The following is a 57,671-nucleotide window of genomic DNA, read 5'->3' as shown; positions in this document are numbered from 1 at the left end:
ATCTGTAAGTATTGTATGAGTTTCTTCCCGACCATCTGAATGTTTTGTGGTCATTTCTTCATTCAGAAATTCCTTTAATAGTTTTTGTTTTTCGGCTTCTTCTAAAAGATCTTTTACAGCTTGATTATTTTTATGACTTATAGCATAATGCAGTAGTGACAATGTCTCCTCTCTGCCCTGATACTTGTAAATTATTTTCGTTAAAAGAATCGTGCTTGCGTTATAGCTGGACTTTTTGAATACTCTATTTCTAAACCTTCCAGCAATACCTTTCCCTTCCTCTATTTTTCTTGCTAGTTTTTGTATATTCTTTCTATCTTTATTTGTTAACTCATATATATCACATACTAATTCACCAGTCAGTTTTGGCGTTTTCATAGCCTCCTATTATAGATTTGTTGATTTAGTGGTAGCGCAGTTGCTCACCCCATAAATTTGGTTCAATCAAAGTTGTCTTGCTACTTGAAATGTTTTCCTTGTAAAAATTTGGCTTATCTTTATGTCAGCTCATTCAAACAGCATCAACATGACTTAACTCTTTGGACGCAGGAATTCCCTAGGGATTATCCTATTGAATTCTATGATATTTTTTGCCACATTGTCTACAGTGCCCAGACACTGGGATCCAGGAAACTTAACTTTAAATAAGTGGCTGCATAATAAAGACTAGATTACAGCGTCACGTGCTGGAATGACACCCTACTTAACCGTCATACCGCGATTCATTCGCGGTATCTTTAGATCCCGCTAACACGTAGCGGGATGACGAATTGCTTAACCGTCATTCCGCCACGAACCGTCATGCCACCGCGAACCGTCATACCGCCGCGGTATCTTGGCAATAGATCCCGCTAACACGTAGCGGGATGACGAGCTTATCGTCATGCCACCGTGAACCGTCATACCACCGTGAACCGTCATACCGCCGCGGTATCTTGGCAATAGATCCCGCTAACAAGCAGTGGGATGACGAATTGCTATACCGCCACGAACCGTCATGCCACCGCGAACCGTCATACCGCCGCGGTATCTCGGCAATAGATCCCGCTAACAAGCAGCGGGATGACGAATTGCTATACCGCCACGAACCGTCATGCCACCGCGAACCGTCATACCGCCGCGGCGCTAACACGCAGCGGGATACTTGACCTTTACAGGGATGACGGTTGTCGTTTAGCTACAAACATTAAGAAATTTACCAAGCGAAAAAAAGGCAAAAGAAGTCCCGTGGTGCGAGTTTTGACTCTATATTACTGTAAGTGGCGCTGTAATAATGTGCTAACGCTTAAAATAAGCGCGATTTGGCTGAATGTAGAAAAAATAAAAAAGACATGCAGCCGCTATAATTTTATGTAATCCGCCAATAAATACTCTGAGTTTTTTACTGAATTTTGTCATTGAGCCTGCAGGTCAAGAACAAGTTTTGAGTCATAAATACCCTTAATACTACAATAAGGGGGCTGGTGAAGTTTGTCAAGTAAGTTTTTTCGTTTCTGCGGGCTAACTGCTAACCGACAGCTAACATTAACTACCAATATCGTATCTGAAGAAGCTCCCTGGCCATTCTAAAAAATTTAATGCTGAGTACACCTTACTTTTGGCTTCCTCTATAGTGCTCCCTTCTGCTACTATATTTAGCACTCTTCCGCCATCTGAAATCCAATTACCACTCTCATCTAATTTAGTACCAGCGTGAAATACCAATATACCAGGAATGCCTTCAATTTTATCTAATCCCTTAATTACTTCTCCCTTTTGATAATCACCAGGATAGCCTTTACTTGCAACAACTACACAAACTGTAGATTTGTTGTTAAGTTCCACCATTTTGACATTTAACTTTCCTTCTGCAACTGACAACATCAATTTTAATAAATCGCAATTTGAATCAAATCTAGGTAATATAGATTGCGTTTCTGGATCGCCGAATCTAACGTTATACTCGAGAAGTTTTGGGCCATCTCTGCAAATCATTAAACCAGCAAAGAGTACTCCCTTATAAGGCGTACCCATGTTAACCAATGCTTGAGCTGTAGGGTATATCATTTTTTGGATGATTTTTTGCTCCATGTCCTTACTTATAATTGAAGGTGATGAGTACGATCCCATACCCCCAGTATTTTGGCCTTCATCATTTTCATTCACTCTCTTATAATCTTTTGCGCACCCAAGAGTTACTACTTTCAACCCATCAACAAGAGCAAAAAAGCTTACTTCTTCTCCAATTAAAAATTCTTCTATGATTATTTCTTCACCTGATTCACCAAATTCTTTCTCCACTAGCATTGAATCTATTGCTGAAAAAGCTTCGTTTTCTGTGTAACATATCATCACGCCTTTCCCTGCTGCAATTCCATTTGCTTTCATTACAAGTGGAAACTTTATTTTATTGCTACGTACAAAATCTTTAGCTAATCCTTCATCAACAAAACACTCGTACTTGGCAGTTGGTATGCCATATCGCTTGCATAGTCCTTTGGTGAAAGACTTTGATCCCTCAAGTTTTGCAGTTGCTTGACTCGGAGCAAAAACATTTATTCCCTCTGCAACTAAATCATCAGCAAGCCCATCAATTATTGGTTGTTCTGGACCAATAACAACCAACTCTATATTTTTTCTCTTGCAAAATTGTGTGACATCCACTGAATTTTGAATATTTATATCCACAAGAGTCCCAAGATCTTTCATAGCTTGGCGACCAGGAGTTACATATAACTCAGTCAAGATAGGAGATTTTTTTAGAGCCCAAAGTAGAGCGTGCTCACGTCCACCAGAACCTATAACCAGAAGCTTCATCTTTATTTCCTCGCTTTTCTACATGTCAAAATTATTATTTGCTTATAACAGTATCATTACTCATGTATTTTTGCAACACGTTTGGTATTGCAATCGACCCGTCAGAATTTTGATAATTCTCCATTATGGCAACAATCGTTCTTCCTATAGCTAAAGCTGAGCCGTTTAAAGTGTGAACATATTTTTTTATCTTTTTATCAGTTTCTGAAGAGTATTTAGCGTTCATCCTTCTTGCTTGAAATGCACCACAATTTGAGCAGCTTGATATTTCTCTATATTTATTTTGCTCAGGTAACCATACCTCTATGTCATAAGTCCTTTGTGCAGCAAAACCCATATCACCACTACACAGTAGCATTACTCTATACGGTAATTCTAGTTTTTTTAATATCTCTTCAACAACACTCGTCATGCGCTCAAGTTCATCATTTGATAGGTCTTCAGTTGTAATACTCACCAATTCCACTTTACCAAATTGGTGTTGCCTTATCATGCCTCTCGTGTCTCGCCCTGCGCTGCCTGCTTCTTTACGAAAACACTCTGAATACGCAGTAAAACGAATAGGCAGTTCTTTTTCCTCTACTATTTTATCAGCAACCAAATTTGTTAAAAACACTTCACTTGTGGGAATCAACCTCAATTCGTCGGTAGTTAAATACGAATCGTCAGAAAATTTCGGTAGCTGACCAACATTATACATAGCCTCGTTTTTCACCAAAGCTGGGTGGTACACCTCAGTATAGCCAAATTCATTAACATGCATTTCAAGCATAAAATTTATTAATACTCGGCCAAGCCTAGCTAACTGCCCTCTTAATATCGCAAATCTTGATCCGGAAATTTTCGCCGCTTGTTCGAAGTCCATTAAACCTAATTTTTCTCCGAGTTCATAATGAGATTCTGGTACAAAATCAAACTGTCTTTTTCCTCCATATCTTCTCGCCTCTAAATTAGAGTTCTTATCTGCGCCTATTGGCACATCTTGCGCAGGAATATTCGGCAAGTTAGATAAAACATTCACTAACTTATCCTTTTCTGCTTGTTCCTTTAAGCTAATTGCCTCTATCTCATTCGTGATGTCTTTTGACAACTCTATTTGCTCTTCACAAGGGCTCTTGCTCATTTTAAGCTTCTTTATTTCCTCTGTGATTTCATTGCGCTGCCTATTTAAATCTTGCAATTTAGTGGTTAATGACCTTTTCTCGTGATCAATTTCTAATACCTCTTTTGCAGAAAACTCTCTTATCCCCCTGCTTTTCATTACCTTTTCAAATCCTTCAGGGTTTTTGCGTATATATTCTATATCGTGCATATATTGTGCTATTACTAACATTATTACTGTACTTCAAAAGCTCTTAATATTCAATATTTTCTCATATTACTAAAATTATTATGTTTGATTTTATTGCTAGAATTTGTTAAAATTAATTAACTTAGTGTTCATAAGGTATAGTATGTTGGGCATCACAGAAAAATATAATCAATTTAAAAAGAGCACTTACTTTGCTGGTGGAAAATTTGTTATCTACGCTGCTTGCGTATGCCTAGCAGCCACATTCGCTGCTGGCTGTTTAGGAACGGTAATAGGATCACCTCTACTGACCTTGCCACTTGCTATGCTAATTTCTCGTCCTATGATTTGGATTGCGATCGGAATAGTTCTTGCAGTCGTATATAAGGTAGCTGTTGAGCCTTTGTTTTACTCAGTCAGAGGTTACTTTAGTGAAAAAGAAGCTCCAGGGAGGTTTTGTGAAGATCTGCAAACTCTTGCACATCAGACAAATAGAGGAAATTATGCTTACTGGCTACAGCAACATGATATTGCCCACATTGCAAGAATCAAATATGGGTATTCAGAAGATTCTACAGGCAGTGTTGTATTCTTCTGTATACCTGGTAACCTTGAATCTTTGAATGAAAGATTAAGAGAATATAAAAATAAAGCAGAACTGGAAAGTTTGAACAAAACATTTACTTCAGTTGTTAACTTAGGTGGTAATCATTGGGTAACGCTGGTTGTTGCATACAACTTAGATAATAAACAATTTAGAGCTTACTATTGTGATTCTTTTAGTGCTGATTTACCAAGTCCTGGTAGTCAACGTAAGAAAATAGAACTTGCAAATGAAATTAAAGACAAATTGGTTGTACCTCTTACTGACCAAGCTGGTGAGTTAAATATGCAAGGAAAAAAAGAAATGAGTAAAGATGTCCAAGAGACAGCACAAACATGTCGAGACAGGAAAAATGAATTAGTTAACGTCTCAATAAATATCGACAATATGGTAAGTGCACTGGAAGCAATTTTGAAAATAAGAAGCGATAACATAAAAAGCTCTAAAACTAAACAGCAAAACGACGGCTGTAATTGTGGAATATTCGCGTTAGAAAATGCTTGTAAAATCACACAAATGTTCAACGAAGGTAAATCACTTGATAAAATTGACAAAGAGTTATCGGAATACAAATTTGATTTGAATGAGAAAAGAAGAGAGTTTGCAGAAGCACTTATGAATGATCAGGAATGGAAGAAAGATCTAGAGAGTGGGTTTTTATATGAGCTTCCGCCAAGGACGAAGACATCTTCTACCTCAGAGGTGCAGCATGTAGTTCACAATGAAGAATTATCATTAACCTCATGCCCCTGCAAATAGCAAGTTTGACGATTGATTCTTCAGTTATTTTAGCTCCAATGTCAGGGGTAACTGATTATCCATTTAGAAGTATTGTAAAGAAGCTAGGTGCAAGTTTGTTGGTTTCAGAGATGATTGCAAGCAGAGCCATGATCATGCAAACTTGCCAGAGTCTACAAAAAGCAAAAGTTGATGAGCTAACTGCCGTTCAGCTTGCTGGATGCGAGCCGGATGTAATGGCAGAGGCTGCAAAACTAAATGAGGATATGGGTGCAAAAATAATAGATATAAATTTCGGTTGTCCTGTTAAAAAAGTTGTAAACGGTTACGCAGGATCAGCGCTAATGCGCGATGAGAAAAAAGCCGCTGAGATAATTGAGGCCGTAGTCAAAGCAGTGAATGTGCCAGTTACGGTGAAAATGCGCACTGGATGGAACAATGAAAATCGCAATGCACCGAGACTTGCGAAAATTGCCGAGGATTTAGGAGCAAAAATGATTACTGTGCATGGAAGGACAAGAGCACAGCTCTATAACGGTCAAGCAGATTGGAAATTCATTAGAAATGTTAAAGAACAAGTGAAAATTCCAGTTATAGTAAATGGCGATATTAAAAACTTAAGTGATATTCAAAGTGCTCTTAAAGAATCCGGAGCAGACGGAGTGATGATAGGTCGTGGTGCCTACGGTAAACCTTGGCTGATTAATCAAGCAATGAATTTTCTGAATGGAAGCGAAACTTCTGAGCCAACAGCTTCAGAGAGATTAAGCATCATACTTGAGCATTACGACAATATTCTTGAGTACTATGGAAATGACACAGGAATAAAGATAGCCCGCAAACACATAGGTTGGTACAGTAGCGGGCTTCAAAGCTCATCTGAATTTCGCATGAGAGTAAATAACATGATAGATAGCACAGAAGTGAAAGAAAATATTATTGGCTTTTTTGGTCAAGAGACACACTAACTGTACTCAATTCGACTGATCATAATGTGATGCTACCACGCTCTCTTCCTTACCAGAGTGTAAATGACAACCATTATCCATCAACCATTTTTCGTCATAAGTTTCAATATCAAAATATTTTTCATATTTATCTACATTATCACAAAGTGAAAGTGCTCTGATCTTATTCATAATCAAACCTGTACCAGCAGGAATTAATCTTCCTACTATAACATTTTCTTTTAATCCACTTAAAGGATCACTCTTCCCGCAGAATGCTGCTTCTGTAAGTACTTTTGTTGTCTCTTGGAAAGAGGCAGCAGAAATAAAGGAGCTAGTTTCAAGACTTGCCCTAGTAATCCCCTGCAGAATAGGAAGATAATGAGCAGGCCGTTTGCCAGAGTTACTCATAGCATCATTTTCGCTATCAACTTCCAGCTTGTCAATGCTTTCGCCAACCAAGTACATAGTATCACCAGGATCAGTAATTTCCACTTTTTGTAGCATTTGTTTTAAGATCACCTCTAAATGCTTGTTGTCTATACGAACACCCTGCAATCTATAAACTTGCTGTATTTCAGAAATCATATAATGCGCTAGAGCTTCTAACCCAAGCACACGTAAAATATCATGGAGATCAGGGTCACCATCCATCAATAGATCACCTTTACGCACAAAATCACCTTCATTGACTATTACATGCTTACTTCTTGATACCAAATATTCAACTGGAGAAATTTGTTCATCTACAGGTTTAATTAATATACTGCGTTTTCCTCTACGGTCTTTTTCAGAAAACGCTACATAGCCATCTATCTCACTAACAATAGCATGCTCTTTAGGACGACGTGCTTCAAATAACTCTATAACCCTTGGTAAACCACCAGTAATATCACGAGTTTTAACTGACTCTCTTGGTGTTCTTGTAATAACATCACCTGCATGAACCTTCTGGCCATTTTGTACATTGAGCACTGCACCAATTGGTATAAAATAACATGCTTCAACGCCACTTGCGAGTGTCATTACTTCACCATTATCGTCAAGCAGCACAATACGAGGACGTAAACTAGCTCCACCAGAATGCAATTTCCAGTCTTTTACTACTTTGCTTGATATTCCTGTAGATTCATCCATCACTTCAGTGATCGAAATTCCATCTTTTAAGTCCTGATAAGACACTATACCAGTCTTCTCCGTGATAATAGGCAATGTATAAGGATCCCATTCCGCAACTTTATCGCCAATTTTTACTGACCCACTCTCATCCACATAAAGCTTAGCACCATAAGGTACACTATGCTTCAACTTCTCACTACCAAGGCTATCAACCAACACAACTTCACAGGAACGGCTTATCACAATTTTATTTCCGTTTCTATCTATAATTATATTACTATTGTTTAACTTTATTTTAGCACTAATAGAAGCTATAATATTTGAGGATTCAACGCCTCTAGTCATTACCCCACCTATGTGGAAAGTACGCATCGTTAACTGAGTACCTGGCTCTCCAACAGATTGAGCAGCTATAACACCAACTGCTTCACCTATTGAAACAATTTTACCAGTTGCAAGGTCTCTTCCATAACACAAAGAACACACACCAGGACTTATTTCACAAGTTAAAGGCGATCTAATTTTTACAGCATCAAGACCTGCAATGCTGATTTGCTTTACTTTATCCTCATCAATTAATTCCCCTGCTTTTACTAATAATTCTTTTGTCACTGGGTTATATATACCATTTGCAGATGTTCTACCCAGCACAACACTCTCTAGAGATGCAACTATAGTACTTCCTTCAACTGTAGCTCTCACAACAAGACCATTTTTTGTTTTACAGTCATGCTTTGTAACTATGCAATTTTGAGACACATCAACTAAACGACGAGTTAAGTATCCAGAGTTTGCAGTTTTAAGCGCAGTGTCAGCTAAACCTTTACGCGCACCGTGAGTAGAATTAAAGTACTCAAATACGTTCAATCCTTCACGGAAATTAGAAATTATAGGTGTTTCTATAATCTCACCAGAAGGTTTGGTCATGAGCCCTCGCATTCCTGCCAGCTGTTTCATCTGTGAAGTAGAACCCCTTGCACCAGAGTTAACCATCATATACACTGAGTTGTACTTACTATTTCCATCATATATAGATATTGCTTTTAACATATCACTAGCTATCATATCCGTACACTTAGACCATTCATCTATAACCTTGTTATACCTTTCACTTCTAGTTATTAGCCCATCTTGATATTGCATAGAGAATTTCTTAATTTCACCCCTCGCGTGATCAACATGTGTAGCTTTAGTTTCAGGTATAACCATATCACAACGACCAAAAGAAACACCAGAAAATGTGGCATACTCAAAGCCAAGTACCATTAGTTTATCAGAAAATGCCACTGTAGCACTTTGACCACAGTTACGATATACTAAATCAACTATACCAGTTATTTCCTTGACTGTTAATATCTGATTTATTAGATCGAAGCCTAGATTCTCATGCTTAGGAAAAATTTGCCATAATATCAAACGGCCGGGAGTTGTACAAACAGTTTTATAGTGAGTTTCACCGCTGCTATTAATATACTCCATCCTATACTTTATACTAGAATGAATATGTAAAGTACCATCACTCAAAGAATGCTCAACTTCACAAAAAGCACCGAAAGATGGTAAATTATCTTCCTTAGGTACTTGTAAAGTCAGATAATATATACCAAGTACTATATCTTTACTAGGAACTATAATCGGTCTGCCATTAGAAGGACTTAAAACGTTATTAGTGGACATCATCAACACCCTAGCTTCAAGCTGAGCTTCCAATGAAATTGGCACATGCACTGCCATTTGGTCACCATCAAAATCAGCATTAAACGCCGTACAAACAAGCGGATGAAGCTGTATTGCTTTGCCTTCAATAAGGATTGGCTCAAAAGCCTGAATACCAAGCCTATGTAGCGTAGGCGCTCTATTCAACAAAACAGGATGCTCTTTTATTACCTCTTCAAGCATATCCCAAACTTCTGGTTTTTCTGCTCTTATCAACTTACTAGCAAACTTAATAGTTGGAGCCATACCATACATCTTAAGCTTTGAGTAAACAAAAGGTTTGAATAGTTCAAGAGCCATTCTTTTTGGTAATCCACACTGATTTAGTTTCAAAGTTGGACCAACAACTATTACAGAACGTCCAGAGTAGTCTACCCTTTTTCCTAAGAGGTTCTGGCGAAAACGACCCTGTTTTCCTTTTAACATATCACTAATGGACTTTTTATATCCAACGGCACCAGCTTTGTTTACCAAAGTATTACGACGACTATTATCAAAAAGAGAATCAACTGCTTCTTGTAACATCCTTTTTTCATTACGAATCATAATCTCAGGAGGATTTAAGCTCAACAATTTCCTCAACCTGTTATTTCTATTAATAATAGTCCTATAATGATGATTCAGATCAGAAACTGCAGGACGACCACTTTCAAGCGATACCAAAGGACGCAAATCAGGTGGTAAAATAGGTATAGTTGTAAGTATCATCCACTCAGGCCTATTTCCAGATTTAATGAAATTTTCAATAATACGCAATCTCTTTATAATTTTCTTTCTTCTTATCTCAGAAGCAACAGACTCTAATTCTAGTCTTAAATCCTTCCTAATTTCATGTAAATCAAGGCGCGTTAGCAACTCTCTTATAGCTTCAACACCTTGCATAGCTACAAAACTATCGATCCCATAGCTATCTTTAGCTTCATTATAAGCTTTTTCACTCATAATCTCACCTTTTTCAAAAGGCGAAACAAGAGGATCTATCACGATATAATTATCGCTATATAAAATATTCTCAATATCTCTGAGAGACATATCCAATAATGCTCCAATTCTTGAAGGAAGCGATTTCAAAAACCATATATGAGCAACAGGAGATGCAAGCTCTATATGACCCATCCTTTCTCTTCTTACTTTGGAAGATGTAACTTCTACTCCGCATTTTTCACATATGCGACCTCTGTGTCTTCTTTTTTTGTATTTTCCACATAAACATTCATCGTCATTGACAGGGCCAAAAACCTTAGGGCAAAATAATCCACCTTTCTCAACTTTGAACGTACGATAATTTGCAGTTGAAACATCTTCTATCTCACCACAAGATATACGCTTAATACTTTCAGGGCTAGCAATCGATATGCTAACCTCATTAAAAGGTTGTGCAATGTTAGTGTGAGATATATCTTCAATCACTACATTATTTTGCTTTAAATCTACATTTAAACATAAAGAACGTAGTTCTTTTATCATCACATTAAAGGATTCAGGAATTCCACATTCAAAATTACTGTCACCTTTTATTATCGATTCGTAAATCTTAACTCTACCATTAATATCATCAGACTTCACAGTTAACATTTCCTGCAAAGTATAAGCAGCACCATAGGCTTGTAATGCCCAACATTCCATTTCACCAAAACGCTGACCACCAAAATGAGATTTTCCTCCTAGAGGTTGTTGAGTAACCAAACTATAAGGCCCTACTGAACGTGCATGAATTTTACCATCAACCAAGTGATGCAACTTAAGCATGTACATGTAACCAACTGTAACCTTGCGGTCGAATTTTTCACCTCTGCAACCGTCGTATAATACAGCTTGTCCAGAGTGATCCAAACCAGCAAGTTCAAATAATTTTGCTATTTGTTCATCTTTTGGACCCTCAAATACAGGTGCAGCAACAGGAACGCCATCACGTAATTTACGTGCAAATTCAATGAGATTATTATCACTAATATTACGAATATCATTACAGATAGATACGTTACTACCATAGCTATAAACCTCAATCAGGAAATCACGTAAATTGCTGTATGAACTTTTACAAGAGTTCAAATAGTTCTCTACTAACACATTCAACTCGTCATTTAGTGCATTCTTATTAGGTGTATTTAAAACAGAAGCCATTATTTCATCATCATCAATATTTTCAATTTTTTTATTGTCAAGGTATGCTACTGCAAATTGTGTAAAATTATCATCGTTAAGGGACCTAATTCCCTTGCAAAAAGCACTTTTGATTTTATTGATCTCATCGAGAATATTACTTACCCTTTCCCCTAATTTTCTACAAGCCCAACCTACATGCGTTTCCAGTATTTGTCCTACATTCATTCGTGAAGGAACACCAAGAGGGTTAAGAATAATATCAACAGGAGTACCATCTTCCAAATAAGGCATATCTTCCACTGGTACAACTCGAGAGATCACACCTTTATTCCCATGTCTACCAGCCATTTTATCCCCTGGTTGCAGACTATGTTTCACAGCAATGAAAACTTTTACTGACATCGACACACCTTGAGGCAGGTCATAACCTTCATGTAATTTTTCTACTTTTCGCTTAAACTGTGCTATTGCATGTGATACTTTTTCATCAAAATCTTTTTTTAAGCTCTTAACTTGCTCAGAAATGGATTGGTTTTTTAATCCTATACCCCACCATTGCTCACGTTCAATAGAGTCAAATTTTTCTCGATCTTGAGAACCAGAATTAATAAGAAGTTTCTTCAGTTCATCATAGAAATATTCACTAGTAACATTGATTATATAATCTCGCTCTCCCTCAAAGTCATTTACCTCTTTTTGTTTGATGAGTAATGCCCTTTCATTTTCTTCAACCCCCCTGCGTGTAAAGACTTGTACATCAATTACTGTCCCTTCAACATCTGGAGATGTATATAAAGAGGAATCCGCACAATCGAATGACTTTTCACCAAAAATTGTCATTAATAACTTCGTTTCAGGAGGCAATGAAAGAGAAGGTTTAGGTGTAACTTTACCTACCAGAATATAGCCTGGACCAACTCTTGTACCAATTTTCACTATACCACTATCATCTAAGTGATATAGATTTTCTTCATTGACACCAGGTATAGCACGAGTTATTTTTTCTGATCCTAAAGGGGTATCATGTACAACACAGTCAAATTCTTCTATATGAATAGAAGTAAAGAGATCTTTTTTAACAACTTCACTAGAAATAATAATAGAGTCTTCAAAATTATAACCTTGCCAAGACATAAAAGCGACTAGCAAATTTTTACCAAGCGCCAACTCACCACTGTTAATTGCAGGACCATCAGCTATTACATCACCCTTTTTAACATAATCACCTACGCACACTAGCGGTCTTTGATTAATACAAGTATTGTGGTTAGAACGCTGAAATTTCCTTAGATGATAAATATCTACGTCCAAGTAGTTAACCCTTTCTTTATCAAAAGCACGTATAACTATAGAGTTACTATCAGAACTATCAACTATGCCATCGCGTTTTGCTAAAACTACAGCACCAGAGCCAGAAGCTACAAAAGACTCCATACCAGTAGCAACCAGAGGAGCGGTGGGCTTCAATAAAGGTACGGCCTGACGTTGCATATTTGAGCCCATTAATGCTCTATTAGCATCATCATTTTCTAAAAATGGAATCAAGGAAGCCGCAACTGATATTACCTGCTTAGGAGATACGTCAATGTAACTCACCTGATCACTACTTACCATAATGAAACTACTAGCATATCTACAGTATAGCATATCATCAACAAAGCAATTATTTTCATCGAGCTTTGCGCTGGTATCAGCTATATAATATAAACCTTCATCTATGGCGGACAGATACTCAATTTGATCAGTAACAACCCTATTAACTACTTTTCTATAAGGACTTTCAATGAAACCATATTTATTAATACGCGCGTATATAGCTAAACTGTTGATTAACCCTATATTTTGCCCTTCAGGAGTCTCAATAGGGCAAATTCTTCCATAATGAGTTGGATGAACATCACGCACTTCAAATCCTGCCCTTTCTCTTGTTAAACCGCCAGGACCTAACGCGGACAACCTTCTTTTATGTGTTATTTCAGATAATGGATTAGTCTGATCCATAAATTGAGATAATTGAGAAGAATTGAAAAAATCTCTTAATACATTAGTTAACACTTTTGGATTAATAAAATCAGATGGAGAAACTTTATCTAAACTAGAAGTGGACATAGAATCAACTATTGCGCGTTCCAATTTCAACAACCCAGTTCTAAATTGATTTTCTATAAACTCTCCGACTGATCTTACTCTTCTGTTTCCTAAATGATCAATATCATCTACAGATCCTTGACCGTCACGTAACAATACTATTTTTTTTACAATTTCAATAATATCTTCATACGTTAAAACAGTTAAATCCTCATCATAATTTAATCCAAGGTAAGAGTTAAGCTTCAACCTACCAATGTTAGACAAATCATAATATTCCGGACTGAAGAAAAGATTACGGAAAAACTCCTCTACTATCTCTAAAACAGGAACTTCACCAGGACGCAAAACTCTATATATTTCATATAGCGCATCCTGATAAGACATGTTTTCGTCTAAGAAAAGCGTATTTAATATATAAGGTCCAACAGATACATTATCTATGTTCAATACTGATATTTCATCCACAGACAATAACTCAAGCTTCTTTATGTCTTCCAGTTTTATAGATTCACCAGCAGATAAAATTTTCGTAGAGCTAGCACTATCTATTAAATCTTCTGCGAGAAATAAACCACATATAGAATTGAAAGGAACCAGATACTCTTTCAATTCATTATCATATAGCTTTTTAGCTAGTCTTGAGGTAATACGAACGTTAGCTTTAAGCAGCACATTACCTTGAATATCCATTAAGTCAAAAGGCAACCTCACTCCTTTAAATTTATCAGGAACAAAAGGCACTTTCCAACCATCTTTATGTTTTACATACTTTATTTTCTCATAAAATCTATCGAGTATATCATTATTTGATAGACCTAACGCCTTTAACAAAACTGAGATTGGCAATTTTCTTTTTCTATCAACACGAAAATACAAATGGTCTTTAACATCAAATTCAATATCAAGCCAAGAACCCCTATAAGGAATAATTCTAGCAGAATAGATCAATTTACCAGAATTGTAAGTTTTTCCCTTGTCGCTATCAAAAAATACACCAGGAGACCTATGCATTTGTGAGACAATAACTTTTTCTACACCATTAATGATGAAAGTGCCCTTATCAGTCATCATAGGCAACCCACAAAAGTGGACTTCCTGCTCTTCTATAGATTTTACAACGGTTGCAAGTTTAGAATGATCTCCACTCCCTTTAATCGATTTATATTCATCAAGAGAAATACCATCCTGCATAACAACAAGACGTATAGAAGCAATAACCTGAGCAGAAAAAGTTACACCACGCTTTATACACTCAGATTCATCATACTTAGGATCATCTACCCTACAACTTATAAACTCAATAGTAGCCCTACGCAAAGGATCATTTATTGGAAAGATTGTATGAAAGATAACTTCAAGTCTTTCATTACCCTTATTCTTAGGAGCAAATGAATCATACGATTCTTTTTGAACCTTAACCAAATCCAATAAAGAATCTTTTAAATCAATCGACCTAGAATAAGAAACTCTAGGAACAAAAGCACCAGAAGCGTACATATAAGAAGAATCAACCATTAAAATACCCCAAACTAATTAAAAGAGCTATATAAATATAAAATTAATACATTAAATATTATTCAAGCTCCACTTTAGTTGCTCCTGCTTCAATAAGTTTTTGCTTGATTTTTTCTGCTTCGTCTTTAGGAACATTAGCAGTTAAATCTTTAGGTAAAGATTCAACCAACTCTTTTGCTTCTTTTAAACCCAATGTAGAATTAACTTCTCTCACAGCTTTAATAACTCCTATTTTTTTACTCGCATCAATTTCTTTAATCACAACTTTATACTCAGCTTTTTCTTGAGCAGCAGGAGCAGCAGCATTATCACTAATAGGCGCCCCAGCACCAACAGCCCCACCAAGAAAAGAACCAGCTGGAAACCCTATTTTCTCTTCTAGAACTTTTACAAGTTCAGAAGCCTCTAATAGGTTTAAAGATAATATTTTATCAACCAAATCACTTGTTACATTACTCATAATTACCACCTTACTTAACAACAAATTTATTTTTTAGAACTATAATAATCCAAAACTCTCATAAGCCTCATAGAAGATGAATTAATAGACAACGCCAATCGAGCAGGAATATCATAAGATATTAAACGCATAATTTTAACACGCAATTCATCCAGAGAAGGCAACTTAGCCAGTTTATTAACATCTTCCACTGTTAACAATTCATTTATATGAGCCGCGCAAATCACAGACATTTTTTCTTTGTTAGCATTAATAAAATCAACTATTAACTTTGCAACTTCTACTATGCCACTAGAGTATATAATAGCAACAGAACCAGAAAATTTACCTGATAAATAAGAAAATTTACCAGTCCTTTCCAAAGCCAAGCGCGCTAGAGTGTTTTTAACTACTAATACCCCACCTGCTATAGACTTCAGGCTATTCCTCAGAGTTAATGAATCATTAGCATTTATAGATTTAAAATTTACTAATATCAAGAAATCATTATTTACAAATACGTTTATTGTGCTCTGTATAAATTCATCCTTATTTTTACGCTTCACGGTATCACTCCCTTAAATTATATCTTCCACTTTACTTATCTTATAAGCTTCACCCATAGTTGAATTTAAAAAAACACCCTTAAAGTAAATTCCTTTCGCAGAAATAGGTTTATTATCTTTAATTACTTTAAGAAAGGCTTTTAAATTTTCTAGCAAGTCATCAATATCAAATTTAATATTTCCTAATTTACCATGAATAACACCATTTTTATCTGTTCTAAATTTTATCTGACCAGACTTAATGGTTTTAATAGCTTCTGCAATGTTAGAAGTCACAGTACCAAATTTAGGGTTAGGCATCAGCCCTTTAGCACCCAATACTTTTGCAATAGGAGTGATTTTTGCCATAAAACCAGGAGTAGTAATGCACCAATCAACATCTAATTTTCTACCTTTTTTTATTTCTTCAACTAAATCCTCTCCTCCTACAATATCAGCACCAGCTTTTTCAGCTTCTAATAAATGTTTATCTTGAGCGAAAACAGCTACTTTAATATTCTTCCCGATACCTTTAGGCAAAACTACTGTACCACGCACCTGCTCTTCAGATTTACGTGAATCTACGCCTAAATTGACTGCAATATCAACTGATTCATTAAATTTTGCTGAAGCAGACTCAATAATCTTCTTCAAACACTGCTTAGGATTATCATTATATGTATTCATTTATCTAACCTTCCACAACTTCTATACCCATAGATTTTGCAGTGCCTACAACCATTTTCACTGCTGAATCTTCATTATCCATTTTCATATCAACCATCTTGCACCTTGCCACTTTAATTATAGCAGACATAGGTAATTTAGCCACTAATTCTTTACCAGGATTACCAGAACTTTTACTTAATTTAGCCTCCTGCTTAAGTAAATAAGCCACAGGTGGACCGCTGACAGTAAAATCATGAGAGCGATCATCCTTTATGGAAATTCGCACTGTTACTAAATCGCCTACTTTATAATTAGCGTTAGCAGCGCTAGTAACTTTATTAAAAGCTTCACAAAACTTAGGAACAGGTATACCACGTGGACCAAGTACTGAAGCAATTTTCGGTCCTGGAATTGCTTTCCCAGCTTCCATAAGTAAGTTAATCTTAGCAACTATAACACTCATAATTAATCCTCTATTTTTTCTACTTGAGCCAGATCAAGCTCTATTATTGTCGGCTTACCTAAAATTGATACTTCCACATTAATAATTTTTTTCTCATCGTTTACCATATTTACCTTACCAGTAAAATTTTGAAAAAGACCATCATTAATTTTCACTTTTTCACCTTTTTCATAACCATAACCTAACTTCTTTGTCTCTTGAGCATTATAAAGTGCATTACACATTGAGTGAATCTCATCGTCCAAAATCACCTTTGGAATATTACCATTTTTCAAAAACCCATAAACCTTAAGAGATTTTGGTATATTATTGATAAAATTCAATACTTCATCGCATAAATTCACGTATAAAAAGACATAACCAGGAAAGCATTTCCTTCGTGTAGCAATTTTCTTAGATTTCAACTCTACTTCACTTAGCTCTTCATATGGAATAAAAACTTCCTTAAAGTAACCATTAACACTCAATCTCATAGAATTTTCCAATATATGTTGGCGCACTTTCTCTTCACAATTGGAAGCAACTCTCAAGATATACCATTTATATCTATTAAATTCTTTACACTTTAAACTTATCTCATCATCTGAAATCATCTCAAAATCACCAGATTCACCACTGCAGAATCCAGGCGTTTGATTCAAAATATTTTTGCTTTCATCACATAGATGCATATATACATACACTTCACATAACTCTTTTATATCAGACTTTGAATTACATACCGTTTGATAAGGAATAAACACTTTCTTAAAATAAACAGCATTACTTACCAATTCGCGTATATTTTGCTCATATCCATAATCAACTCTAATGATATACCATTTATATTCACATTCCATAAATAATTCCAAATAAAGCCTTAATTACGTAAAGAGACATAAAATCCACGAAACAGAAGAAAATCGAAAAGCATAATATAACAATCATCACAACAAATAGAGATGACAACACCTCCTGTTTCTTTACCCAAGCAATCCTTCGTATTTCTTGCTTTATATCATAGAAAAAAACACACAAACTTTTTAACATTTTCACCACAACATTAATGCAGGAGCGATAGGAATTGAACCTACAACCTCTGGTTTTGGAGACCAGCGCTCTACCAATTGAGCTACACTCCTATAACTCAAACTCTCACTCCAAAATTTCAGAAACAACACCAGAACCAACAGTTCTACCGCCTTCTCTTATCGCAAAACGCAATCCCTTATCCATTGCTATCGGTACTTGCAATTCTACTTCTACACTCACATTATCTCCTGGCATTACCATCTCCTTCCCTTCTAGCAATTTTATGCTCCCAGTTACATCCGTTGTCCTTAAATAAAACTGTGGCTGGTAATTCGCAAAAAATGGTGTATGCCTTCCTCCTTCCTCTTTCTTTAATATATAAACCTCCGCCCTAAACTTTCTATGCGGCGTTATCGTCCCCGGTTTTGCTAATACTTGCCCTCTCTCCACTTCTTCTCTTTTTGTTCCTCTGAGCAATATTCCTACATTGAGTCCTGCACTCCCCTTATCTAGCAACTTCTTAAACATTTCTACACCTGTGCATATCGTCTTTTGCGTCGCTTTCAGACCTATTATCTCTATCTCTTCTCCCGTCTTTATCTCCCCCTTCTCTATCCTTCCTGTTACCACCGTTCCTCGCCCCGATATCGAAAATACATCCTCGATTGGCAATAAAAATGGTAAATCCACAGGCCTTGGTGGAACTGCCACATATTCATCTAACTTTTCCATCAATTTATCTATTGATTTCTTTCCATATTCGCTGCTGTCATCCTCCAGCGCTTTCAATGCAGACCCCACTACCACAGGCACTTCATCCCCTGGAAATCCGTATTTATTCAGCAATTCCCTCACTTCCATCTCTACCAAATCTATCATATCAGCATCAGCAACATCAGCTTTATTTATATACACCACGATATATCCAACACCTACCTGCTTCGCTAGCAATATATGCTCTCTCGTTTGTGGCATTGGCCCATCAACCCCCGACACTACCAATATTGCCGCATCCATCTGTGCTGCACCTACTATCATGTTCTTTACATAGTCAGCATGTCCAGGACAATCAACGTGTGCATAATGCCTTTTTTCCGTCTGATACTCAACATGCGCTGTTGCTATCGTTATCCCCCTTTTCCTTTCTTCTGGCGCCTTATCTATCTGATCGTACGCTACAAAATTTCCATAATGCTTTGTTATCGCCGCTGTTAACGTCGTCTTCCCATGATCCACATGTCCTATTGTTCCCACATTTACATGCGGCTTTCCAAATGCTTCCACTACTGCTGTCATAATTATTACCCTTAATTATACTTTAACTTTAACTCATCAACCACATATTGTGGTACTTGTTCATAATAAGAAAAATGCATACTATACTGAGCTCTTCCCTGAGATATAGAACGCAAAACATTTATATAACCAAACATATTTGCAAGAGGTACGAAAGCAAGAATTATAGTGCTACTATTATGCGTTTCCATACTTGAAACTTGCCCCCTTCTGCTATTTACATCGCCCATGATATCACCCATATACTCTTCAGGCGTAATGATTTCAACTTTCATTATAGGTTCTAACATTTTTGGACCAGCTTTATTTGCCATCTCTTTAAAAGCACCTTTAGCAGCAAGTTCAAAAGCTAAAGGACTAGAATCAACTTCATGGAAAGCACCATCAATAAGGGTAGCCTTAAAATCAATAACCGGAAAACCAGAGATCATGCCTCCTTCTTTTATCAACTCTAAACCATTTTGTACACCAGGAATATATTCTTTTGGAATTGCACCACCTACAATTTTACTTTCAAATTGAAACCCAGAACCAGGCTCAAGAGGTTCAAATATAATCTTTACTTTTGCAAATTGGCCAGCACCACCAGATTGTTTTTTATGAATGTAATCAATTTCAACAGATTTAGTGATAGTTTCACGATATGCAACTTGAGGCGCACCGACGTTAGCTTCAACGTTAAACTCGCGCTTCATTCTATCAACAATAATCTCAAGATGCAGCTCACCCATGCCTTTCAATATAGTCTGTCCACTCTCCGCATTTACTGACACTCTTAAAGAAGGATCTTCTGCAACCAATCTATTTAAAGCAACACCTAATTTTTCCTGATCTGAAGTAGTTTTAGGTTCCACGGCAATTTCAATAACAGGCTCAGGAAATTCCATACGCTCTAATAATATAGGAAAATCAGATGAACATAAAGTGTCGCCAGTAATTGTTCTCTTTAATCCAACTAAGGCAACTATATCACCAACTTTAGCTTCGTTTATATCTTCTCTGTTATTTGCATGCATAAGCAGCATTCTGCCAATTCCTTCAGTCTCATTTTTTCCTGCATTTAATACAGCAGATTTAGATTTTAACTTACCAGAATAAATACGAATAAACGTCAAGCTACCTACAAACTTATCCGTCATCACTTTAAATGCAAGAGCAACGAATTTCTCTTTTTCTGAAGGTTTGATCTCAATTTTCTTTTCTGAATCTTTAGGATCAGTTCCAACAATTACATCAACATCAATAGGAGAAGGTAAAAAATCAACCACACCATCTAAAAGTGGTTGTACGCCTTTATTTTTAAAAGCTGATCCACATAATACAGGAACAAATTTTCCTTTAATGGTCCCATTTCTCACGCATTTTTTCAGTAAATCCACTGGCAGATCGTTAGACTCAAAGTAAGTATTCATCGCTTCATCATCCATCTCAGCTGCAGCATCTAATAAAAGATTTCGATATTCTTGAGCCTTGTCAAGCAAATCAGAAGGAATATCTTCATAAGAAAATTTAGCGCCCAACGTTTCTTCTTGCCATATAATGGCTTTCATAGAAATAAGGTCAATTATACCTTTGAAATCTTTCTCACTTCCTATTGGCAACTGAATGACTAAAGGTGCTGCACCAAGCTTCGTCTTTATCATATCAACACATCGATAAAAATTTGCCCCTATTCTATCCATCTTATTAACAAAGCAAATACGAGGAACGCTATATTTATCAGCTTGACGCCAAACTGTTTCAGATTGAGGTTCAACTCCAGCAACTCCATCAAATACAGCAACTGCACCATCCAAAACCCTTAAAGATCTCTCAACTTCAATAGTAAAATCAACGTGACCTGGAGTGTCTATTATATTGACCCTATGATCATTCCAAAAACATGTTGTTGCAGCAGATGTGATTGTAATACCACGCTCTTTTTCCTGCTCCATCCAATCCATAGAAGCTGCCCCATCGTGCACTTCACCAATTCTATTTTGCTTGCCAGTATAAAATAAAATACGCTCTGTTGTGGTAGTCTTACCAGCATCTATGTGAGCCATTATTCCTATATTTCTGTATTTAGATATCCCAATTTCCATATCACAATTAATTAGCTAACATTAAAAACGAAGATGAGAAAATGCCTTATTAGCCTCAGCCATTTTATATTTTTCTTCGCACATCTTAAACGCACCACCGCGTTTATTATAAGCGTCCAGTATTTCAGATTGCAAACAATCAACAGTGATTTTTCCACTCTTTTTTCGAGCAGCAGAAGTTGCTTTAGCAATCCACCTTAACGCTAAAGAAATAGCTCTATCTTGTCGAACTTCAACAGGCACTTGATAAGTTGCACCACCAATGCGTCGAGAACGCACTTCTATAGAAGGAGTAACATTTTCTACCGCTGTTTCAAAAATTGATAACCCACCTTCGCCTATTTTCTTTTCAGCTAAAGACAAAGCATCATAGATAATCTTTTCTGCAGTAGATTTTTTACCACATTTCATGATTGTATTAATGAAACGCATCAACAAAACACTGCCGTAACGCGAATCAGGACTTATTTCTCTTTTTTTTGCTTTATTCCGACGAGCCATAAACTTTAACCAGATTTCTTTACACCATATTTTGAACGAGCTTTCTTTCGATTTTGCACACCACGCAGATCAAGGGCACCTCTTATTATGTGATAACGCACACCTGGTAAATCTTTAACCCGCCCACCACGTATCAAAACAACAGAGTGCTCTTGTAAATTATGACCTTCACCAGGTATATAAGCTGTCACTTCACCATACCCACTAATTTTTACTCTGGCTACTTTACGGAGTGCTGAGTTAGGCTTCCTAGGAGTTGTAGTATACACCTTAGTGCAAACACCTCTCCTTTGAGGGTTGCTTTCTCCCAAAGCTGGTACCTTTTTCTTATGGGTCAATCCTAATCTACCTTTACGTATTAATTGATTTATCGTAGGCATATGTTATAAACTCAAGCTCATTAAAATAACTAAGTTTTTAGTTATAAAATAATAAACCTCAATAGTCAATATAAAAATAAACATTACTACTCTAATAATTAAGCTCAACTGCTTTGAAAGCCATCAGTAGACTTCTTGCACTACCTCCCAAGCCACAACTGTCATTCAGTAGAAACGAAAAAACTTACTTGACAAGCTTCGCCAGCCCCCTTATCATGATAGTGAAGGTATTCAGTTATCTTCATCTGTGCAGATTAAACAGCAAGAAAACAACGTAGTTGGCGTCTTATTTTTAATTTTTTGCACTATGTGCACCTTATGTCTTCACAACATTTCTGGGTTTTTACCTACATAAGCTGAAACGCGCTTATAAGTCGTTTAAGACAGTATAGTACGCCAATTTGCAGGATTAGAGAGTGACAACTAGCTAAAGCGGGGTTTCTTTTGCCTTTTTTTCTGCTTAGTAAATTTCTTAAACATTTAAACTAAGGTGAGTTGCGTTTAAAAGCAGCTAAATTGCAGTGTTTAAGATTTAAAAAACGCCAAATACTGAAAATAGACAATGACCAGGTCTTCTTTTGCCTTTTTTTTCGTTTGGTAAATTTCTTAATATTTATAGCTAAACGACAATCGTCATCCCGCTACGTGTTAGCGAATAAGAGATACCGCGAATGAATCGCGGTATGACGGTTAAGTAGGGTGTCATTCCAGTCTGGGATCTAGTTCTTATTGTACATTTACTTAGTGTAGAGTTAAGTTTCCTGGATCCCAGTGTCTGGGCACTGGAATGACACCGAAGGGGCTACTGCTGTTTTGGATGGAAACCAGTGTCAGCTACTTTCATGACACCCTGATCTCGTCATCCCGCTACGTGTTAGCGGGATCTATGCTAAGAGATACCACGAATGAATCGCGGTATGACGTTCTGCTGCTTGTTAGCGGCTAAGAGATACCGCGGCGGAATGACGGTTAAGTAATTCGTCATTCCGCTATGTGTTAGCGGATGAGATACCGCAGCGGTATGACGGTTAAGTAGGGTGTCATTCCAGTCTTGAATCTAGTTCTTATTGTACATTTACTTGGTAAGTTTCCTGGATCCAAGTAGTCAGGGCACTGGGATGACAGGAAAAGAGGCTACTCAGATGACAAGAAAGGGGCTACTCGGATGACAAGAAAGAGGCTACTCGGATGACATCTTTATTCTTGGTATAAATTACTTTTATATCTCAATGTTCATACAGCTATGCACGTTGCCGCATAGTGGATGAGGTGTATTACCTCTAAGAGTATGGTTTTACATAATAATATAACATTCTGTTCATAAATCAATGTTTCAACGTACAACAAGAACATTTTCATTGTGATTAAGATTTCTAGTATGTATATTAATAAATCTTGTTCTCAACTAAGTAATGAAAGTAATAATTGTTATAATAATGTTATTGTGTAGCAGTTACACAATGGCAAGCGAGCGAATAAGTCTAGTGGATAAAAAACTATCTCAAGGATATGTAGCTCCAGTGCTTACAGAAGGTAGCGTTATTTTATCAGACAAGCACGGCGCTTTATATTCCTTTGATATTGATAACTCAAAGGCTATGAATTGGAAATTACACCTCTCACATAGGAAAAAAATTGGTAACATGAGCCTATCGCATTATGAAAAAAATGTTTTCTTTATAGTCGATAACACTTTACACGCAATAGATGCAAAAACTGGCAAGATTGAGTGGGAAAAAGAATTGAGAGCTCCAGTAAGAGGGAAAGCAGCAGTAATAAATAATAAATTGGTAGTATTGACTATTGATAATCATCTGTACGTGTTTGATATAAAAGATGGCAGCTCTGCTTGGGCTTATCAAAACGGTATCAATGAGGTTCGAGGTTTGTATTCCATATCGCCAACAATTTCTAACGATAAAATAATAGCACCATTTTCAAATGGTGAGTTAATAGCTTTTAATGAAGACGGTAAAAAATTGTGGAGCCAAAAATTGGCTACAAACCTTTTGGATACACAGCTCACAGATGTAACTACTACACCGAGAGTGCTTGGCGATACTTTAATAGCTACAAATAATTCTTATATTTATGGTATTAACGTGAGATCAGGAAATATTTTATGGTCAAAGTCACTGCAAGTAAAAAGTGTATCAGACATTGAGTCATATTATAGTCCTCTTATTCCTGCAGAGAAACAAAAAGAAGGCGGAAGAATTTTTATAGTAACTAAAGATAATAAAATAATCGGCCTGGATATAAAAAATGGAGAAACAGTCTGGGCATCTGATTTAATAGAAAATACGCAATTGTTTGCTCCAATTATGCATGCCCATACACTGTGGGTGACAAGCAATAAAAGTTCAATGTTTGCTTTTCCTGGATCTGAAAGTGCAGGAAAGGTAGTCAAAGTACCTGGTAATGTGTTTCACACTCCAGTGTTTACTCACGGTAAAATATATGTAACAACTGAGGGAAATGGTGTTTATTCTTTAGAAAATAGGTTTGTTCTTTATGATTGATTATGATCTGATTGTTATAGGTGGTGGTCCAGGCGGTTATAAGTGTGCTATCGCTGCTGCAAAACTTGGATTGAAAGTTGCCTGTATAGATAAAAATAGCATTTTTGGTGGTACGTGCTTGCGAGTGGGGTGCATACCCTCCAAAGCACTACTCCATTCTTCCTATCAGTATGCTCACACGAAAAATAATCTGTCAAAGCTTGGCATAAAAATTAAGGATGCAAGTTTCGATTTAAAAGAAATGCTAGGTTATAAGGACGCCAGAGTTCAGGAACTCGGAAAAGGTATAGAATATCTGTTTAACCTTCACAAAATCACTAAAATCAATGGGCTTGCTTCTTTTGACCAAGGTAATCTTGAAGTTTCAGTTGAAGGTAAGGTGCTGAAGACAAAAAATATAGTAATTGCAACCGGTTCTGACGTTATTTCTTTGCCAGGAATTAATATCGATGAGAAAGACATTATTTCTTCCACCGGTGCACTATCTTTAACTGAAGTACCAAAAAAACTTGTCGTAATCGGAGCCGGGGCAATAGGGCTTGAAATGTCTTCTGTATGGAGGAGGCTAGGGTCTGAAGTCACTGTAGTAGAATTTTTTGACAGAATCGCTGCAGCAATGGATGGAGAATTAAGTAAGTCTCTACTTTCTAGTCTACAAAAACAAGGAATAAAATTTTTACTTAGCACTAAAGTTGAGGGAATAAAACAAAGTAGTAACTCTTTGAGTGTGAAAGTTTGTTCTGTAAAAGATAATCAAACAAACACTATAGAGGCGGATAAGGTATTGGTGGCAGCAGGACGTAAACCATACACTGAAGGTCTTGAAAAAATAAAAAAAGATAATCGTGGTTTCGTTCAAGTTAACAACAGATATGAAACTAATGTGAAAGGAATATTTGCTATTGGTGATGTGATTGGTGGAGCAATGCTTGCTCATAAAGCAGAGGAAGAAGGAGTGGCAGTTGCAGAGATAATAGCAGGACAGTCACCTCACGTTGATTATGAAATTATACCATCTGTCATTTACACTCACCCTGCGGTTTCTTCGATCGGTAAAGCCGAAGAGGAACTCAAAAATGCTGGCTATAAGTACAAAGTTGGTAAATGTCAATTTGCTGCAAACGGCAGAGCAAAAATCACTGATGATGATGAAGGATTCGTGAAAGTGCTGACTTGTAGCAGAGCAGATACAATACTAGGTGTGCATATCATAGGAGCATACGCTGATACGCTAATCAACGAAGCAGCGGTTGCAATGGCATATGGCGCAGCAGCAGAGGATATATACAGAATTTGTCACTCTCATCCTGATATAAATGAAGCCTTTCGAGATGCGTGCATCGATGCTTTCTTTAAAAAATAATTGTGGACCTCGGTTCAATCATTGAAAAATGGTATGAGTGGCTGAGGTGCAACAGATCTTATTCACCAAACACTTTAGAGTCATACATGAGGGACTTGAAGGATCTTATAAATTTCCTAAATACTCACATTGGTGGAGAAGTAAATGTTGGCACTCTGAAAAATTTAAGCATACCTGAGTTAAGAAGTTGGCTTACCTCTCGTTACGCAAGAGGTGTAAACGCAAGATCCAACACTCGAGCACTCTCAGTAATCAGAAATTTTTTCAAGTACATAAAAAACAACTACAATATAGACAATGAAGCTGTATTTTCTTTATCAAGGCCAATTCAGAGAAGAACTTTGCCCAAAGCACTTTCAATATCTAATATAAAAACTTTATTGAAAGAAATGAAACTATCCGACCTGGGTGAACCTTGGGTGGTAAAAAGAGAAATTGCAATTATCGTCCTGCTATATGGTACAGGCTTAAGAATCAGTGAAGCGTTGAACCTTGGGGTTAGTGATATTAACAATGAAAGTTTAATAGTAACAGGTAAAGGAGATAAACAAAGGCAGGTATTCATTCTTCCGGTAGTAAAAAAATGTATACAGGAATATGTAAAAGCCTGTCCTTATCTTGGCATTAATGATGAAGCACAATATCTTTTTTTGGGAGTAAGAGGAAAAAAATTGGGAAGAACTTATGTGGCTAATCGTTTGCAGAAAATAAGGAGAATATTAAATCTGCCAGAAATTTTATCTCCACATGCATTTCGTCATAGTTTTGCTACTCATTTGCTTCAGGAAGATATTGATATAAGATCAATACAACAACTGCTTGGTCATTCGAGTCTTGAGACCACTCAAGTTTACACTCACCTCAGTTATCAAGATGTTTTTAACATGTACAAAAATTTTCAGCAGAGTTTGGAGAAGAAGTCAAAACCTTAACTTCATTCTAGACTGATAACATTACCAAGCTGAGTGCTTCTAACGTCGCTAAGTGCTGTTTTTGTTTTGTATAAACAGTAGCATCCAATTGTAAAGAAGGCAAATGCAGTTACAGCAAGTGGAATACATATTTCCAAATTAGGTGTTGTTAAACATGCACCAACAACCAATGCTGCAGACAACACAAGAGAAGCGACAGCATAGTTGTATTGCTTTCTACTTTGATCAATTTTTTTACTAAGTTGAGTAAGTCGACTACTTAGATCATTAACCCCTGCTTGCTGACTTAATTTCTTTTGTTTTAGCTCTTTTTTTTCTCTGTAAGTTGAGCTTCTTTTCTTTCAAATTCATCTCTAAAGTTTTCGAGCTGCTGCAACTCTCGAGCAATGAATTCGTCGTTTATTTCTGGTTGAACATTATGTTTATTTGCTACAGGTTGCTCTGCACTTACAGGAAATTTTTCATTTAGATAATTTGTAATAGATTCGATTGGATTATTAACACCCCTCAATGCAGCAGTAACAATTGCATGACTCATGAAGCAATTATCTTCTACTAATTTTTTTACATCATCTAAATCTTTTTTATTAATAGTAGCGGTTAATCGCTCTGTAATAGCTTGTTTAATTATTTGCTTCACCCACGAATTTCCCTCTATAGCTTGTATTGGCTTTATTTGACTAAAATCTAGCTCTTTATGTTTTAAAAGTTTTGTCAATACTTCTTTGTTATCTGATGTTATTTCTTGTAAACATGATTGAATAATTAAGCTAAGCGGCGTTTCTATTTCTTCACTTCGGCTTCTTTTCCAGCAATTAGGGTTAAGCTCTTGATTTAATAGTCTTTTCGCTTGGTAAATGTTTCTGCTAGAAAGAGCATCTAATAATTCTCTTCCTTTTCGTGCTTTTTGTATTTCTATTATCAAATACTCAGCACGATTTTGTCTAGCACATTCATCAGAATTTTGCTGTTTTTTATTGGTTAGATAAGTGATTATGTTTGGATGACTTAGTAAGAGCTGTAACGTTTTCTTTTGCTGAAAGCACATTGCTAGATGCAAAGCTGTATTGCCATTATTTTGTTCACGAATATTAACATCTATGCTCTGGTGTAGTAGAAGTAACCTAATCATATTCTGATACTCTTTTTTTGTTCCAGAGCCTGCAGACAAATTAGTAACTATGGACGCCAAAGGTGTCATGCCTTCTTTATCAAACGCATTAACATTCGCATCTCCTTCCAAAGCTTGTTTAAAAGCTTCTAGGTTTTCATCATCAATAGCTTTAAATAACTTTTGTGTTGGTTCATCGAGCGGTTCTGGAGTTCTCTGATTATATCCGTAACCAGTAGTACTTGTACTATTCCATCCATGAGGCATATTAAACCTACCTAACAATTTACTAATATAATTATGAAAAAGAAAAGGAAAATTGCAAGTAATTTATTCAAAATCCTAGAATTAACTACGACTCTAAAAACTTTTCTGCATCAAGTGCAGCCATGCACCCTGTTCCTGCTGCAACTACTGCCTGACGATATACCTTATCTTGAACATCACCTGAAGCAAATACTCCTGCTTTACTAGTTAAAGTTGTTCCAGGTTTTGTAATTATATAACCATGCTGATCCATTTCAACAAAGCCTTTAAAAATACCTGTATTTGGTGCATGCCCAATTGCAATGAACACTCCATCCACTTCTAACTCTTGAGCTTCCGTTGATTTAACTATAATACCAGTAACTTTTTTTGGATTTTCTTCTCCAAGAATCTGCCCTACGGTATGGTTCCACATTACTTTTATTTTATCATTTTTAAAGAGCCTATCTTGCATTACTTTTTCCGCTCTCAATTTATCACGTCTGTGTATTAATATCACTTCTTTGGCAAATCGAGTTAAAAATATTGCTTCTTCAACAGCAGTGTTTCCACCACCAACCACAGCTACAACTTTATTCCTAAAAAATGCACCATCACAAGTTGCACAAGCTGAAACTCCGTAACCTTGAAATTCCTTTTCACTCTCCAAACCAAGCCACTTCGCTTGCGCACCAGATGCAATTATAATTGCATCCGAGTAGTAGTCATTGATATTACCAGAAGATCTAAATCTATACTTATTAGAATCCTCAAGTTGTTCAACGCTTTTTATCTCATCATCTATTATTTTTGCTCCAACCTTTTCTGCATGCAACCTCATCTGCTCCATTAGTTCTGGCCCTTGTATTGAAACAAAACCAGGATAGTTTTCAACATCTGTAGTAATTGTAAGCTGACCACCAGGCTGCATTCCCGTTACTACAATTGGCTCTAAGTTTGCACGTGCTGCATATATAGCAGCAGCATAACCTGCTGCCCCGGATCCAATAATAAGAACTTTTGTACTAAATTTATAATTCTTCACTGTATGAGTTTAGATAATCAGCTACTCCTTCATCGCTTGCCTGCATTGCTGGCTTACCTTTCTTCCAACCTGCTGGACATACTTCACCATGCTCTTCATTATGTTTAATTGCATCAACGATTCTAACGAACTCATCGATATTACGCCCTAAAGGCAAATCATTTATTGATTGATGACGTACAATAAATTTATCATCAATAACGAAAGTTGCTCTCAGCGCAATTGAGTCATCATATAAGACCCCATAGTCTCTTGATATAGACTTTTTGATATCAGACACTAAAGTGTAGCTAACTTCTCCAATACCACCATCATTGACTGGAGTGTTTCGCCATTTATAATGTGAAAATTTTGAATCTACACTTATTCCTATCACTTCAACACCACGTTTTGAAAAATCCTCTATTTTATTACTAAATGATATCAACTCAGTTGGACAGACAAAGGTAAAATCAAGTGGATAGAAAAAAAGGACAGCATACTTATTTTTTATGCGCTTACTCAGACAGAAATCATCAACAATTTCTCCACCAGAGAGAACAGCTGAAGCAGTAAAATCGATAGCAGATTTTGTTACAAGATTCATAATTGACCTATTCTTTTAAAACAACTCTAATTTTACACTTGATAAACTTATATGCAAGTTTTCTTTGGTTTTAGTCCTATAAAAACTTCCTCAAATAGCTCTTCTTGTTTACCGATAAGATACAATCCAGATTGGAATACTGAGTTGGTGAGTATAAAATTCTACATCATGCCGCCGCGAACCGTCATACCGCCGCGGTATCTCAGCAATAGATCCCGCTAACAAGCAGCGGGATAACGAATTGCTTAACCTTCATTCCGCCACGAACCGTCATGCCACCGTGAACCGTCATACCGTCACGAACCGTCATACCGCGATTCATTCGCGGTATCTCGGCAATAGATCCCGCTAACAAGAAGCGGGATGACGAATTGCTTAACCTTCATTCCGCCACGAACCGTCATTCCGCCGCAGACCGTCATACCGCGATTCATTCGCGGTATCTCATCCGCTAACAAGAGATCCCGCTGCGGGATGACAGCAGTCTTACGTCATACCACCGCGAACCGTTATACCGTCACGAACCGTCATACCATCACGAACCGTCATACCGCGATTCATTCGCGGTATCTCATCCGCTAACAAGAGATCCCGCTAACAAGTAGCGGGATGACGAATTGCTTAACCTTCATACCGCCACGAACCGTCATATCAACTATGTTTTTTTTAAATTTTTTGAATTTAGTTTTATTACAACTCTTGTTTATAATTTTGTATTTTTATTCAATTAGAAAATGCATTTTTGACAATAAACACCCTAATTTATCATAGAAAAATTTTATATCAAACAACAGTTACTGCTTAGATTTTATGGTTAACGAATATGTGCTTTAAGTGTGTGTGGACGCACATATTCGTTAACTTATTTTCTATGCAGATTTTTTAATTCACATTAACTGCTTCTTTAAGCCTGGCATTAGCAATAACCATAATTTTACGCATTAGAGCTTACCATCTTCTTCTTACCACTTTCAATGAGCTTGGAATAAAAGGCACCAAGTGCAGATTTGGACTTTGCAGCAGCCATTGCAGCCGTAAAAAGCTTAGTACGAACATTGCTTCTACCGCCTGTTATTCTTCGATAACCAATAGCTTTTCCACTTTCTTTTGGATGCGGTGCAACTCCAGCAAGACTTGCTACTTCTTTTCTGTTTAAGTAGCCAAGCTCCGGCATCAGACACACAAAATCTTGTGATAACTTTGGACCTATTCCTGGCACTGTTCTCAGAATTTTTTGGCGCTTCTGTAACTCTAGATTTTTATCAATGATTTTTTGTATGGCATTATTGAGCTTATTTATCTGACTGTTAAAAAAGTCAATGGTTTTTTGGCAACTTTTTTTTGTGTAGTCATTTTCAGGTGCTTCCAACCTACATTTCTCTTGGGCTCTCATTTGTGTAAGGTCATCACGACGTTGACAAAGTGCAATCAAAGTTGATTGTTCTTTAGAAGTAGGGAGAAAGAGTTCTATGGCGCATACTGAGCAAGAGCCATTGCATCTGATTTATCAGACTTTGCTAAAGTTCCGTGAGACAAGATAAAGCTTTTTACTTTACGGGTATTAGCTCGATGTACAGCGATATTCTTGTCAATAAGAAAATGCGATAAACCAAGCTCATATTTTCCTGTATTTTCTAAAGTTACTAAAGAATTAGGTAAGATACCTGAAAACTTTTTAAACAATTGTTGCCAACCAGAAGCATTATTATCAAATTCGACAACACTCTTCTGTGTGTGAACCGCAACAACATTTTTAAATTTTCCGATGTCAATACCAATAAAGTTTTGATAAGATGTAACCATATTAACAACCTCGATAGTTTATTGATTTAAGATTGTAAACGGGTGCATACATATGTCCCATGCAACTATTCAAACGTATCGAGGGATAGGGCTAGTGTACCTTGATATAGACGGTTGTTATAACACCAACGCCGCGCACACGCCCGTGATAGCTCTATTCCTATAGTGAGTAGAGTTATCTTCCCTCTTGTTTCTTTTATAACATATTTTTAACTTACAACCGCCGCGGTGCTAACACGTAGCGGGATGACGGTTGTCGTTTAGCTATAAATGTTTAAGAAATTTACCAAATAAAAAAAAGGCAAAAGAAGCCCCGAGTAGCGAGTTTTGACTCTATATTACTGTAAGTGGCGCTGTAATAATGTGCTAACGCTTAAAATAAGCGCGATTTGGCTGAATGTAGAAAAAATAAAAAAGACATGCAGCCGCTATAATTTTATGTAATCCGCCAATAAATACTCTGAGTTTTTTACTGAATTTTGTCATTGAGCCTGCAGGTCAAAAACAAGTTTTGAGTCACAAATACCCTTATTATCATAATAAGGGGGCTGGCGGAGTTTGTCAAGTAAGTTTTTTCGTTTCTATGTTGTTAGCTACCTGAATATTGATCATACGGGTTCCATCTGTTATATATAATCTTTTTGAATACGAAAAAAACTGATGAATGAGTATGATATTACGGTTATAGGTAGCGGTCCTGGTGGTTATATAGCAGCAATTAGGGCGGCACAGCTTGGGTTTAAAACTGCAATTGTAGAAAAAGAAAAAAATTTAGGCGGTATATGCTTAAATTGGGGATGTATACCAACAAAATCACTACTTAGAGCATCTGAGATTTATAGGCTAATAAAAAGATCAAAAGAGTTTGGTATAGAAGTAAAGGGAGCGAGTTTTGATATACAATCAATAGTGCAATACTCAAGAAACGTTGTTGATAAATTGTCAAGCGGTGTTGCATATTTGATGAAAAAAAATAACATCAAAGTTCATCAAGGCTTTGGTAAACTTGCAGGCAATAGTACTATAAAAGTTGCTGGCGATAAGGAAGAACAAGAAATTGTTTCCAAGCATATCATTTTAGCAACAGGAGTGAGGTCACGGAATCTGCCTGGAATAGAGGCAGATGGAGATTTAATATGGAATGCGCAGCATGCTATGATGCCGGGAAAATTACCAAAATCACTACTAATTATAGGGTCTGGTGCAATCGGAATAGAATTTGCAAGTTTTTATAGTACTTTGGGGGTTGATGTAACAATCATAGAGATAAAGAGCACTATTTTGCCGCTGGAGGATAAAGACATTTCAGGCCTAGCAGAAGAAATATTCACAAAACAGGGGATAAAAATATATACAAACAGTAGCGTAAAAGCTCTTACTAAAAGTAAAGACTCTGCTCAAGTGCTACTAAGTAGTGGTGAAAGCAAAGAATTTGATAGGGTGATTGTTGCGGTTGGAATTCAAGCAAATATTGAAAATATAGGTTTAGAAAATACAAAAATTAAATTAAGCCCTTCTGGTTTTATTGAAATGAATGAATGGTATGAAACTAGTGAATCAAATGTGTATGCAATAGGTGATGTAGCTGGTCCACCATGTTTAGCACATAAAGCAAGCCATGAAGCTGTGATCTGCGTTGAAAAGATTGCTGGTAAAAGTGCTCATGCATTAAAAAAAGAATGCATACCAAATTGCACTTATTCTCATCCACAAGTAGCGAGCATCGGCCTTACTGAGGAACAGGCAATAAAAGGTGGGTATGATGTAAAAATAGGAAAATTTCACTCTAACTTTAATGGTAAGTCTATTGCACTCAGTGAAACTGAAGGGTTAGTGAAAACAATTATAGACAAAAAGACAGGCGAACTTCTGGGTAGCCACATGATAGGTGCAGAAGTAACGGAGTTAATTAGCAATTTTGCTCTTGTAAAGCAACTAGAAGGAACAGACTTCGACATAAAATCTACGATTTTTCCTCATCCAACCATTTCAGAGATGATACACGAATCAGTGCTTGTTGCAGATGATGAGTCGTTAAATAGTTGAACTAACGTTCCATCGTTTTAGAGTTGTCAATGTCTTGGGTAGTAGTTTGATTAGGCACTTTAATTTCAATAGATTGATTACCAGCATCAGAATTCTGTAACTCTTCTTTCAATCCCTTAGCTGCTTCTTTAACTTCAAGCTTTGCCTTTGGATGAAGATCTTCTGGGCCTTTTCCTTTAGTATCCAAACCTTGTTGTAGATTAGTGCTTTTCATTTTATTATGCTGCTCGTGCTCAGGTAGGTCAACAACCGAATTGAAAAGAATTTTTATTATATTTTTTAGCAGTTCTAAAAAACCTCCGCCTCTGCCTTCTCTTTGTTCTTGAGATTTATTTTTCTCATTAGGTTCTTTTTTGCTATTAGTTTCAGGCATTTCTAACTCAACTATTATAAAGCTTAATAAAATTCTACGTGCAAATTATTAAATAACAGTTAATAATCTAGATTTACAAATGGATATTATTTTAGCAACAGGTGGCACAGGCGGGCATATCTTTCCGGCCATAGCCTTAGCAAAAGCACTAAAGACACAAGGATACAATTGCATATTATTCACTGATAAAAAAACAAATAAAAATATCGACATAGAAAGCTATATTTTACCATTACGTAGACCAAGCGGCAACAAATTTAAGTTTTTCCTTTTATTAATGTATAGTTGTGTGCTAGCAATATATAAAATCAGAAAATTGAAGCCAAGATTAGTAATTGGTTTTGGTAGCTATGCTTCTTTTCCAACTCTTCTTGCAGCAAGGGTTCTTTCTATACCTATAATTTTACATGAACAAAATACAGTTTTAGGAAGAGTAAATAGATTCTTTTTCAAGAGTGCAAAATTAATTGCAACCAGCTTTCCGGAGACTAAGTATGCAGAAGGTAGTAAATGCGTTTTTACAGGAAATTTTATTGATATAAAAGCACAGAGCCATTCTAGCACTGAGAAAGCCCTAAACATATTAGTCATAGCAGGTAGCCAAGGTGCAAATTTTTTTGATGATGTAGTAAGCAGCGTAATTTGTGATTTAACTATTAAAATGAAAAAGAAAATTAGAGTGACGCAGCAATGTACGAAGAAAAATATAAACAAGGTCAAGAGTCTATACAAAAGTGAAAAGATCGATTGTGAATTGAGTGAATTTTTTGATGATATGGAAAATAGATTGGCCAATGCTCACTTGGTAATTAGCAGAGCAGGAGCAACTTCAATAGCAGAGATCACTCTCGCTAGGCGCGCTGCTATATACATTCCTTACCCTGACTCAAAAGATAACCACCAATTTTATAATGCAAAATATATTGAAGATTCGGGAGCAGCTATGATAGTTGAGCAGAATAGTGAAGCAAAAAAAAATCTAACAGAGTTACTATTTGATCTATTCAATAATTCTCAAAAATTGCGTGATATGACCAATAATACAAAAAAAACAGGGATAAAGAATGGGACTACTGAGTTTGTTAAGGTAATTGTTCACAGGTTTAGTTGATGGCTGCTTGCTTTTTCTTCAAACACATCCCAAAGGTCTTTTTCTAGCGATATATTATATAATTTATTGATATAAACTACTCCCGTGGGTGAAGTTGTGTTAATTTCGAGCAAGAAGTCATCTATAATATCAATACCAACAAATATTAGCCCCCTTTTCTTTAATTCAGGACCAATTTTGTTACATATTTGATTGTCTCTATCATTCATTTGAGTGGGGTCAAAACTTGCTCCAAGTCGCATGTTTGTTCTGATCTCTCCACTAACTTTTGGAACTCGTTTTATTACTCCAATTGGTTGACCATAAAGTAGCAATATTCTTTTATCTTTATCTATGTTTTTACAAAATGATTGCACAATTACAGGACATTCATATTTTGCTATCATGAGATCCACTACCACTTGAATACTGTTTTCATCTCGTATTCTTATTACATCGTTTCCTCCATAACTATACAACGGCTTCAGAATAATATCTTTATAACTGCAGTAAAAATCTCTAATCAGTGATATATTTTCAGTTATCAAAGTTGGCGGAATTAGCTCTGGAAATAATGAAGTTATCAGTTTTTCAGGACAATTCCTTATTTCTGTTGGATTGTTAATTACCAATGCGCTGGTTTTTTCTAAGATATATGTTGTTGTAATATAACGCATATCAAAGGGTGGATCTTGTCTGATAAATATGATGTCCATTTCATTCAAGTTGATAGCTACATCTTTTTTGGAGATAAAACTAAAATCATCAACATTGACTTTCTGAGCCAGAGCAATTGGATGGTTTAGCTTTAGTGCTAAATTGTTAGGAGCATAGATAAAAACTTCATGTCCCCTCCTTTGTGCTTCCTTTATTAGCACGAATGTAGTGTCAGTTTCAAAATTTATATTTTCATCCATCTGAAAAGCAACTTTCATTTATGTTCTCTACCTATTGTCACAACTGTACAAATGTTATAATTTGAAGGCGATTTTTGCCTAATGGCGTAATTTACTGTACCTATATCGTACATAACTTACAACTTGTTTTACTCCCTTTACTTTTCTTGCAATTGATATTACAGCTTTTAACTCCGCTTTATTTTGGGCTATACCCATCAAATAAACAACTCTATCAACCGTATTAACGCTATAATTAATTGATTTAATATTTCTTTTCCCCAGAAGTCTTGTTCTTATTTCCGCTGTTATCATGCCATCTACAGTAGTGTCTAGCATGGAAGCCATTTGAATTGGTATTACTCTTATTTCATTTATCACTTCTTTAATTTCTTTTTGCTGCCAAGCTATTTTTTCTGCTGTAAGTTGTTTTTCAGGAGTGTCAACACTTCCAATGAGCAATACTCTTCCTTCACTTACTTTGACCTTTATGGATGAAAATAGCCCATGTTTTAAGAGCCCCTTATTAATTCTAATGACCATAGTTGTATCATCAATGATATTTCCCAAGGATTTGTCCTGCATTGTTATCGCTGTCGCTGTAGCCACCACACCACCTATTATAAGGGTTGTGCAACCACTTTGTGTAATCAAAAAAATTGCGAGTAGGAAGCTTGTTATTAATCTCATTATTGATTTTCAGGATTTAGAGCTTTCATTAAGAAATGTTAATAAGCTTTTTTGATTGTGTAAATACTATAAATTAAGTAAGACTTTAAACCTTGAATATTTTTAATGGAATACCTATAATAGGGTACTGAAAATTTCTTGCGGATATGGCGGAATTGGTAGACGTGCCAGGTTTAGGTCCTGGTGAGCTTGCTCGTGGGGGTTCAAGTCCCTCTATCCGCACTTTAAAGTCATGTAACTTAGGTTTTAAGGGAAAATTTATAATCACTAAATACACTTTTGTTTGTATAAAAACCTGTTCTTAAGGATTGTGTTTAACTTAAATTCTGGTAAAATGACTCTATTAAGATATGAATTAAAATGTTAATAAATGAATTATGATGTCTAATAATATACCTCAAAATACAGTCGAAGTAAGTAGCGTATATACCTACAAAGAGCTTAGTATAGATAAACTAAAGTATGAGTATGAAATCACAGTTAGTAGTGATTATATAAAACAAAAGGTAAATTCCAGGTTGCAAGAGATAGCAGAAAATGCAAAATCACCTGGATTTAGGGCTGGAAAGATGCCCTATGACCTTGTTGTTGCAAATTATAAAAATGAAGCTTTGGAATATGTGATAAATAATACAATTGATTATTGCTCAAGTGATTTGATGAAAAAAATTGAAGTCAAGTCTCACATTTATCCTAAGATTGATGTTATATCATTACCAGATCTGGGCAAAGAAAATGAGGAGGGCAATTTTGTATACAAGCTATCTTTTGAGTCGATGCCTGAAGTACCGATGATAGATCTTAACAAAATAAACTTAAAGAAAATTGAAGCAAAGATTGAAGAGGAAGATATAAAAGAATTTATTGATTCTATCAAAACAAAGTTCCCCAATTTCGCCTCTGTTGATGATGCTTCTTATCAAGCGAAAGATGGGGATAAATTGATAATTGATTTTGAAGGGCGGATTAGGAATAAGCTCTTTCAGGGTGGAAGTAGCAAAAATTTTGCCGTTAATTTAGGGTCTGGCACATTTATTAATGGTTTTGAAGATCAATTAACTGGTATGAAAAAGGGAGAAACAAAGAACTTTAAGTTGAAATTTCCCGAAAATTACCAAGCCATTTCCCTTGCAGGACAGGAAGCTGATTTTTCTGTGCGAGTTAATGAGATTCACATTGCCAAAGATTTTGAAAATGATGATGAAATAGCTAAGAGTATTGGTTTTAAGGATTATTCTTTGCTAATAAGTCATGCAAAAAAAATGATTGGTGATCAGTGCACCGAAATGAGAAATCTCTTAATTAAAAAGGAGCTATTTGATTATTTGGATGCTAATTATAGTTTTGATTTACCCACAGACATAGTAAAACAGGAGCAACAAAGAATGGAAGGAGAACTGGGTGCTCAAAATGATTCTCGTAAAGAAGCTGAAAAACGTGTAAAGCTTGCTATGTTATTTATGAAATTTAGTGCAGAACATAAAATATCATTAACTCAAAATGATGTTTTGAATGTTATTGTAAATCAATATGTCAGTAAGGATGTACCGTTTGACAGAGTACTTAAGCATTTTGAATCAAATAAACAATTTCAAGAATTAGTTAGAGGGCAAGCGCTTGAGTATAAAGTGACAGATTATATAATAGAAAAAGTTAGTAAAGAAGAGCAGATTGCTTCTGTGAAAGAATTAAAGGAATTATTTGATAATATTTAATAGGAAAAGGTATGACTCTTATACCAATTGTAGTTGAACAAACTAGTCGCGGTGAGCGTGCTTATGACATATATTCAAGACTAGTGAAAGAAAGAATAATTTTCGTAACAGGTCCTATTGAGGACAACATGGCCAGTGTAATAGTAGCACAGCTTTTATTTTTAGAATCGGAAAATCCCGATAAAGACATTTTTATGTACATCAACTCACCAGGTGGTGTTGTAACTGCTGGTTTGTCGATCTACGATACAATGCAGTATATAAACCCAGACGTTTCAACTTTATGTATAGGTCAAGCTGCGTCTATGGGTTCCTTATTGCTTGCATCTGGTACAAAAGGTAAGCGCTACTCTCTACCTCATTCAAGAATTATGATACATCAGCCATCTGGTGGTTATCATGGTCAAGCAACTGATATAGAAATACATGCTAATGAAATTTTGCGAGTTAAGAAAAAACTAAATCAAATTTATGAAAAACATACTGGAAATTCACTAAAGAAAATTGAAGGAATGATGGAAAGAGATAAATTCATGGATCCTGAGGAAGCAAGGAAAATTGGCTTAATTGACAAGGTGATAGCTGAGCGTACAGATATTGAAATTGAAAATATTAAAGTTAAACAAAAGGTGGGTTAATGGATAACAACAATGATTTACACTACTGTTCTTTTTGCAACAAGGCGCAAGATGAAGTAGATAAATTGATTACTAACTCCTCGGATGGTTTAAAGGTGTTTATTTGTAATGAGTGCATAGAATTATCCCATAAAGCAATAAGTCAAAAGAAAGATAGATCTTTTAATTCAGATCGTATATCTGATATGAAGCTATTACTAAAGAAACCTGAGGATATAAAAAACTTTCTCAGCAAGCATGTTGTAGGTCAAGAACACGCGCAACACGTTTTATCTGTAGCTATGTATAACCATTGTCAATCCATGGTACAATTTCATGCTATAAGTGATATTGAAATCGAGAAGTCAAATATAATGCTTATTGGTCCCACTGGTTCTGGTAAGACTTTGCTAGCCAAAACACTTGCTAAAGTTTCAGATGTGCCATTTGCTATGGCTGATGCAACAACTTTAACTGAGGCAGGTTATGTGGGTGATGATGTAGAAAGCGTGTTGTCGCGTTTATTACAAGCTGCAAATTATGACATTGCAAAAGCACAGCGTGGTATAGTGTTTATAGATGAAATAGACAAGATTACAAGAAAATCTGAAAGCACCTCAATAACCCGTGACGTTTCAGGTGAAGGGGTCCAGCAAGCTCTGCTTAAGATTATAGAGGGTACAGTTGCTTATGTTCCGCCACAAGGAGGGCGAAAACACCCACAACAAGAGTTTATACAAGTGGATACTAGTAACATACTATTTATTTGTGGAGGAGCTTTTGAAGGCCTCGATAAGATTATTGAGGCGAGAAAAAAGGGAACGTCAGTTGGCTTTGGAGCAGATATAAGTCAGTCTAAAGAGCAAAAGAAAAAGAATGCTTTACATGATGTTCAACCTGAAGATTTAATCAAATTCGGTTTAATACCCGAATTTGTAGGGCGGGTTCCAATAACTGCTGTTTTAGATGAGTTGGATCATGAAGATTTAATATATGTGTTGACAGAGCCAAGGAATGCACTAATAAAACAGTACAAAGCATTGCTTGCGTTTAGCAAAGTAAACCTTGAGTTTTCAGATGAAGCAATATCAGCTATTGCTAAAAAGGCTATAAGCTATAAAACAGGTGCAAGAATGTTACGTGCTATCTTGGAGTCACTTTTGCTTGACGTTATGTATACAGCTGGAAACGGAGATTTTGAAGGTAGCACTATAGTAATCACTAAGAAAATGGTAGAATTAGGAAAAGCAACGGTTAATCATAATAATAATGGCAATGTTATAACGGTTAATGATTAATTTGAGGCGTATATTATGAACATTGAACGTGCTGTGAGCTCTAGTTTTACTGCATTGCCAGTATTACCTTTAAGAGATGTAGTAATTTTTCCAAATATAATGGTGCCTTTATTCATAGGCAGAGAAAAATCTGTTAATGCACTAGAATATGCAACAAGTAGTAGTAGTCACCAAAATGAGATTTTTCTTGTAGCACAGAAAGATGGCTCTGTTGATAATCCAGAGCCTGAAGATCTTTATGAAGTAGGTGTGTTAGCAAACATTATACAACCATTAATAAAATTGCCTGACAATGCAGTAAAAGTTATAATCCGGGGGATAAGAAGGGGAAGAGTTGTAGAATATATTAGCTCTCATACTTTATTACAAGCCAGGGTAGAGTTAGACAATCATTATAAAGAAGATGAAGACAATATTGATTTAGAAGCTTCAAGGCGATCTGTTATAGACGCGTTCGATAGCTGGTGTAAGCTAAACAAGAAAAATCAGCCTGAAGTTGCCATTAACCCCATTGATCAAATCAAAGAAGTTGATCAGCTTGTAGACACGGTAGCTTCACATTTAAATATAAAAGTATCGGATAAACAAAGCATACTTGAGGCTTATGACCCAAAAGAGCGTTTAAAAAAAGCTTTTGCTTTTATTGAGAGAGAAATAAGTATTTTGAACGCACAAAACCGTTTATATAAGACAATTAAATCGCAAGTTGAAAGCACTCAGAAAGTTTACTACCTTAACGAGCAATTGAAAGCTATACAGAAAGAATTAGACGAATTTGAGAATGGTGATGAAGGGAATATACTCAATAAATTTGAAAAAAAGATAAATGAAACAAAGCTTTCTCAGGAAGCAAGAGAGAAAGCTATAACTGATTTGAAGAGATACAAGAAAATGAATCCCATTTCTCCTGAAGCTACAGTTATATCTAGTTACTTGCATTGGTTACTTGATTTGCCGTGGGGAAAGCACAAAGATGCAAAAATTAAATTAAATGCAGCTAAGAAAATCTTAGATGAAAATCATTATGGCATAGAGAAAGTAAAAGATAGGATAATAGAATTTTTAGCAGTATTAAAAAGAGTAAAAGAGATAAAAGGTCCTATACTTTGCTTGGTTGGACCGCCAGGTGTTGGTAAAACTTCTTTAGCTAAGTCTATGGCAGGAGCAGTAGGAAGAGATTTTGTTCGCATAGCTCTTGGTGGTGTGCGTGATGAGTCTGAGATACGAGGACATAGGAAAACTTATATTGGCTCAATGCCTGGTAAAATCATTCAACACATGAAAAAAGCTAATTCATGCAACCCGCTTTTTCTGCTTGATGAAATAGATAAGATGGGTTCTGATTCGCGTGGCGATCCTGCATCTGCATTACTTGAGGTTTTAGATACTGAGCACAATAAACACTTTACGGATCATTACTTGGAAGTTGAGTTTGATCTTTCAAGTGTAATGTTTGTAGCTACGGCAAACAGCTTAAATTTGCCACATCCTTTGCGTGATAGGATGGAAATTATACAATTGTCCGGGTATACTGAAGATGAAAAAATCAGTATTGCTACACACCACCTTATTCCGAAGTTAAAGAAGGAGCATGGTTTGTATCAGAAGGAATGGGACATAACTAATGAGGCGTTATACAAGTTGATACGTTTATATACACGTGAAAGTGGTGTACGGAGTATGGAAAGGGAGCTTGCAAAGCTCATGAGAAAGGCAGTTAAAGAAATATTGACTGATAAAAATAAGAGAATATCCGTAGGGGTTGACAATTTACAAGATTATTTAGGGGTACGTAAATATACCTTTGGTATTGCAGAAAATGAGAGTTTAGTGGGAGTAGTAACTGGGCTTGCCTATACTGAAACAGGTGGTGATATTTTGATGATAGAATCAGTCCTAATTCCGGGCAAGGGAGAAATAAAATACACAGGAAAGCTTGGAGAGGTTATGCAAGAATCTATAAAAGCTGCGTATAGTTATATTCGATCAAATTGTTTGTTTTTTGGTATAAAGCCCGAAAAATTCCAAAATAATGATATACATTTGCATGTACCTGAGGGTGCTGTACCAAAAGATGGCCCTTCTGCTGGCAGCGCGGTATGTACGTCTATTGTTTCTCTTATGACAAATACACCAGTTAACAAAAATGTTGCTATGACAGGCGAAGTGACATTGCGTGGTAGAGTTTTAGCTATTGGGGGCTTGAGAGAAAAATTGCTTGCAGCGCTCAGAGGATCAATCAAAACTGTGATTATACCAAGTGAAAATGAGAAAGATATGCAAGAGATCCCTGCAAGCATCAAAGAGGGGATCAACGTAGTTTTTGTTAAGAATATTGATGAAGTTATGAAAGTTGCTTTAATGCACCCTACTACTCCAATTGATGGTGATGATAATCAAAATAGTATGCCTTCCTCTATAGAAAATAAAGATGATACTTTTCCTATGTCGGAAACATTGAAGCATTAGATTAAGAAGATATTAAATGTTTTTACGAAGATTAGGAATCATCTTAATTTCAAAAAAATAACCGTATAATTTAGCAAGGCACTCAAGTAAAAATAATATTAATACATAGGATACAGCAGGAGTTGCTATATTACGAAAAAGATTATCTGCATCTGATATTGAAACACAATCTATAATAACTTTTATTAAGTATGGATTAAAGGAAATATCGATAGCCCAGACTAATCCTGTCAGTAATACTATTCCTATATAAAATGGAAATGGACGCAGCATTTTCAAGATGAAGGACATGACTTGCTTTGTTGTTATGTCCTTCATTTGAACTACGCATATCAATTTGAAAAATGTACACTGTCTTGTATTATAGTACCTAAAAGTAAGAAAGACCATGCTCAACATACAAAATAACGCTACACTTTGTAAAAGATGGATATTCTTAGCAGTATGTGCCCTTGCTTGCTCTGGGTTGCTGTCAATAATCGTTATTTTTCTGCGATTGCCTTTTATTTCCTCCTTCATTCCCTCCGCACAATATATCTTTGATAATGCGCTGGTAATACACGTGAACTTGTCAATTTTGGTGTGGATGTGCTCTATAATATCTCTGCTCTTTATCATAAACCTACAAAATACCAATAGTTGGTTTAACTTTTCATGGGTTCTATCAACCCTTTCGATGCTGCTCATGTTTATATCCGCATTCGTTCCAAACACTGAAGTTATCAAAAGTAACTATATTCCCGTATTACAAAACAAATTATTCTTATTTGGTCTTGGTTTGTTTACTACCAGTATATTAGTAAATGCAATGCTAGCATACACATCAAAAAAAGAGGTTTCATTTCTCTCTGTGGGGCAAATCGGGCTGGTTATTATACTTGTTTCATCATTTCTTTGCTTTGTTTTAGCATATCAAAATATGCCTCCAGATCTATATCACTCAGATAAGAATTTGTTTTACGAATATCTCTTTTGGGGAAGCGAACATTTATTGCAGTTTGCTTTTACTCAAGGGATGTTTTTAGTGTATTTAATAATTAGTGATGTTAGTTTAGCTTCAAGCAATAAAATTACTATTTTACCGCTGTTTATAAACACGATTTTGGCTATAGGTGCACCGTTTGTATATTTTGTTTATCCAGTTGATAGTGCCAAGTTAATACAGTTTTTTACTTGGCATATGAGAATTGCTGGAGCAGTTTTGCCGTGCTTTTTGATAATATTAGTGTGCTGCAACATCAGGACTTTTACTAATGATAAAAGCAACTATTTACTACATTCATTTTTATTGTTCATTTATGGAGATGTGCTTGGAGTGCTGACTATTGAAGGAAATGTCACCATTCCCGCTCATTATCATGGTTCTGTAGTTGGGATCACTATAGCTTTTATGAATTTCATTTATTGGCTGTTACCTAAATTAAACTTTAAAGAGGTAAAAAGTTCCATGGTAAGATTACAGATTTATGCGTACAGTGTGGGGCATTTTCTCCATATTACTGGACTTATATGGCTTGGTGGATATGGTGCCTTAAGAAAAGTTGCAGATCTGCCAAATATTTCATCAATGTTGGCACGTGCTTGTTTTATTGCGGGTGGAGCTATATCAGTTATTGGTGGAATGTTGTTCGTAATAATTGTGCTTTTACATCTGTTAAAAGGCAAAGCGCGTACCAACTAACCCATAAAAATGAAAAAACTTGCTTGACAAACCTCGCCAGGTCCCTTATTGTAGTATTAAGGGTATTTATGACTCAAAACTTGTTTTTGACCTGCAGGCTCAATGACAAAATTCAGTAAAAAACTCAGAGTATTTATTGGCGGATTACATAAAATTATAGCGGCTGCATGTCTTTTTTATTTTTTCTACATTCAGCCAAGTCGCGCTTATTTTAAGCGTTAGCACATTATTACAGCGCCACTTACAGTAATATAGAGTCAAAACTCGCTACTCGGGGCTTCTTTTGCCTTTTTTTTCGTTTGGTAAATTTCTTAATGTTTGTAGCTAAACGACAACCGTCATACCGCCGCGGTATCTCTTGTTAGCGGATGAGATACCGCGAATGAATCGCGGTATGACGGTCTGCTAGCTTGTTAGCGGCTAAGAGATACCGCGGCGGTATGACGGTCTGTGGTGGTATGACGGTTAAGCAATTCGTCATCCCGCAGCGGGATCTCTTGTTAGCGGATGAGATACCGCGAATGAATCGCGGTATGACGTTCTGCTGCTTGTTAGCGGCTAAGAGATACCGCGGCGGTATGACGGTCTGTGGTGGTATGACGGTTAAGTATCCCAGTGCTTGACGCTGGGATCTGATGCAGTTATTTTAGGCTAAGGTAATCCACATAGCAAATGGTGTCATGCAAGTAGCTGACACTGGAATCTAGAATTTTTTTAACTAGATCTTATGGTCAAGCCATAGGATGACAGGAAGGTAAGCCTTATTTTAGTTAGCTATTATACTCACCGTTTGTGGTTGAAAGGAGCACATTTTTAGAATAATGAAAACAATCAGCACTTTAATTCAAGAAGGATCGGAGTTATTATCGTCACATAAAGTTGAATCACCACATTTAGATTGTGAAATCATCATGCAGCACGTACTTGGAGTGGAAAGATCATTCATAATTATGAATCACACTAATCAGGTACCAAGAGACAAAGAACTTCTATTTTGGAAATTAACAAAAAAAAGAGCGGAAAGATATCCAATATCGCAAATAATAGGTAATCGTGAATTCTGGAGTAAAAATTTTATAGTTAACCAGCATGTTTTGGATCCAAGACCAGATAGTGAAACAATAATCCTAGCAGTGTTAAAATATTACCCAAATAAAAAGCAGAAACTAAAAATTGCAGATTTTGGTACAGGCACAGGTTGTTTATTGATATCCGTACTTAGTGAGTATGAATATGCCATTGGTATCGGTTTTGAAAAAAGCTTGGAAGCATACAAAGTTGCCTATCAGAACACAAAGAAACATGATCTTCTCAGCAGAGCCAAAATATTTCCAAGCTCATGGACAGAGTGCAGAGGTTCATTCGATCTTATAATCAGTAATCCTCCATATATTAAAAGAAGCAAATTGAAGGACCTGCAAGCAGAAGTGCAAAAGGAACCAAGAATTGCTCTTGATGGTGGAATTGATGGTTTGAGCTGTTATTTGAGTATTTTTCCAATATTGAAAAAGTGCCTTAAAAAAAATGGGTTTGCAATATTGGAGATAGGTGAAGATCAAAATGATATTGACAAAATAATACCCTCATACAAATTAGCTTTTCAGGAATATGTATATGATTTGGCAGGAATGAAGAGATGCATTGTTATGCAAAAAACATAGCTAATGTTTTCTTCCTTCATCTCATATTATCCTATGTCACCCCAGTACCCTCTACCTCATCATCCCAATGCGTGACACTGGGATCTATATTTAACTAGATTCTATGGTCAAGCCATAGGATGACAGAAACGGTTTTATGCATTTTTTAAAGGGCAACATGTTTAAGCTTTACTAGCAAAATGGAAAGTAAGGCCAGCCTCTATGCCGTGTGTGTGAAATAGTTGATTACCTACATTTATATCCTCTTTTAGTGCATCTTTTTCATCAATAATACTAGATGTACCATCTGGTTTTTTTACTGCTTTCTGCATTGCTTGAAATATAAAATTGTTACCCATAACACCAAAACCTCTATATCCGATATGCATATTTACATCTTCATTTATGCGATAATCAAAGCCAGCTTTTAATTGACCTGCAGGTCTTATTGACGGTTTTTCAAACATTGTCATTCTTGTTGCACCGATTCCAATACCAATGTAAGGAGAAAAAGAGAAACGGTCACTTTTCCAATGATGATAAACATTTGCCATTACAGATATGTTCTCAATTTGGTCATGATTCACTATAGCACCATATAAATGTTTTTCTTCTGCATTATTTTTATTTTTAACTACTTTTACGTATGACGCGGTCATTTGACTGCTTGCTAAACCAATATTATCCACTTTTACAGAAGAATACATTCCTTCTAATTCAACTCTGTAGCTGTTGCTACCCAATTCTCCTGTGTAACCCAATGCTACATTTGCAGCAAAAGGCGGATTATAATCTCCTTTATACTTACTTAGTAATTGACCTTCTGTATTCTGAGCATCCCTGTCATTCATAGATACCTTATTAGTATCTGCAGCATCCTTATCTCCAATTTTTGCTTTCAACTCACCCATGTAATTTAAATATTGACCGTAATACCCACTGCCAAAGTAAAACCCTTCTGTTTCACTTGCAAAAGATTGTTGTGACAGCAGCAAAGCAAATGCTGTAACCGCTAATGTTTTCTTACTAATCATTACTACTCCCCTAGTTAAATTAGCTACTCTAATACTAATTAATTAAAAATGGCTTAATATGAAAAACCTAATTATTTTGCACTTTCCTGAGCTAAAAATAGGCAAAGTTAACCTTACTTCTCGTCATTTTTTAATTTATCGTCAATATCCTCATCTTCAAATTCATCCTCCTCTTCTTCGTCATCAAATCCATCATCGCTCCTCTCGTCATCAAACCCGTCATCATCATCTTCAAACTTATCGTCGATATCTTCATCATCAATATCTTCGTCTGCAAATTCATCTGATTCATCATACACTGCATCTTCAGTTTTAGTTTCAGCAGGATAATCAACTGAATTAGGTCCCTCAAGAGCATTATTCCCCTCGTTATTAACCTTATCTTTGCTCGCAGCGGCAGAAAGAACTTTGTTTGGGTCATATGGTTCTTGTGTAGGCACACGAGTTTGTTTAAGCAGCCTTCTTGTGAAGGTGGTATCACTGTAGTACAAAATTTTCTTTGATTTAATTGGGTAAGTTGACTCTATTAAAATTATCTGATCGTCGCGTGGCAACATAATAACTTCTTGAGGCAATAGCAATGCCCTCTGTGTTTCAGAGATATGCAACGACCTTGAAGCAGGATTTAAATCTAAAAATTTAGGCTTATTCAACGATTCTTGTTGTACAGTTTTGTTTCCTATAAGTTGCGATATTAAATTAGCTGTTTCAATATTATTGGCTGCAAAAGTTATTCTGTAAGTCGAGTTTGACAAAAAGGAGTTCATTCCTGCTTCTTCGTATATTCCTTTGAGCTGCTCAGTATCTTGAACAATTAAGAATAACCTAACTCGATAACCACGAAAATATGCAATACCTGTTTGAAATTGCTCCATTTTTCCAAGTGTAGGAAACTCATCCATTAAAAACAATACGCCATAAGGCTCGTCATCCGATGGCAATTTCCTACATAGAAACTCAGTTGCCTGTTGGTAAAAAACCTGCATTAAAGGCCTGAGCCTAGTCAAGTTGTCAGGAGTTAAACCAACATAAACTGTAGTTTTCTTCTTTTTAAAATCTAAAATATTAAAATCACTTGACGCAGTTGCAGTATCAATCAACGGGTTTGCCCATAATTCAAGCGATGAGTTCATAGTTGATACAACACCCGACCTTTCTTTATCAGCTTTTTGTAAAAAAGCTGCAATATTCATATATGCTACAGGGTGTATTATTTTACCCATTGTATCAAGAGCAACAGCAAGATTATAAACTACGTCATCACTACGCATCGTACGCACAACTTCACCAAAAGATTTAACTTTCTCTGGTGCAGCAAGTAAGTATAATACCACTCCAACAAATAAGCTTCTTGCTTCATTTTGCCAAAAGTCTTGTTCAGGCATGATGAGGTTAGCTATTTTTTGCACATCGTCAACCATCTGTCCAGGTTTTTTACTAATCCATTGTAATGGATTGTAACAGTGACTCATTCCATCTGGCTGCGCTGGATTCCATACGTATACTTTTTGTCCTTGTCGTTCTCGCCAACCACTTGTTATTTCATAGTTTTCTAATTTTATGTCGTGTACAATTACCGAGTCAGTCCAAAATAATAAATTAGGAATTACAAAGCCAACGCCCTTACCAGAACCTGTAGGTGCAAATAACAATGCATGCTGAAACCCATCAGCAATAAAGTATCCTCTTTTATCTTTACCAAGCAATAATCCCTTTTTGCTTCTTAATCCTGCTTTTCGTATGTCTTTCTCTGATGCCCACTGCGAGTCTCCATGAAGTGATTCTTTCTTTTTAAATGGTCGCCACTCAATTATCCTTTCTCTTAAGTTCCATAAGATAATCATTAAAACAACAATAGGCATTGTAGAAGATAGAATTAATTTAAATTTGAGCTCAAGGCTATATAACTCTGGGTGGTGCCAACAATATTGTATATGATCAAAAATCGTTGGCCAAAGAGCTTGAGGGAAAGGCGTCAAACTAGGATTAATTGCCTTAAAATCCACAGCATCCGGACCGTCAACTAATAGAAAGAACAATATACCAGATAGATAGAAGCAAAACTCAAGTACGCTAAAAGCTACTACACCTCCTATGAGAATATTACGTAGGTGATTTCCATTACTCATAAACTACTCTTTTTTAACTTATGTATAAATTTAAGCATTTTCGCTCGCAGATCTAGTAAATAATATCTCAGAAATGCTTCTTTTGCCCCCACTGGTTCTTTTTAGCTGAATAACAATATCAATCACATTTCTAATGTATGGTATAATTTGGTCTGGAGGAATGCCAAGATTTGCCTGCATAACCATCAATTTTATTTGCTCAAGGGCCATTGTTGGACTATCCGCATGAAGAGTTGATATTGATCCAGGATGACCAGTATTTATCGCCCTAAGAAAACTAAAAGCTTCCGCTCCACGGAGCTCACCAACTATTATTCTGTCTGGCCTTAAACGTAAGCACGCCTCTATCAAATCTTGAGTGGTTACTTTTGCTCTGCCCTGCCCTCCTTTAGAGGCAATTAGATGGACTTTATTGGGATGTTCGTTCAAAACGATTTCCCTTGCATCCTCAACAGTAATAATTCTTTCCTCAGTTGGAATAGCACGCAAAGTAGCATTAGTAAAAGTAGTCTTACCAGTGGAAGTTCCACCGCTAATTATAATATTTTTCTTACTTATTACAGCGTATTCTAAAAACTCTTTTATTTTTTTTTGCCTTAATAGTAAATCCAAATGACGGTCAACTGGATTATCAGTTGCTTCTGTAACAGTTTCAGAAAAAGCCCCCATTTTTTCGTAATCATCGAGTGCTAATTGCATGCTAGAAGGCTTACGAATCGACATGACTACTTTATCAGGTTCACATGCTGGTGGAAATACTATCTGTATACGATAACCATTTGGTAATGTTGCCGAAAGTAACGGTGCTTCTTCGCTAAGTTTTTGTTCTTTAGCTTGAGCAATCAATCTGCCAAGAGATTTTAAATGGCTAAGGTCAAATATTTCTAACTTTTCACATCTTATTTCACCGCGATTTTCAATCCATACTTCCTTTGGCTTATTTATTGATATTTCATTTACGCCTTCTTCTTGAAATATGCCTTGTAATGGCTCCAAATATGTATCAAGTGCAGCATAATTCATTTCATTGATTTAATATTGCCTGTGGAGGGAATACTATATCTTGGTTAACAAATACTTTCAATGCGGTGCCTTGATCAACATAAACAGTTGGTTCTTTATCTGTATGTTTGTTAACTATATCTCGCATATCTTTAGAAAAATCATTGATTGACTTCCCTATTGCTTCTTCATAAACAGACTTGCTTTCTCTTTGAAATTGTTGTAATAGTTGATTTACATCTTCTAGGCTTATATTCACATTACCCTCATTAATGCTTAGTGCTTTTGCTATTTCCTTTTTCATTATTTTCAGCAAATCCTGCTCATTTTTAGCGTTCCGAATTTTTCCAATAGCTCTAAGACCAAGTTTCCATTTGTCACTAGATATTTCCCCTTCTCCTTCTAATTTAATAACATCTTTGAGTGAGGAAAGATCTATTTCAGTTGCAGTAATAAATCTCACCATGCCCATAACGGTTGATTCGTTAACAAGATTAGAAGCTTTTTGCCCTATAACAGCTGAACCAATTGAAACACCAGCAAGTGCAACTGAAGAGAATAATACACTTACTATTTTATTATCAACCATTCCTGCTATCCCTGCTCTACCAAGCTCATCAATACCAAGTGATGAGATAGCAATATCTATTCCATGTGGCAGAATCACTCTGTTCCAATTTATATTTACACGAGCTCTTGCGACATTCGAGTCAAATGAATAACTGCCTATCAATCTTGAGCCTTTAGGTATTAAAACTGTATCACCAGTTTCTGCATAAACATCTCTACTCACCATAGCACGCAGCATTCCTTGCAGATCAGAGCTTATTGCAGTTTCAAGAACGGCATCAATAATTTTACCTTGAGTAACCATTAAACCAAGCTTTCCTACTCTGGTAGCTTTGCTCGATTGTGCTGAAGTGTCAGATAAAATAGCATCAGCAGCCTTGTTTTCTCCACCATCACTTGAAATTGTTAACATTTGTACACTACGTCTGTCTCTAGGATAACCGCCACCCCCTATTGTAGGAAATGAGGTAGGTAAATTGCCCATAATATTACTAGAAGGAAAATTTTGCTTTGGCAAAATAGGTATATTTGACACAGGAGTTTCTTTTGGTTTCTCTTCTTCTTTTCTAATTTGTTTTATTTCTGGTATGATTGGCGGTGTAGGAAGAGGAGGTAAGGGTGGTAAGGGATCAGTTATTATTCTTTCAGGAACCATTACATTATCTGGAACTTGTTCCAACTTTCCCTTCAATTCTTGAACATTTTGCTTTGTTTCCTCTTTAATAACTTCTGAACCCTCTTTATGAGAAGGACTAAAATAGAGATAATACACTCCACCAATCAGAAGCACTAAAATAATGACCATCAATGCCCTATGACCTTGATTAGAGCCAACTGTTACTACCTTGTTCTCTATTTCTGATTCATCTTCTGAATTGTTACGCCTTTCTTTATTCATATTGCATATACCACAGCTAAAGTGACCTATTTATAATTTCAACTTCACCATCTTCATAACGCATAAATAGCTTTTTATGTACTCCTTTTATTATAACATAATCATCAAATAACAGCCTTTTACAAGGTTTATCCTCCTCTTCTACAAAAATCTGAGGTATTCTATTATTATTTCTAAATTTTAAATAGGTTAAATAACCATCATCAAATAGCTCAATTGGAACTATATCCGCATTACCACCTTCATCAATATATGTATAATTGTACTTCGTATCATTTTCTTGTATTATTTTTTCTGGCTTGTCTGTAGTATATTGCATTTGAGTAGGTAAAGAAACCTCATCTAAATCAACATCAAATTCACCTTCTTCTTGAGGATAATAAAAACGTACTACGTAAGATATATCCTTTTCAGCAGAATAATCGTGACCCACTTTCTTAGCATCAGTATCTGGGTATTTATCGTAATTTGGCCTTGAGATTAAATCAAAAATGTAATTTCTTTTTTTAGTTGTCGTAATAATCATGTTAGTGCGGCTACTAACTTCAAATGGCATGATAAGCAATTTATTGTCATAAGGATTAATTTTCCAACTTGATGCATCACCAACAGCGATATTTTTAACTTTTTCTCCTTCTGCAAATTCAATATAAGAATAGTAACCTTGACTAAAAACCACCGTAAATACTTCATTAGGGCTATACACAAAAGTCTTTATTCTACTATCTACAGAAATAGGCTCATTATAATTAATGGATGCGTTTAAATTGCTACTTACAAGTAAAGCTAAAACTAATAATATCCTATACATATTCATCATCTACTCTATATAAAATAACTTGAAATCCTAATGGGTTAATATATCTTTGCTGATCATTCATTTCAAGCGATGCATATCTATATGACATAATAACTATCTTATTTTTTCTTGTGGAACTTCCATCTTTCCGTGTAAATTCCACAAAAAACCTCACCTGAAGAGCATCGTTACCCAATTTTTGAATTGAACGAATTTTAAATTTACTTTTGGTATCTGAGTATAAATTAAAAAGATCATCCATATTCTGCGATCCTATGTAATTTCTAAATTCATTATACACATTAGATGAGGAAAACAACCTCACCTTTGTATAATAGTTATAATTATAATGATATGGATCAAAAACCTCCCTTGCTTTTATATACTCTGAAATAAAATATTCGTTTAGCGCTTCATCTGCAGAATACTGCTTTACTGTGACAGGATCAACCAATTGTACTATTCCTGATTTCTTGTCAATTTCTATAACAAATGGCTCAATAGTGCTACTTGTGCTAATTTTAAATATGACTAATATGCTGATAGAGATCGTTGCTAATAATATTAATGCAAATAAAAGTAGAATATTCCTTTGAGCAACAACTGTGCTGTAGCGGTTTGAATTCCAATCTATATCCTTATCTAAGGATTCAGTATTTTTTTCTCGCTTAAAAAATCTTAGCATTCTAGTATTCCTAAAAATCTTAACTTGTGTTAAAAAACATAGTAAATTAACAAAGTAGTTACAACAAAAAAGCTAAAAAACTCTTAACTTATGGCCTAGCTTACCAAACTTTGTCTCCATATACGAATCGTTATATTTATTACGTTCCACAATAAGTGGTAGACACTTTGTAACTCCTATACCACTACTTTCCAATTCTGACAATTTCCTATTATTGTTTGTAAGTAATTGGATTTTGTTAATGTTCAATTTCTTAAGCATTTTAGCTGCAACAGCAAAACTCCTTTCATCATCTTCAAAACCTAATATTCTGTTTGCATCAACAGTATCAAGATTATGTCCTCTTTGCACACTGTACGCTCTTAACTTATTAGTTAAACCAATGCCTCTTCCATCTTGCATCAAATACAATATAATACCACTTCCAGAGTCAGCTATCATTTGAATTGCTTGATGTAATTGACTTCTGCAATCGCATGATAAGCTATCTAACAAGTCACCCGTATAGCACGAAGAATGAATTCTTACTAATGGTTCGTCATCTTTATCTGGATTGCCAATGATAATTGCATGATGTTCTCTTCCACCACTTTCTGTTCTATAAGATATGATATCTACTTCTTGAGTCTGTTTTAAAAATAATGATGTTTTGCACACTTCATACACACTCTGATTTTGTTGAAAATCATTTACGAGTAACGTATCTAGTACAATAATGTCATTTTCTTTACACCAATTTCGCATTTCATGCTTATTCTCAAAAGTCATATCAGCTACTAACGCGTATGGCAATAATTCTGAGAACTTAAGCAAGGCAACAGCATATTCATCTATTGTCTTTGAGCATTGCAACTCTTTTATGCTATCTTCCTTTGAACAGTTTATTAAATGGAGCAGTTCATCAAAATTGCTTATCAACAGACGTTTGCTGCTATGTTCTTTATTCTGAGATATGTATTCTACCTTACTTGAAGTTAAAGTAACATATACATTGCTTGATATAAGCTTGTATTGATTAAACAAATCTCTTTCTAAAACCTCAGCAGCAGCAAGCAATAGGTAATTACTTTCATCATATATTACAATTGGCCGGCCGCGCCTGACTTCGCTAATAGCCCTTTCTACCTTATTGCTACTTTGATTTCCTATAAACATTTTTACCCATACTAAACAGCGATAAAAAAACTGGTGCGGCCGAGAAGACTCGAACTTCCAAGGCCTTATGAGCCACAGCGACCTCAACGCTGCGTGTCTACCAATTCCACCACGGCCGCACTATATTCTAGTTTTTATATAATTATTTTAAATTATTTAATCATTTTAGAATTTTTCATCTAGAGTGTCAATCTGATACTAGAATAATCTAGAAATTACTTGTATAATTTGATTATAAATTTTAACCATTTAAGATAACCTTTAATTTTTAACTTAGGTTTTTACACAAATGAATGTAGCTAATATCTTTATTTTTTTAGCTCTCTCTCTTATAACTAGCTTTCATTTCGTCCATGCACAGATATTATACACATGGTCTCAAGTTATCCCAGAAAATAAATTAAGCATACGTGCAATTACAGACAATGACATGTGTCCCTTTGTTTATGTCGATGGCAAAGAAATAGAAATGCTGAATCGCAACTCAATTAACAATGGTGATCATAACGAAACAGTTTGTGAACTGACAGTACAAACAAGTGCCAAAAACATTAGTATTGAGGATCTACGAGTTCCTATATTACCAGAAAAGGTTAATAAAATTGCTTTTATTGGTGATACAGGTTGTAGAATAAATATGTTATTTCAGCAGGAATGTAATTCGGTAGATAGCTGGCCTTTAAAAAAAAATTTAGATTCAATCGCCCTTCATAAACCAGATTTAATTATCCATGTTGGTGATTATCATTATAGACAAACAAAATGTAGAAATACAAAAAAGTGTGGCGATATTTATGGATATAATAAAAAAGCTTGGTACGCTGATTGGTTTGAGCCTGCAAAGGATATTTCATTACAATCCCCTTTCCTTTTTGTTCGTGGAAACCATGAGAGTTGTAAGAGAGCTTATGAAGGATGGTTCAGATATCTAGATTCATACCCCTTTTCGTCTGAAAAATGTGGAAACTTCGTTTCTAGTTGGTCCTTAGATGCTGGACCAATGAAATTTTTTATCTTCGACTCTTCATCCGGTGAGGATATTTTTACAACCCAAAGCACAATTGATGCTTTTGAAAGGCAATTTGATAAATTGATACAAGATAAGCCCACGTGGTTTTTAACTCATAAACCGCTTTGGAGATCTCCAAAAAAAGAATTTTTGACATTAAAAAGCCATGGTAATCTTACACAAATTGAAGCTTTTGGAGATAAATTTCCAAGCAATGTTACTACCATAGTTTCTGGCCACATTCATATAGCCCAGATTTTTTTAATGGATAACGTTCCAGACCAGATTATAGTTGGAAATGGCGGTGCATCATTACACGCTCAAGACCAAGAGCATGTTTATCAAAATGTAGAATTCGACTATCCAAATGGTAGAAACTACTTAGCACACGAGGTTAGAAATTTTTTCGGCTTTGGCTTTGCAATACTAAACTTAGATGATCAGGAATTTACCTTCTATAATCAACACAATAAGGAAATGTATTCTGCGAAGCTAACAGAAGATTTTAAACTTAAACGGATTAAAACTATAGTAGATTCATTTTAGGACTTGTTATTAGCTATTTTAAAAACGCTACTTAAACATTTTTTTTAATCGATTGATTTCATCAGCAAATTTTGAGTCGGTCTTTATAAAATTTTCTACTTGTTTTACTGCATGTATAACGGTAGCATGGTCTCTGCCACCAAAGTTTCTCCCAATATCTGGTAGGCTTTTTTGCGTAAATTTTTTGGCAAAATACATAGCTATTTGTCTTGGCCTTGCAAGACTGCGAAGTCTTCTATTGGATTGCATATCTGCAACCTTTATATTGAAAAATTCAGCTACTTTCTTTTGTATTTCTTCTATTGTGATCGACCTATGATTTGACCTAAGAAGATCGATTAGGGTTTCACTAGCTGATTCTACCGTCATACTTCTTCCAATCAATGAGGTATGGGTAACCTTATTTAATGCTCCTTCTAATTCTCTTATATTAGATTTTATGTTCCTTGCTAAAAACTCTAGGACATCTTTCGGAACATACATATTCATCTGCTCCACTTTTGCCTGCAATATACCAAGCCTTAATTCAAAAGTTGTTTCATTAATATCTGCCACCAACCCCCAACCGAGTCGTGATCTTATTCTTTCTTCCACTCCATCAAGATCACTAGGAGACCTATCAGCTGATATAACCAATTGCTTATTTTGGTCTATCAATGCATTGAAAGTGTGAAAAAATTCTTCTTGTGTACTGTCTTTACCACTGATAAATTGCACATCATCTACCATCAATACATCCACTGATCTAAATTGCTCTTTAAATAACATAATGTCTTTGCTTCGTAGAGCTGTAATATATTGGTACATAAACTTTTCTGCTGATAAGTATACTACCTTTCTTTTTGCTGATGGAGAATTGACTATATGCCAAGCTATGGCGTGCATTAGATGTGTTTTACCAAGCCCCACTCCGCCATACAAAAATAAAGGATTGCTACCTAGTATCGGATCCACAGATTCTGCCACACGCTTTGCTGCTGTAAATGCCAATTCATTCGGTTTTCCCACTACAAAATTATCAAAAGTGAACCTTGGATCAAGTGGCGAGCCAAGACTATGATTACTATCCTCTCTGTTTTTCAGTATAACATTAGAATTTGGATTTTTTTCTTCAGCGACCTGAATATCAATAGAACGTATACTTTCACTCTCGTTTTGCCATAATGATAATATCTTTTCCATGTAATGAACTGTGATCCACTCTTTTATAAACCTTGTTGATACAGACAATAAGACTTCTCCATTTCTGCTGCTAACAAATTTAAGTGAACTTAGCCAGCTATTGTATGTTGCTTCTCCATAAAGATTATAAAGACAACTTTGGATTTTTTCCCAAGCGGTATTATAATCCGTCATTGTAACAATCTGGTCAAAAAATATAGTAGAAACCTTAGGGTTAATTAAGTTCAT

Annotated in this window: 50 protein-coding genes, 3 tRNA genes and 1 pseudogene (1 of these 54 running past the window's edge); 18 read left to right on the top strand and 36 right to left on the bottom strand. The window is 35.8% G+C overall.

From position 1 onward, the window contains the following. The 4 genes from NHG98_RS00270 to serS form a co-directional block, all read right to left on the bottom strand. Nucleotides 1-378: the beginning of a WD_0033/WD_0034 family tandem repeat-containing protein gene (locus NHG98_RS00270; protein ID WP_096617662.1), read on the bottom strand. The gene continues 576 nt to the left of window position 1, outside the view; the window shows 378 of its 954 coding nt (coding positions 1-378); it begins with the start codon at nucleotides 376-378; its stop codon lies off the left edge, out of view. Between the two features lie 439 nt (nucleotides 379-817). Next, nucleotides 818-1,132: a hypothetical protein gene (locus NHG98_RS00265; protein ID WP_259245416.1), complete on the bottom strand. Its 315-nt coding sequence runs from the start codon at nucleotides 1,130-1,132 to the stop codon at nucleotides 818-820. Between the two features lie 392 nt (nucleotides 1,133-1,524). Further along, nucleotides 1,525-2,796, bottom strand: coding sequence for a phosphoribosylamine--glycine ligase (gene purD / locus NHG98_RS00260; protein WP_096641437.1), 1,272 nt, complete (start codon nucleotides 2,794-2,796; stop codon nucleotides 1,525-1,527). 34 nt (nucleotides 2,797-2,830) lie between these two features. After that, entirely contained in the window at nucleotides 2,831-4,108 is a 1,278-nt protein-coding gene (serS, locus tag NHG98_RS00255) for a serine--tRNA ligase (protein ID WP_096641438.1), read from the bottom strand. Between the two features lie 142 nt (nucleotides 4,109-4,250). Here serS and NHG98_RS00250 point away from each other — a divergent pair, with 142 nt between their 5' ends. After that, a complete protein-coding gene (locus tag NHG98_RS00250) occupies nucleotides 4,251-5,450 on the top strand; it encodes a hypothetical protein (RefSeq protein ID WP_096641436.1) in 1,200 nt (399 codons plus the stop codon). Then, nucleotides 5,435-6,397 carry a tRNA dihydrouridine synthase DusB gene (gene dusB, locus NHG98_RS00245; protein WP_096641435.1) on the top strand — a complete coding sequence of 321 codons (963 nt, stop codon included), beginning with the start codon at nucleotides 5,435-5,437 and terminating at the stop codon, nucleotides 6,395-6,397. The genes NHG98_RS00250 and dusB overlap by 16 nt, the downstream gene beginning before the upstream one ends. A gap of 6 nt (nucleotides 6,398-6,403) precedes the next feature. On the opposite strand, the gene NHG98_RS00240 is transcribed toward dusB, so the two are convergent. The 12 genes from NHG98_RS00240 to rpsL form a co-directional block, all read right to left on the bottom strand. Then, the gene (locus NHG98_RS00240) at nucleotides 6,404-14,923 is read right to left on the bottom strand and encodes a DNA-directed RNA polymerase subunit beta/beta' (protein WP_096641434.1); all 8,520 of its coding nucleotides are present in this window, start codon (nucleotides 14,921-14,923) and stop codon (nucleotides 6,404-6,406) included. Nucleotides 14,924-14,981: 58 nt separating this feature from the next. After that, nucleotides 14,982-15,383, bottom strand: coding sequence for a 50S ribosomal protein L7/L12 (rplL, locus tag NHG98_RS00235; protein WP_096641433.1), 402 nt, complete (start codon nucleotides 15,381-15,383; stop codon nucleotides 14,982-14,984). 26 nt (nucleotides 15,384-15,409) lie between these two features. Next, nucleotides 15,410-15,928, bottom strand: a complete 519-nt coding sequence (gene rplJ / locus NHG98_RS00230) for a 50S ribosomal protein L10 (protein ID WP_096641432.1) — start codon at nucleotides 15,926-15,928, stop codon at nucleotides 15,410-15,412. A 12-nt stretch (nucleotides 15,929-15,940) separates the two neighbouring features. Further along, nucleotides 15,941-16,594 (bottom strand): 50S ribosomal protein L1, encoded by a 654-nt coding sequence (gene rplA, locus NHG98_RS00225; protein WP_096641431.1) that lies wholly within the window; start codon nucleotides 16,592-16,594, stop codon nucleotides 15,941-15,943. A 4-nt stretch (nucleotides 16,595-16,598) separates the two neighbouring features. Next, nucleotides 16,599-17,039: a 50S ribosomal protein L11 gene (locus NHG98_RS00220; RefSeq protein WP_096641430.1), complete on the bottom strand. Its 441-nt coding sequence runs from the start codon at nucleotides 17,037-17,039 to the stop codon at nucleotides 16,599-16,601. 2 nt (nucleotides 17,040-17,041) lie between these two features. Next, complete coding sequence (gene nusG / locus NHG98_RS00215) at nucleotides 17,042-17,878, bottom strand: transcription termination/antitermination protein NusG (protein WP_096641429.1); 837 nt, start codon at nucleotides 17,876-17,878, stop codon at nucleotides 17,042-17,044. Further along, a complete protein-coding gene (secE, locus tag NHG98_RS00210; protein WP_205517846.1) occupies nucleotides 17,868-18,068 on the bottom strand; it encodes a preprotein translocase subunit SecE in 201 nt (66 codons plus the stop codon). Before secE ends, nusG begins: the two co-directional genes overlap by 11 nt. A gap of 19 nt (nucleotides 18,069-18,087) precedes the next feature. Then, a tRNA-Trp gene (locus NHG98_RS00205) sits at nucleotides 18,088-18,160 on the bottom strand. A gap of 13 nt (nucleotides 18,161-18,173) precedes the next feature. Further along, nucleotides 18,174-19,346 (bottom strand): elongation factor Tu, encoded by a 1,173-nt coding sequence (gene tuf / locus NHG98_RS00200; protein WP_096617024.1) that lies wholly within the window; start codon nucleotides 19,344-19,346, stop codon nucleotides 18,174-18,176. 11 nt (nucleotides 19,347-19,357) lie between these two features. After that, nucleotides 19,358-21,430 (bottom strand): elongation factor G, encoded by a 2,073-nt coding sequence (fusA, locus tag NHG98_RS00195; RefSeq protein ID WP_096617551.1) that lies wholly within the window; start codon nucleotides 21,428-21,430, stop codon nucleotides 19,358-19,360. 21 nt (nucleotides 21,431-21,451) lie between these two features. Beyond that, nucleotides 21,452-21,931 carry a 30S ribosomal protein S7 gene (gene rpsG, locus NHG98_RS00190; RefSeq protein ID WP_096617553.1) on the bottom strand — a complete coding sequence of 160 codons (480 nt, stop codon included), beginning with the start codon at nucleotides 21,929-21,931 and terminating at the stop codon, nucleotides 21,452-21,454. A 5-nt stretch (nucleotides 21,932-21,936) separates the two neighbouring features. Beyond that, nucleotides 21,937-22,311: a 30S ribosomal protein S12 gene (rpsL, locus tag NHG98_RS00185; protein ID WP_006279787.1), complete on the bottom strand. Its 375-nt coding sequence runs from the start codon at nucleotides 22,309-22,311 to the stop codon at nucleotides 21,937-21,939. A 495-nt stretch (nucleotides 22,312-22,806) separates the two neighbouring features. Between rpsL and NHG98_RS00180 the strand changes: the two genes are divergently transcribed. The 5 genes from NHG98_RS00180 to NHG98_RS00160 all read left to right on the top strand — a co-directional run bounded on the left by NHG98_RS00180 (nucleotide 22,807) and on the right by NHG98_RS00160 (nucleotide 27,128). After that, nucleotides 22,807-22,986 carry a hypothetical protein gene (locus NHG98_RS00180; RefSeq protein WP_259245414.1) on the top strand — a complete coding sequence of 60 codons (180 nt, stop codon included), beginning with the start codon at nucleotides 22,807-22,809 and terminating at the stop codon, nucleotides 22,984-22,986. 142 nt (nucleotides 22,987-23,128) lie between these two features. Beyond that, entirely contained in the window at nucleotides 23,129-23,257 is a 129-nt protein-coding gene (locus NHG98_RS00175; RefSeq protein ID WP_259245413.1) for a hypothetical protein, read from the top strand. Nucleotides 23,258-23,723: 466 nt separating this feature from the next. Beyond that, complete coding sequence (locus NHG98_RS00170) at nucleotides 23,724-24,833, top strand: outer membrane protein assembly factor BamB family protein (protein ID WP_096617727.1); 1,110 nt, start codon at nucleotides 23,724-23,726, stop codon at nucleotides 24,831-24,833. Continuing rightward, complete coding sequence (gene lpdA, locus NHG98_RS00165; protein ID WP_096617725.1) at nucleotides 24,826-26,196, top strand: dihydrolipoyl dehydrogenase; 1,371 nt, start codon at nucleotides 24,826-24,828, stop codon at nucleotides 26,194-26,196. The genes NHG98_RS00170 and lpdA (NHG98_RS00165) overlap by 8 nt, the downstream gene beginning before the upstream one ends. A 2-nt stretch (nucleotides 26,197-26,198) precedes the next feature. After that, on the top strand, nucleotides 26,199-27,128 hold the full coding sequence (locus NHG98_RS00160; RefSeq protein WP_096676711.1) for a tyrosine recombinase XerC: 930 nt from the start codon (nucleotides 26,199-26,201) through the stop codon (nucleotides 27,126-27,128). A gap of 2 nt (nucleotides 27,129-27,130) precedes the next feature. Here the strand turns inward: NHG98_RS00160 and NHG98_RS00155 are convergent, their stop codons facing one another. The 7 genes and pseudogenes from NHG98_RS00155 to NHG98_RS00125 all read right to left on the bottom strand — a co-directional run bounded on the left by NHG98_RS00155 (nucleotide 27,131) and on the right by NHG98_RS00125 (nucleotide 31,919). Then, nucleotides 27,131-27,313 (bottom strand): TomO hydrophobic C-terminal domain-containing protein, encoded by a 183-nt coding sequence (locus NHG98_RS00155; RefSeq protein ID WP_259245412.1) that lies wholly within the window; start codon nucleotides 27,311-27,313, stop codon nucleotides 27,131-27,133. Between the two features lie 116 nt (nucleotides 27,314-27,429). Further along, nucleotides 27,430-28,506, bottom strand: a complete 1,077-nt coding sequence (locus NHG98_RS00150; RefSeq protein WP_259245411.1) for an ankyrin repeat domain-containing protein — start codon at nucleotides 28,504-28,506, stop codon at nucleotides 27,430-27,432. A gap of 85 nt (nucleotides 28,507-28,591) precedes the next feature. Beyond that, nucleotides 28,592-29,530 carry a thioredoxin-disulfide reductase gene (gene trxB, locus NHG98_RS00145; protein ID WP_096617721.1) on the bottom strand — a complete coding sequence of 313 codons (939 nt, stop codon included), beginning with the start codon at nucleotides 29,528-29,530 and terminating at the stop codon, nucleotides 28,592-28,594. Further along, a complete protein-coding gene (locus tag NHG98_RS00140) occupies nucleotides 29,517-30,116 on the bottom strand; it encodes a peroxiredoxin (protein WP_096617719.1) in 600 nt (199 codons plus the stop codon). The genes trxB and NHG98_RS00140 overlap by 14 nt, the downstream gene beginning before the upstream one ends. Before the next feature lie 202 nt (nucleotides 30,117-30,318). Beyond that, complete coding sequence (locus NHG98_RS00135) at nucleotides 30,319-30,471, bottom strand: hypothetical protein (protein ID WP_259245410.1); 153 nt, start codon at nucleotides 30,469-30,471, stop codon at nucleotides 30,319-30,321. Next, the gene (locus tag NHG98_RS00130) at nucleotides 30,413-30,550 is read right to left on the bottom strand and encodes a hypothetical protein (RefSeq protein ID WP_259245409.1); all 138 of its coding nucleotides are present in this window, start codon (nucleotides 30,548-30,550) and stop codon (nucleotides 30,413-30,415) included. Before NHG98_RS00130 ends, NHG98_RS00135 begins: the two co-directional genes overlap by 59 nt. 448 nt (nucleotides 30,551-30,998) lie before the next feature. Then, nucleotides 30,999-31,919, bottom strand: a pseudogene (locus tag NHG98_RS00125) (IS110 family RNA-guided transposase). Nucleotides 31,920-32,579: 660 nt separating this feature from the next. Here NHG98_RS00125 and lpdA (NHG98_RS00120) point away from each other — a divergent pair. After that, a complete protein-coding gene (gene lpdA, locus NHG98_RS00120) occupies nucleotides 32,580-33,965 on the top strand; it encodes a dihydrolipoyl dehydrogenase (protein WP_096616003.1) in 1,386 nt (461 codons plus the stop codon). 1 nt (nucleotide 33,966) lies between these two features. Here the strand turns inward: lpdA (NHG98_RS00120) and NHG98_RS00115 are convergent, their stop codons facing one another. Next, nucleotides 33,967-34,356 carry a hypothetical protein gene (locus NHG98_RS00115; protein ID WP_096616001.1) on the bottom strand — a complete coding sequence of 130 codons (390 nt, stop codon included), beginning with the start codon at nucleotides 34,354-34,356 and terminating at the stop codon, nucleotides 33,967-33,969. A 61-nt stretch (nucleotides 34,357-34,417) separates the two neighbouring features. On the opposite strand from NHG98_RS00115, the gene murG reads away from it, so the two are divergent. Beyond that, complete coding sequence (gene murG / locus NHG98_RS00110; RefSeq protein WP_096615999.1) at nucleotides 34,418-35,449, top strand: undecaprenyldiphospho-muramoylpentapeptide beta-N-acetylglucosaminyltransferase; 1,032 nt, start codon at nucleotides 34,418-34,420, stop codon at nucleotides 35,447-35,449. Here murG and gshB read toward each other — a convergent pair. Next, complete coding sequence (gene gshB / locus NHG98_RS00105; RefSeq protein ID WP_096615997.1) at nucleotides 35,434-36,363, bottom strand: glutathione synthase; 930 nt, start codon at nucleotides 36,361-36,363, stop codon at nucleotides 35,434-35,436. The two genes, murG and gshB, sit on opposite strands and share 16 nt — an antisense overlap. Before the next feature lie 60 nt (nucleotides 36,364-36,423). Next, the gene (locus NHG98_RS00100) at nucleotides 36,424-37,014 is read right to left on the bottom strand and encodes a BON domain-containing protein (RefSeq protein WP_096615995.1); all 591 of its coding nucleotides are present in this window, start codon (nucleotides 37,012-37,014) and stop codon (nucleotides 36,424-36,426) included. Between the two features lie 140 nt (nucleotides 37,015-37,154). Between NHG98_RS00100 and NHG98_RS00095 the strand changes: the two genes are divergently transcribed. The 5 genes from NHG98_RS00095 to lon all read left to right on the top strand — a co-directional run bounded on the left by NHG98_RS00095 (nucleotide 37,155) and on the right by lon (nucleotide 43,113). Continuing rightward, nucleotides 37,155-37,236 (top strand) — tRNA-Leu (locus NHG98_RS00095). Between the two features lie 158 nt (nucleotides 37,237-37,394). Next, complete coding sequence (tig, locus tag NHG98_RS00090; protein WP_096615993.1) at nucleotides 37,395-38,729, top strand: trigger factor; 1,335 nt, start codon at nucleotides 37,395-37,397, stop codon at nucleotides 38,727-38,729. Nucleotides 38,730-38,740: 11 nt separating this feature from the next. Then, nucleotides 38,741-39,367 (top strand): ATP-dependent Clp endopeptidase proteolytic subunit ClpP, encoded by a 627-nt coding sequence (clpP, locus tag NHG98_RS00085; RefSeq protein ID WP_096615991.1) that lies wholly within the window; start codon nucleotides 38,741-38,743, stop codon nucleotides 39,365-39,367. Continuing rightward, entirely contained in the window at nucleotides 39,367-40,644 is a 1,278-nt protein-coding gene (gene clpX, locus NHG98_RS00080) for an ATP-dependent Clp protease ATP-binding subunit ClpX (RefSeq protein ID WP_096615989.1), read from the top strand. Before clpP ends, clpX begins: the two co-directional genes overlap by 1 nt. Nucleotides 40,645-40,659: 15 nt before the next feature. After that, nucleotides 40,660-43,113, top strand: a complete 2,454-nt coding sequence (lon, locus tag NHG98_RS00075) for an endopeptidase La (protein ID WP_096615987.1) — start codon at nucleotides 40,660-40,662, stop codon at nucleotides 43,111-43,113. Between the two features lie 12 nt (nucleotides 43,114-43,125). Here the strand turns inward: lon and NHG98_RS00070 are convergent, their stop codons facing one another. Further along, complete coding sequence (locus tag NHG98_RS00070) at nucleotides 43,126-43,632, bottom strand: hypothetical protein (protein WP_259245592.1); 507 nt, start codon at nucleotides 43,630-43,632, stop codon at nucleotides 43,126-43,128. Between NHG98_RS00070 and NHG98_RS00065 the strand changes: the two genes are divergently transcribed. The 3 genes from NHG98_RS00065 to prmC all read left to right on the top strand — a co-directional run bounded on the left by NHG98_RS00065 (nucleotide 43,544) and on the right by prmC (nucleotide 46,455). After that, complete coding sequence (locus tag NHG98_RS00065; protein ID WP_310437607.1) at nucleotides 43,544-44,794, top strand: heme-copper oxidase family protein; 1,251 nt, start codon at nucleotides 43,544-43,546, stop codon at nucleotides 44,792-44,794. The genes NHG98_RS00070 and NHG98_RS00065 overlap by 89 nt on opposite strands. Before the next feature lie 410 nt (nucleotides 44,795-45,204). Then, nucleotides 45,205-45,417 (top strand): hypothetical protein, encoded by a 213-nt coding sequence (locus tag NHG98_RS00060; protein WP_259245408.1) that lies wholly within the window; start codon nucleotides 45,205-45,207, stop codon nucleotides 45,415-45,417. A 198-nt stretch (nucleotides 45,418-45,615) separates the two neighbouring features. Then, complete coding sequence (gene prmC, locus NHG98_RS00055; protein WP_096616663.1) at nucleotides 45,616-46,455, top strand: peptide chain release factor N(5)-glutamine methyltransferase; 840 nt, start codon at nucleotides 45,616-45,618, stop codon at nucleotides 46,453-46,455. Between the two features lie 161 nt (nucleotides 46,456-46,616). On the opposite strand, the gene NHG98_RS00050 is transcribed toward prmC, so the two are convergent. The 8 genes from NHG98_RS00050 to NHG98_RS00015 form a co-directional block, all read right to left on the bottom strand. Continuing rightward, complete coding sequence (locus NHG98_RS00050) at nucleotides 46,617-47,468, bottom strand: P44/Msp2 family outer membrane protein (protein ID WP_096616660.1); 852 nt, start codon at nucleotides 47,466-47,468, stop codon at nucleotides 46,617-46,619. A 113-nt stretch (nucleotides 47,469-47,581) separates the two neighbouring features. Next, nucleotides 47,582-49,597: a type IV secretory system conjugative DNA transfer family protein gene (locus NHG98_RS00045; RefSeq protein ID WP_096616658.1), complete on the bottom strand. Its 2,016-nt coding sequence runs from the start codon at nucleotides 49,595-49,597 to the stop codon at nucleotides 47,582-47,584. Nucleotides 49,598-49,627: 30 nt separating this feature from the next. After that, nucleotides 49,628-50,620, bottom strand: coding sequence for a P-type DNA transfer ATPase VirB11 (virB11, locus tag NHG98_RS00040; RefSeq protein ID WP_096616656.1), 993 nt, complete (start codon nucleotides 50,618-50,620; stop codon nucleotides 49,628-49,630). A gap of 1 nt (nucleotide 50,621) precedes the next feature. Continuing rightward, nucleotides 50,622-52,067: a TrbI/VirB10 family protein gene (locus tag NHG98_RS00035; RefSeq protein WP_096616654.1), complete on the bottom strand. Its 1,446-nt coding sequence runs from the start codon at nucleotides 52,065-52,067 to the stop codon at nucleotides 50,622-50,624. 16 nt (nucleotides 52,068-52,083) lie between these two features. Then, complete coding sequence (gene virB9 / locus NHG98_RS00030; RefSeq protein ID WP_182183934.1) at nucleotides 52,084-52,884, bottom strand: P-type conjugative transfer protein VirB9; 801 nt, start codon at nucleotides 52,882-52,884, stop codon at nucleotides 52,084-52,086. Then, entirely contained in the window at nucleotides 52,871-53,551 is a 681-nt protein-coding gene (locus tag NHG98_RS00025; protein WP_096616652.1) for a VirB8 family type IV secretion system protein, read from the bottom strand. Before NHG98_RS00025 ends, virB9 begins: the two co-directional genes overlap by 14 nt. Nucleotides 53,552-53,623: 72 nt before the next feature. Continuing rightward, nucleotides 53,624-54,706, bottom strand: a complete 1,083-nt coding sequence (locus NHG98_RS00020) for a GTP cyclohydrolase II (RefSeq protein ID WP_096616649.1) — start codon at nucleotides 54,704-54,706, stop codon at nucleotides 53,624-53,626. A 31-nt stretch (nucleotides 54,707-54,737) separates the two neighbouring features. Continuing rightward, nucleotides 54,738-54,825: transfer RNA gene (locus NHG98_RS00015), tRNA-Leu, on the bottom strand. Nucleotides 54,826-54,995: 170 nt separating this feature from the next. Between NHG98_RS00015 and NHG98_RS00010 the strand changes: the two genes are divergently transcribed. Next, the gene (locus NHG98_RS00010; protein WP_096616647.1) at nucleotides 54,996-56,261 is read left to right on the top strand and encodes a metallophosphoesterase family protein; all 1,266 of its coding nucleotides are present in this window, start codon (nucleotides 54,996-54,998) and stop codon (nucleotides 56,259-56,261) included. 27 nt (nucleotides 56,262-56,288) lie between these two features. Here NHG98_RS00010 and dnaA read toward each other — a convergent pair whose 3' ends face one another. Continuing rightward, the gene (gene dnaA, locus NHG98_RS00005; protein WP_096616644.1) at nucleotides 56,289-57,671 is read right to left on the bottom strand and encodes a chromosomal replication initiator protein DnaA; all 1,383 of its coding nucleotides are present in this window, start codon (nucleotides 57,669-57,671) and stop codon (nucleotides 56,289-56,291) included.

The sequence above is a fragment of the Wolbachia endosymbiont of Aedes albopictus genome (genome assembly GCF_024804185.1).
Classification (GTDB): domain Bacteria; phylum Pseudomonadota; class Alphaproteobacteria; order Rickettsiales; family Anaplasmataceae; genus Wolbachia; species Wolbachia pipientis_B.
This window is presented reverse-complemented; position numbering and strand designations above follow the sequence as displayed.

Excerpts from the sequence above, each read along its gene's own strand:
- purD (WP_096641437.1), bottom strand. The coding sequence starts at position 2,796 with ATGAAGCTTCTGGTTATAGGTTCTGGTGGACGTGAGCACGCTCTACTT.
- serS (WP_096641438.1), bottom strand. The coding sequence starts at position 4,108 with ATGCACGATATAGAATATATACGCAAAAACCCTGAAGGATTTGAAAAG.
- NHG98_RS00250 (WP_096641436.1), top strand. The coding sequence starts at position 4,251 with ATGTTGGGCATCACAGAAAAATATAATCAATTTAAAAAGAGCACTTAC.
- dusB (WP_096641435.1), top strand. The coding sequence starts at position 5,435 with ATGCCCCTGCAAATAGCAAGTTTGACGATTGATTCTTCAGTTATTTTA.
- NHG98_RS00240 (WP_096641434.1), bottom strand. The coding sequence starts at position 14,923 with ATGGTTGATTCTTCTTATATGTACGCTTCTGGTGCTTTTGTTCCTAGA.
- rplL (WP_096641433.1), bottom strand. The coding sequence starts at position 15,383 with ATGAGTAATGTAACAAGTGATTTGGTTGATAAAATATTATCTTTAAAC.
- rplA (WP_096641431.1), bottom strand. The coding sequence starts at position 16,594 with ATGAATACATATAATGATAATCCTAAGCAGTGTTTGAAGAAGATTATT.
- NHG98_RS00220 (WP_096641430.1), bottom strand. The coding sequence starts at position 17,039 with ATGAGTGTTATAGTTGCTAAGATTAACTTACTTATGGAAGCTGGGAAA.
- nusG (WP_096641429.1), bottom strand. The coding sequence starts at position 17,878 with ATGGAATGTGAATATAAATGGTATATCATTAGAGTTGATTATGGATAT.
- secE (WP_205517846.1), bottom strand. The coding sequence starts at position 18,068 with ATGTTAAAAAGTTTGTGTGTTTTTTTCTATGATATAAAGCAAGAAATA.
- tuf (WP_096617024.1), bottom strand. The coding sequence starts at position 19,346 with ATGACAGCAGTAGTGGAAGCATTTGGAAAGCCGCATGTAAATGTGGGA.
- fusA (WP_096617551.1), bottom strand. The coding sequence starts at position 21,430 with ATGGAAATTGGGATATCTAAATACAGAAATATAGGAATAATGGCTCAC.
- rpsG (WP_096617553.1), bottom strand. The coding sequence starts at position 21,931 with ATGGCTCGTCGGAATAAAGCAAAAAAAAGAGAAATAAGTCCTGATTCG.
- rpsL (WP_006279787.1), bottom strand. The coding sequence starts at position 22,311 with ATGCCTACGATAAATCAATTAATACGTAAAGGTAGATTAGGATTGACC.
- NHG98_RS00175 (WP_259245413.1), top strand. The coding sequence starts at position 23,129 with ATGGAAACCAGTGTCAGCTACTTTCATGACACCCTGATCTCGTCATCC.
- NHG98_RS00170 (WP_096617727.1), top strand. The coding sequence starts at position 23,724 with ATGAAAGTAATAATTGTTATAATAATGTTATTGTGTAGCAGTTACACA.
- lpdA (WP_096617725.1), top strand. The coding sequence starts at position 24,826 with ATGATTGATTATGATCTGATTGTTATAGGTGGTGGTCCAGGCGGTTAT.
- NHG98_RS00150 (WP_259245411.1), bottom strand. The coding sequence starts at position 28,506 with ATGCCTCATGGATGGAATAGTACAAGTACTACTGGTTACGGATATAAT.
- NHG98_RS00140 (WP_096617719.1), bottom strand. The coding sequence starts at position 30,116 with ATGAATCTTGTAACAAAATCTGCTATCGATTTTACTGCTTCAGCTGTT.
- NHG98_RS00130 (WP_259245409.1), bottom strand. The coding sequence starts at position 30,550 with ATGAATCGCGGTATGACGGTCTGCGGCGGAATGACGGTTCGTGGCGGA.
- lpdA (WP_096616003.1), top strand. The coding sequence starts at position 32,580 with ATGAATGAGTATGATATTACGGTTATAGGTAGCGGTCCTGGTGGTTAT.
- murG (WP_096615999.1), top strand. The coding sequence starts at position 34,418 with ATGGATATTATTTTAGCAACAGGTGGCACAGGCGGGCATATCTTTCCG.
- gshB (WP_096615997.1), bottom strand. The coding sequence starts at position 36,363 with ATGAAAGTTGCTTTTCAGATGGATGAAAATATAAATTTTGAAACTGAC.
- NHG98_RS00100 (WP_096615995.1), bottom strand. The coding sequence starts at position 37,014 with ATGAGATTAATAACAAGCTTCCTACTCGCAATTTTTTTGATTACACAA.
- tig (WP_096615993.1), top strand. The coding sequence starts at position 37,395 with ATGTCTAATAATATACCTCAAAATACAGTCGAAGTAAGTAGCGTATAT.
- clpP (WP_096615991.1), top strand. The coding sequence starts at position 38,741 with ATGACTCTTATACCAATTGTAGTTGAACAAACTAGTCGCGGTGAGCGT.
- clpX (WP_096615989.1), top strand. The coding sequence starts at position 39,367 with ATGGATAACAACAATGATTTACACTACTGTTCTTTTTGCAACAAGGCG.
- lon (WP_096615987.1), top strand. The coding sequence starts at position 40,660 with ATGAACATTGAACGTGCTGTGAGCTCTAGTTTTACTGCATTGCCAGTA.
- NHG98_RS00070 (WP_259245592.1), bottom strand. The coding sequence starts at position 43,632 with ATGAAGGAGGAAATAAAAGGCAATCGCAGAAAAATAACGATTATTGAC.
- prmC (WP_096616663.1), top strand. The coding sequence starts at position 45,616 with ATGAAAACAATCAGCACTTTAATTCAAGAAGGATCGGAGTTATTATCG.
- NHG98_RS00050 (WP_096616660.1), bottom strand. The coding sequence starts at position 47,468 with ATGATTAGTAAGAAAACATTAGCGGTTACAGCATTTGCTTTGCTGCTG.
- NHG98_RS00045 (WP_096616658.1), bottom strand. The coding sequence starts at position 49,597 with ATGAGTAATGGAAATCACCTACGTAATATTCTCATAGGAGGTGTAGTA.
- virB11 (WP_096616656.1), bottom strand. The coding sequence starts at position 50,620 with ATGAATTATGCTGCACTTGATACATATTTGGAGCCATTACAAGGCATA.
- NHG98_RS00035 (WP_096616654.1), bottom strand. The coding sequence starts at position 52,067 with ATGAATAAAGAAAGGCGTAACAATTCAGAAGATGAATCAGAAATAGAG.
- virB9 (WP_182183934.1), bottom strand. The coding sequence starts at position 52,884 with ATGAATATGTATAGGATATTATTAGTTTTAGCTTTACTTGTAAGTAGC.
- NHG98_RS00025 (WP_096616652.1), bottom strand. The coding sequence starts at position 53,551 with ATGCTAAGATTTTTTAAGCGAGAAAAAAATACTGAATCCTTAGATAAG.
- NHG98_RS00020 (WP_096616649.1), bottom strand. The coding sequence starts at position 54,706 with ATGTTTATAGGAAATCAAAGTAGCAATAAGGTAGAAAGGGCTATTAGC.
- NHG98_RS00010 (WP_096616647.1), top strand. The coding sequence starts at position 54,996 with ATGAATGTAGCTAATATCTTTATTTTTTTAGCTCTCTCTCTTATAACT.
- dnaA (WP_096616644.1), bottom strand. The coding sequence starts at position 57,671 with ATGAACTTAATTAACCCTAAGGTTTCTACTATATTTTTTGACCAGATT.